This window comes from Streptomyces sp. NPDC087906 (assembly GCF_055584925.1).
The window spans coordinates 337,720-395,390 of sequence record NZ_JBVJLC010000007.1 but is presented as its reverse complement, the minus strand read 5'-3'; the positions used below and the strand labels follow the sequence as shown (position 1 = coordinate 395,390).

At 70.5% G+C, this 57,671-nt stretch carries 49 protein-coding genes (2 of these 49 only partly in view); 11 read left to right on the top strand and 38 right to left on the bottom strand.

Annotated features, from left to right (window positions below; translation table 11 throughout):
- The 4 genes from ACZ63I_RS23005 to ACZ63I_RS22990 form a co-directional block, all read right to left on the bottom strand.
- Positions 1-1,533 carry the 5' portion of a peptidoglycan binding domain-containing protein gene (locus ACZ63I_RS23005; protein ID WP_469340849.1) on the bottom strand. The gene continues 558 nt to the left of window position 1, outside the view, so only the first 1,533 of its 2,091 coding nucleotides appear in the window; it begins with the start codon at positions 1,531-1,533; its stop codon lies beyond the left edge, outside the window.
- Positions 1,534-1,728: 195 nt separating this feature from the next.
- Positions 1,729-2,139 carry a DUF6113 family protein gene (locus ACZ63I_RS23000; protein ID WP_469340848.1) on the bottom strand — a complete coding sequence of 137 codons (411 nt, stop codon included), beginning with the start codon at positions 2,137-2,139 and terminating at the stop codon, positions 1,729-1,731.
- The gene (gene mshB, locus ACZ63I_RS22995; RefSeq protein WP_469340847.1) at positions 2,136-3,068 is read right to left on the bottom strand and encodes an N-acetyl-1-D-myo-inositol-2-amino-2-deoxy-alpha-D-glucopyranoside deacetylase; all 933 of its coding nucleotides are present in this window, start codon (positions 3,066-3,068) and stop codon (positions 2,136-2,138) included. Before mshB ends, ACZ63I_RS23000 begins: the two co-directional genes overlap by 4 nt.
- 20 nt (positions 3,069-3,088) lie before the next feature.
- Positions 3,089-3,283, bottom strand: coding sequence for a hypothetical protein (locus ACZ63I_RS22990; protein ID WP_041984854.1), 195 nt, complete (start codon positions 3,281-3,283; stop codon positions 3,089-3,091).
- A 168-nt stretch (positions 3,284-3,451) separates the two neighbouring features.
- Between ACZ63I_RS22990 and ACZ63I_RS22985 the strand changes: the two genes are divergently transcribed.
- Positions 3,452-5,608 (top strand): S9 family peptidase, encoded by a 2,157-nt coding sequence (locus ACZ63I_RS22985; protein ID WP_469340846.1) that lies wholly within the window; start codon positions 3,452-3,454, stop codon positions 5,606-5,608.
- A gap of 265 nt (positions 5,609-5,873) precedes the next feature.
- Here the strand turns inward: ACZ63I_RS22985 and ACZ63I_RS22980 are convergent, their stop codons facing one another.
- The 15 genes from ACZ63I_RS22980 to ACZ63I_RS22910 all read right to left on the bottom strand — a co-directional run bounded on the left by ACZ63I_RS22980 (position 5,874) and on the right by ACZ63I_RS22910 (position 25,709).
- Positions 5,874-6,731 carry a bifunctional 5,10-methylenetetrahydrofolate dehydrogenase/5,10-methenyltetrahydrofolate cyclohydrolase gene (locus tag ACZ63I_RS22980; protein WP_469340845.1) on the bottom strand — a complete coding sequence of 286 codons (858 nt, stop codon included), beginning with the start codon at positions 6,729-6,731 and terminating at the stop codon, positions 5,874-5,876.
- Positions 6,728-7,348, bottom strand: coding sequence for a cyclodeaminase/cyclohydrolase family protein (locus tag ACZ63I_RS22975; protein WP_469340844.1), 621 nt, complete (start codon positions 7,346-7,348; stop codon positions 6,728-6,730). Before ACZ63I_RS22975 ends, ACZ63I_RS22980 begins: the two co-directional genes overlap by 4 nt.
- A gap of 18 nt (positions 7,349-7,366) precedes the next feature.
- Positions 7,367-8,521, bottom strand: coding sequence for an ABC transporter ATP-binding protein (locus tag ACZ63I_RS22970; RefSeq protein WP_469340843.1), 1,155 nt, complete (start codon positions 8,519-8,521; stop codon positions 7,367-7,369).
- Positions 8,514-9,488, bottom strand: coding sequence for an ABC transporter ATP-binding protein (locus tag ACZ63I_RS22965; protein ID WP_469340842.1), 975 nt, complete (start codon positions 9,486-9,488; stop codon positions 8,514-8,516). Before ACZ63I_RS22965 ends, ACZ63I_RS22970 begins: the two co-directional genes overlap by 8 nt.
- Positions 9,489-9,501: 13 nt before the next feature.
- Positions 9,502-10,479, bottom strand: a complete 978-nt coding sequence (locus ACZ63I_RS22960; RefSeq protein WP_469340841.1) for an ABC transporter permease — start codon at positions 10,477-10,479, stop codon at positions 9,502-9,504.
- Positions 10,472-11,395, bottom strand: a complete 924-nt coding sequence (locus tag ACZ63I_RS22955) for an ABC transporter permease (protein ID WP_469340840.1) — start codon at positions 11,393-11,395, stop codon at positions 10,472-10,474. Before ACZ63I_RS22955 ends, ACZ63I_RS22960 begins: the two co-directional genes overlap by 8 nt.
- A 103-nt stretch (positions 11,396-11,498) precedes the next feature.
- Complete coding sequence (locus ACZ63I_RS22950; RefSeq protein ID WP_469340839.1) at positions 11,499-13,142, bottom strand: peptide ABC transporter substrate-binding protein; 1,644 nt, start codon at positions 13,140-13,142, stop codon at positions 11,499-11,501.
- A gap of 125 nt (positions 13,143-13,267) precedes the next feature.
- Entirely contained in the window at positions 13,268-14,194 is a 927-nt protein-coding gene (locus ACZ63I_RS22945) for a GNAT family N-acetyltransferase (RefSeq protein ID WP_469340838.1), read from the bottom strand.
- Between the two features lie 102 nt (positions 14,195-14,296).
- Positions 14,297-15,433, bottom strand: a complete 1,137-nt coding sequence (locus ACZ63I_RS22940; RefSeq protein WP_469340837.1) for an ABC transporter ATP-binding protein — start codon at positions 15,431-15,433, stop codon at positions 14,297-14,299.
- A 25-nt stretch (positions 15,434-15,458) separates the two neighbouring features.
- Positions 15,459-16,523: an ABC transporter ATP-binding protein gene (locus ACZ63I_RS22935; RefSeq protein WP_469340836.1), complete on the bottom strand. Its 1,065-nt coding sequence runs from the start codon at positions 16,521-16,523 to the stop codon at positions 15,459-15,461.
- A gap of 10 nt (positions 16,524-16,533) precedes the next feature.
- The gene (locus tag ACZ63I_RS22930; protein ID WP_469340835.1) at positions 16,534-17,511 is read right to left on the bottom strand and encodes an ABC transporter permease; all 978 of its coding nucleotides are present in this window, start codon (positions 17,509-17,511) and stop codon (positions 16,534-16,536) included.
- A gap of 118 nt (positions 17,512-17,629) precedes the next feature.
- Entirely contained in the window at positions 17,630-19,432 is a 1,803-nt protein-coding gene (locus ACZ63I_RS22925) for an ABC transporter substrate-binding protein (RefSeq protein ID WP_469340834.1), read from the bottom strand.
- A gap of 99 nt (positions 19,433-19,531) precedes the next feature.
- Positions 19,532-20,575: an ABC transporter permease gene (locus ACZ63I_RS22920; protein ID WP_469340833.1), complete on the bottom strand. Its 1,044-nt coding sequence runs from the start codon at positions 20,573-20,575 to the stop codon at positions 19,532-19,534.
- A 505-nt stretch (positions 20,576-21,080) separates the two neighbouring features.
- Positions 21,081-22,955, bottom strand: coding sequence for a translational GTPase TypA (gene typA / locus ACZ63I_RS22915; protein ID WP_469340832.1), 1,875 nt, complete (start codon positions 22,953-22,955; stop codon positions 21,081-21,083).
- 324 nt (positions 22,956-23,279) lie between these two features.
- On the bottom strand, positions 23,280-25,709 hold the full coding sequence (locus tag ACZ63I_RS22910; protein WP_469340831.1) for an ABC transporter substrate-binding protein: 2,430 nt from the start codon (positions 25,707-25,709) through the stop codon (positions 23,280-23,282).
- Between the two features lie 280 nt (positions 25,710-25,989).
- Between ACZ63I_RS22910 and ACZ63I_RS22905 the strand changes: the two genes are divergently transcribed.
- Genes ACZ63I_RS22905 through ACZ63I_RS22890 form a run of 4 tightly spaced genes read left to right on the top strand, consistent with a single transcriptional unit; the run spans position 25,990 to position 29,842 of the window.
- The gene (locus tag ACZ63I_RS22905) at positions 25,990-26,214 is read left to right on the top strand and encodes a hypothetical protein (RefSeq protein ID WP_469340830.1); all 225 of its coding nucleotides are present in this window, start codon (positions 25,990-25,992) and stop codon (positions 26,212-26,214) included.
- Positions 26,215-26,243: 29 nt separating this feature from the next.
- Positions 26,244-27,065 (top strand): hypothetical protein, encoded by an 822-nt coding sequence (locus tag ACZ63I_RS22900; protein ID WP_469340829.1) that lies wholly within the window; start codon positions 26,244-26,246, stop codon positions 27,063-27,065.
- 15 nt (positions 27,066-27,080) lie between these two features.
- Complete coding sequence (locus ACZ63I_RS22895; RefSeq protein WP_469340828.1) at positions 27,081-29,039, top strand: fumarate reductase/succinate dehydrogenase flavoprotein subunit; 1,959 nt, start codon at positions 27,081-27,083, stop codon at positions 29,037-29,039.
- The gene (locus ACZ63I_RS22890) at positions 29,036-29,842 is read left to right on the top strand and encodes a succinate dehydrogenase/fumarate reductase iron-sulfur subunit (protein WP_469340827.1); all 807 of its coding nucleotides are present in this window, start codon (positions 29,036-29,038) and stop codon (positions 29,840-29,842) included. Before ACZ63I_RS22895 ends, ACZ63I_RS22890 begins: the two co-directional genes overlap by 4 nt.
- A 75-nt stretch (positions 29,843-29,917) precedes the next feature.
- Here ACZ63I_RS22890 and ACZ63I_RS22885 read toward each other — a convergent pair whose 3' ends face one another.
- The 4 genes from ACZ63I_RS22885 to ACZ63I_RS22870 all read right to left on the bottom strand — a co-directional run bounded on the left by ACZ63I_RS22885 (position 29,918) and on the right by ACZ63I_RS22870 (position 33,606).
- Positions 29,918-30,472, bottom strand: a complete 555-nt coding sequence (locus ACZ63I_RS22885) for an isochorismatase family protein (protein WP_469340826.1) — start codon at positions 30,470-30,472, stop codon at positions 29,918-29,920.
- 48 nt (positions 30,473-30,520) lie between these two features.
- Positions 30,521-31,885, bottom strand: a complete 1,365-nt coding sequence (locus ACZ63I_RS22880; protein WP_469340885.1) for an MFS transporter — start codon at positions 31,883-31,885, stop codon at positions 30,521-30,523.
- 110 nt (positions 31,886-31,995) lie between these two features.
- Positions 31,996-32,439 (bottom strand): MarR family winged helix-turn-helix transcriptional regulator, encoded by a 444-nt coding sequence (locus ACZ63I_RS22875; protein WP_469340825.1) that lies wholly within the window; start codon positions 32,437-32,439, stop codon positions 31,996-31,998.
- 78 nt (positions 32,440-32,517) lie between these two features.
- Positions 32,518-33,606 (bottom strand): glycoside hydrolase family 18 protein, encoded by a 1,089-nt coding sequence (locus ACZ63I_RS22870; protein ID WP_469340824.1) that lies wholly within the window; start codon positions 33,604-33,606, stop codon positions 32,518-32,520.
- A gap of 88 nt (positions 33,607-33,694) precedes the next feature.
- Between ACZ63I_RS22870 and ACZ63I_RS22865 the strand changes: the two genes are divergently transcribed.
- Positions 33,695-34,009 (top strand): hypothetical protein, encoded by a 315-nt coding sequence (locus ACZ63I_RS22865; RefSeq protein WP_469340823.1) that lies wholly within the window; start codon positions 33,695-33,697, stop codon positions 34,007-34,009.
- Positions 34,010-34,019: 10 nt separating this feature from the next.
- Here ACZ63I_RS22865 and ACZ63I_RS22860 read toward each other — a convergent pair whose 3' ends face one another.
- The 6 genes from ACZ63I_RS22860 to ACZ63I_RS22835 all read right to left on the bottom strand — a co-directional run bounded on the left by ACZ63I_RS22860 (position 34,020) and on the right by ACZ63I_RS22835 (position 40,804).
- Positions 34,020-36,578, bottom strand: coding sequence for a SpoIIE family protein phosphatase (locus ACZ63I_RS22860; protein ID WP_469340822.1), 2,559 nt, complete (start codon positions 36,576-36,578; stop codon positions 34,020-34,022).
- Positions 36,579-36,724: 146 nt separating this feature from the next.
- Positions 36,725-37,174 carry an ATP-binding protein gene (locus ACZ63I_RS22855; RefSeq protein ID WP_469340884.1) on the bottom strand — a complete coding sequence of 150 codons (450 nt, stop codon included), beginning with the start codon at positions 37,172-37,174 and terminating at the stop codon, positions 36,725-36,727.
- A gap of 182 nt (positions 37,175-37,356) precedes the next feature.
- Entirely contained in the window at positions 37,357-37,755 is a 399-nt protein-coding gene (locus tag ACZ63I_RS22850) for a (deoxy)nucleoside triphosphate pyrophosphohydrolase (protein WP_469340821.1), read from the bottom strand.
- 55 nt (positions 37,756-37,810) lie between these two features.
- Positions 37,811-37,990 (bottom strand): SPOR domain-containing protein, encoded by a 180-nt coding sequence (locus ACZ63I_RS22845; RefSeq protein ID WP_469340820.1) that lies wholly within the window; start codon positions 37,988-37,990, stop codon positions 37,811-37,813.
- A 191-nt stretch (positions 37,991-38,181) separates the two neighbouring features.
- Positions 38,182-39,894, bottom strand: a complete 1,713-nt coding sequence (locus ACZ63I_RS22840; RefSeq protein ID WP_469340819.1) for a purine-cytosine permease family protein — start codon at positions 39,892-39,894, stop codon at positions 38,182-38,184.
- 157 nt (positions 39,895-40,051) lie between these two features.
- A complete protein-coding gene (locus ACZ63I_RS22835; protein WP_469340818.1) occupies positions 40,052-40,804 on the bottom strand; it encodes a GntR family transcriptional regulator in 753 nt (250 codons plus the stop codon).
- A gap of 183 nt (positions 40,805-40,987) precedes the next feature.
- Between ACZ63I_RS22835 and ACZ63I_RS22830 the strand changes: the two genes are divergently transcribed.
- From ACZ63I_RS22830 to ACZ63I_RS22810, 5 genes are all read left to right on the top strand, one after another.
- Positions 40,988-42,355, top strand: a complete 1,368-nt coding sequence (locus tag ACZ63I_RS22830; protein WP_469340817.1) for a glycoside hydrolase family 18 protein — start codon at positions 40,988-40,990, stop codon at positions 42,353-42,355.
- A 771-nt stretch (positions 42,356-43,126) separates the two neighbouring features.
- The gene (locus tag ACZ63I_RS22825; RefSeq protein ID WP_469340816.1) at positions 43,127-44,230 is read left to right on the top strand and encodes a threonine synthase; all 1,104 of its coding nucleotides are present in this window, start codon (positions 43,127-43,129) and stop codon (positions 44,228-44,230) included.
- A gap of 212 nt (positions 44,231-44,442) precedes the next feature.
- Complete coding sequence (locus ACZ63I_RS22820; protein ID WP_469340815.1) at positions 44,443-46,266, top strand: coagulation factor 5/8 type domain-containing protein; 1,824 nt, start codon at positions 44,443-44,445, stop codon at positions 46,264-46,266.
- A 199-nt stretch (positions 46,267-46,465) separates the two neighbouring features.
- A complete protein-coding gene (locus ACZ63I_RS22815) occupies positions 46,466-47,113 on the top strand; it encodes a GOLPH3/VPS74 family protein (RefSeq protein WP_469340814.1) in 648 nt (215 codons plus the stop codon).
- 419 nt (positions 47,114-47,532) lie between these two features.
- Positions 47,533-48,291 carry a helix-turn-helix transcriptional regulator gene (locus tag ACZ63I_RS22810; protein WP_469340813.1) on the top strand — a complete coding sequence of 253 codons (759 nt, stop codon included), beginning with the start codon at positions 47,533-47,535 and terminating at the stop codon, positions 48,289-48,291.
- Here ACZ63I_RS22810 and ACZ63I_RS22805 read toward each other — a convergent pair.
- The 9 genes from ACZ63I_RS22805 to mpaD all read right to left on the bottom strand — a co-directional run.
- On the bottom strand, positions 48,284-49,399 hold the full coding sequence (locus ACZ63I_RS22805; RefSeq protein ID WP_469340812.1) for a glycosyltransferase family 2 protein: 1,116 nt from the start codon (positions 49,397-49,399) through the stop codon (positions 48,284-48,286). The genes ACZ63I_RS22810 and ACZ63I_RS22805 overlap by 8 nt on opposite strands.
- The gene (gene lanKC / locus ACZ63I_RS22800; protein ID WP_469340811.1) at positions 49,396-52,026 is read right to left on the bottom strand and encodes a class III lanthionine synthetase LanKC; all 2,631 of its coding nucleotides are present in this window, start codon (positions 52,024-52,026) and stop codon (positions 49,396-49,398) included. The genes ACZ63I_RS22805 and lanKC overlap by 4 nt, the downstream gene beginning before the upstream one ends.
- Positions 52,027-52,082: 56 nt before the next feature.
- Positions 52,083-53,741: a daptide biosynthesis intramembrane metalloprotease gene (gene mpaP, locus ACZ63I_RS22795; RefSeq protein ID WP_469340810.1), complete on the bottom strand. Its 1,659-nt coding sequence runs from the start codon at positions 53,739-53,741 to the stop codon at positions 52,083-52,085.
- On the bottom strand, positions 53,738-54,478 hold the full coding sequence (locus ACZ63I_RS22790; protein WP_469340809.1) for an ABC transporter permease: 741 nt from the start codon (positions 54,476-54,478) through the stop codon (positions 53,738-53,740). The genes mpaP and ACZ63I_RS22790 overlap by 4 nt, the downstream gene beginning before the upstream one ends.
- Positions 54,471-55,199: an ABC transporter ATP-binding protein gene (locus ACZ63I_RS22785; protein WP_469340808.1), complete on the bottom strand. Its 729-nt coding sequence runs from the start codon at positions 55,197-55,199 to the stop codon at positions 54,471-54,473. The genes ACZ63I_RS22790 and ACZ63I_RS22785 overlap by 8 nt, the downstream gene beginning before the upstream one ends.
- A gap of 315 nt (positions 55,200-55,514) precedes the next feature.
- A complete protein-coding gene (locus tag ACZ63I_RS22780) occupies positions 55,515-55,682 on the bottom strand; it encodes a daptide-type RiPP (protein ID WP_198533215.1) in 168 nt (55 codons plus the stop codon).
- Positions 55,683-55,761: 79 nt separating this feature from the next.
- Positions 55,762-55,956, bottom strand: a complete 195-nt coding sequence (locus ACZ63I_RS22775; RefSeq protein WP_041984941.1) for a hypothetical protein — start codon at positions 55,954-55,956, stop codon at positions 55,762-55,764.
- A gap of 99 nt (positions 55,957-56,055) precedes the next feature.
- On the bottom strand, positions 56,056-57,285 hold the full coding sequence (gene mpaC, locus ACZ63I_RS22770) for a daptide-type RiPP biosynthesis dehydogenase (protein ID WP_469340807.1): 1,230 nt from the start codon (positions 57,283-57,285) through the stop codon (positions 56,056-56,058).
- Positions 57,285-57,671, bottom strand: the final stretch of a protein-coding gene (gene mpaD / locus ACZ63I_RS22765; RefSeq protein WP_469340806.1) for a daptide-type RiPP biosynthesis aminotransferase. Its footprint extends 900 nt past the window's final position; 387 of the gene's 1,287 nt are visible here — the last part of the coding sequence; the start codon falls outside the window, past its right edge — the gene reads right to left on this strand; its stop codon occupies positions 57,285-57,287. The genes mpaC and mpaD overlap by 1 nt, the downstream gene beginning before the upstream one ends.

Here is a 57,671-nt window from a genome sequence, read left to right as displayed (position 1 = left end):
GGTCAGCTTCTCGTCGTCGACGGGGATCACCGGCTCGACGACCCGGGCGCCGCCGAACAGCGAGCCGATCACGGTGACCGGGTTGTAGTCGCTGCCTGCGGCCGAGCGGACGGTCGCCTGCGTGTCGAGGGTCAGGCCCGCCTTGTCGGGGGCCAGTTCCTGCGTCTTGCCGCTGACGTCCAGCTCCAGCGGGGCCTTCGCCTGCTTGCCGAGCGCGCTCTCCAGCTTGTTGACGGCCTGGTCGCGGGTGCCGCCGCCGATGTCGACGCCGAGGACCGTGCTGCCCTTGGGCACGTCCGAGTGGTTCATGAGCAGGCCGGCGCCGTAGACGCCGACGGCGGCCACGATGAGCAGGGCGACGAGCAGCATGCCCTTGGAGCGGCCCTTCTTGGCCGGCGCCGCGGGGCGCGGCGCGGGCGCCGGGGCCGACGGCCCCGCGGGTCCTGACCGCTCGGGTCCGTCAGGCCCCGGGTAGACGCCGGGCGGGAAGCCCTGCCCGGGGGCGGGCCGGTCGTCGGTCCTGGGTGTGAGGTCGGGCCTGCCGCCCTGCGGGCCGCCCGTCGGCGTACCGGAGCCGGGGAACGGCGCGCGGTGCTCCGGCGGGATCACCGGGATACCGCTGGTGAGCGTGTCCCCCGAGACATGGCCGCCGGGCGGTTCGGGGGCGGGCTGCTGCGGGGTCAGTACGGCGGTGTCGTCGGACATCCGGGGCGCGCCGCCCTGGTCGGAGCCGCCGGGGTAGCCGGAGGTGCCAGGACCCGGTGCGCCGCCCGGCAGTCCGCCGAGCGGGGTGAGCGGTGAGCTGCCCGTCGCGGGGCCCGTGGTGGGCCCGTTCGGGCCGTTGTCGGGGCCGGGGACACCGATGGGTACGCCGTAGGGCGGGGTGCCGTGGCTGCCGGGCGCGTAGCCGCCGGCGCCGGGATCGCCCTGCTGGCCCTGCTGGCCCGGCTGCGCGGCGTAGTCGGCGAGGGAGCCGCCGCCGGTGCCGTCACCGGCGCCCGGCTGCGGCGGGGTGGGTCCGCCGGCCGTCGCCGCGGCGCCCGCGCCCATGCCGGCTGCCGTGCCCGCGCCCGCACCGCCCGGACCCGCGCCCGCCTTGCGGGGGGCGAACCAGTCGCTCGGCGGCTGCTTGTCCTGTCCTGCGGGCGGTTCGCCCTCCGGGGCGGCGGACCCTGCCGGGTCCTGGCCCGCGCCGTCGGGGCGCGGTGTGCTGCCCGTACGGTCGCCGCTCTGCCCGGCCGCCGGGATGCCCCGGCCGTCGGTGGACTCGCCCTCGCCCATCGGCGTACGCATGACGACAGGGGGGATCGGCCGCGAACCCGGGATGTTGATCCGGATGCGGGTGGTCAGTGTGGTCTCGGTTCTCGGCTCGTCCGGCTGCGGGACGGGCGGGATCTCGGTCTCGTCCGACGCGTCCTGCTGGGGATGCGGCCCCGGATACTGGCGTGATCCGTACGGCGGTGTCCCCGAGGGGTACGCGGCTCCGCCGCGCCCCTGGGGCCCGGAGGACGAACTGTCAGTTTCACGACTCAAAGCAGGATCTCCCGGTTGGCTCCGCCGCCCGTTCTTACTGGTACTCAACTTCGCAGGTCCCCATGCCGGAGGCCGGGGGACGGCCCGGAGCGCGCACCACCATACTGTCCTCCGCCGACACACATCCGCCGACCGCGTGAAGCGGCTGCTCAGCCGGCCGTACGGACAGGGTCAATTCAGCAGCAGACGGACGCTTCACTTCCCAAGTCGGCCGGACTTCGCGCCCGGTTGCGGCAACCGGAGCATGGTGGCACAGATCACAGCGACCACCATCCCACCCAGCAGATAGACGAGGGGTCCGATACCGGCCGCGAAGACACCGTCGCCTTCCGGCCGTCCCATACTCAGCAGAATGACAGCAATCAGCCAGCCGGCCGCGGGCGCCCCCACCCCGAGCTGGGTGCCGGTCGCCAGCAGCCCGCCGCCGAAGACACCGGCGGTGGCGAGCAGGGCGAGCGCCAAACCGCCCGGGAACCAGCCGCCTTGGGCCAGCGCGCCGGCCACGCCGACGACGGCGCCGAGGACGAGCAGGCCCGCGTAGGCGGCGATCCTGGCGGGTCTGGGCGGCCGGGCGAGCCAGCCGCCGGGGTACTGGTCCGCGCTCATCGCTCGGCCCCCGCGGTGGCTTCGGCAGCGGCGGTTCCGGCGATCCCCGCGATCCCCGCGAACAGGTCGGTCTCCCGCTCGCCCGCAGGAGCCCCTCGCTCGCCCTGGACCAACTCGTAGTACTCCTGCACGAACACCGGCTGGCCGAGGCCGTTGGAGAGCGCGAAGAACGGCCCGTCGACGGCGATTTGCGTGGCGTGGGCGCGTATGGCCGCCGTCTTGCGCTCGGCGTACTCGGCGCCGTCGACCACGGCCGTGATCCGCGCGTCGTCCACCACGCCGGGGAGGTCGTCGACGGAGGCCGTGCCGGGGAAGGCCGTAGCCGCGTCCCGCAGCCGGGCGAAGCCCGCCTCGGCCACCGAGCGAGGCACCCGGTTCCAGTACACCTTCGCGATCGTGTGCGGCGCTCCGAGGCCGGGCCGGTACGCGGCGTCGGCGGCCAGTTCGGCGGCGCGCGTGGCGACGCGGTGGGCCTGGATGTGGTCGGGGTGGCCGTAGCCGCCGTCGGGGTCGTACGTGACGAGCACCTGCGGGCGCGTCTCGCGGATCATCTCGACGAGGTACGGCGCCGCCGCTTCGACGTCCGTGTGCCAGAACGCGTTCTCGCGGTCGTTCTGCGGGAGGCCCATCATCCCGGAGTCCCGGTAGCGTCCCGCGCCGCCGAGGAAGCGGTGGTCGGTGACGCCCAGCTCCCGCATGGCGGCGGCGAGTTCACCGGCGCGGTGCGGGCCGAGGGCGTCGTCCCTGTCGGCCGCGAGACGGGCGAGACCGGCCGGCACGACCTCGCCCTCTTCGCCGAGCGTGCAGGTCACCAGCGTGACCAGGGCGCCACCGGCCGCGTACTTGGCCATGGTGACGCCGTTGTTGATCGTCTCGTCGTCAGGGTGCGCGTGCACCAGCATCAGACGCCGGCCGGGTAGATCGCTCATGGGGACAGCCTACGAGGCGGTCAGAACTTGATGCCCCCGATCATGCCCGCCACGTTGGAGGTCAGGTCGCTGATGGTGGGCGCGATGGTGGAGCTGGCGAGATAGAACCCGAGCAGCACACAGACAACCGCGTGTCCACCTTTGAGCCCGGATTTCCGGACCAGGAGGAAGACAACGATCGCCAGCAGCACCACCGCCGAAATCGAGAGTGCCACGGCGGTTCACCTCCATAGATATTCAGTCGGAACATCGCAGCGTGCATGTGCCCGGCAGAGTCATACCCACCAAGCGCTACGGATCATAACTATCCGTGCCAACGCATCGATCGGAGCACGGCAGCACATGGGGGCGCACGGCCACCGCCGCCTCATAGGATTCGGTTCATGACCTTGCGGCCGCAGCTCTCGTTCCCTCGTCAGTACGCGACCACCCAGCGGTTCACCCTCGGGGCCCCGCGCTCGTTCACGGTGTCGCCCGACGGCGACCGGGTGGTCTTCCTGCGTTCCGCCTCCGGCACCGACCGGGTGAACCGCCTGTGGGTGGTGGATCTTTCCGGTGCGGCGGCCGGTGAGGTGCGCGAGCGGGTGGCCGCAGAGCCGGAGGTGCTGCTCGGCGGCGCCGGCGAGCGGCTCTCGGCGCAGGAGCGGGCCAGGCGAGAGCGGAGCCGTGAGGGCTCCGCGGGCATCGTCGGGTACGCGGTGGACGCGGCGGTCGAGCTGGCGGCCTTCACGCTGTCGGGGCGGCTGTTCACGGCCGGGCTGCGCGAGGCGGCGGTGCGTGAACTGCCCGTGCCGGGCCCGGTGATCGACCCGAGGCCGTCCCCGGACGGCCGCCATGTGGCCTATGTGGCCCATGGGGCGCTGCGGGTGACCGGGGCGGACGGTACGGGCGACCGGGAGCTGGCGGGGCCCGAGAACGAGGATGTGACGTACGGCCTGGCCGAGTTCATCGCGGCGGAGGAGATGGACCGCTCGCGCGGCTACTGGTGGTCGCCCGACTCCGACCGGCTGCTGGTGGCGCGGGCCGACACGGCGCGGGTCAACCGCTGGTGGATCTCCGACCCGGCCCACCCGGACCGGGCGCCCGAGCAGGTGGCGTACCCGGCGGCGGGCACGCCCAACGCCGACGTGACGCTGTTCCTGCTGGGGCTCGACGGGTCGCGTACGGAGGTGGTCTGGGACCGGGCGCGCTACCCGTACCTGGCCCGGGTGCACTGGTCGGCGGCCGGCGCGCCGCTGCTGCTCGTCCAGACCCGTGACCAGGGCAGCCAGTTGTATCTGGCGGTGGACCCGGCGAGCGGCGCGACGCAGATGGTGCACAGGGACGAGGACCCGGCCTGGCTGGAGCTGTTCGCCGGGGTGCCGGCGTGGACGCCGGACGGCCGGCTCGTACGGATCGCCGACGAGGGGGGCGCACGGGTCCTGGTGGTCGGCGACCGGGCCCTGACCGGGCCGCAGTTGCAGCTCCGGTCGGTGCTGGACATCGGTGAGCACGACGTTCTGGTGTCGGCCGTGGCCGGTGAGGAGGCGGCGGCGCCGGAGATCGGCGAGATCCATGTGTACCGGGTCAGCGAGCTGGGGACGGAGCGGTTCTCGGCGGGGCCCGGGGTGCATGCGGCGGTGCGGGGCGGCCGGGTGACCGTGCTGACCTCGGCCAGGCCGGGTGCGCCGGGGACGTCGGCGCAGGTGCTGCGGGACGGCAAGCCGCTGGTGACGATCGTCTCGTACGCCGAGCAGCCGGTGCTCACGGCTCGCGCGCGGTTCACCGAAGGGGGCGCACGGCGGATTCCGTGCGCCGTCCTGCTCCCCACCGACTATCAGGAATCGGACGGTCCGCTTCCGGTTCTGTTGGACCCGTACGCGTGCCCGCACGGCCAGCGGGTGGTCGCTTCACACAACGCGCACCTCACGTCCCAGTGGTTCGCCGACCAGGGGTTCGCGGTGATCGTCGCCGACGGCCGCGGCGCGCCGGGCCGGTCGCCCGGCTGGGAGAAGGCGATCAAGCACAACATGCTGCTGGCCCTCGACGACCAGATCGACGCGCTCCAGGATCTCGCCGGGCGCTTCCCGCTGGACACCGGCCGGGTCGCGATCCGCGGCTGGTCGGGCGGCGGCTGGCTCGCGGGACTGGCAGTGCTGCGCCGCCCCGACATCTTCCACGCGGCGGTCGTGGGCGCGCCCGTCACCGAGGTACGGCTCTACGACACGCACTACATGGAGCGCTACTACGGCATGCCGGACGAGCAGCCCGAGGTCTACGCCGCGCACTCGCTGGTGACCGAGGACGGCAGCCTCTCGGCGCCCCAGGAGCCGGCCAGGCCGATGATGATCATCCACGGCCTGGCCGACGACAACGTGGTCGTCGCGCACTCCCTGCGGCTGTCGGCGGCGCTGCTGGCCGCCGGCCGCCCGCACGAGGTGCTGCCGCTCACGGGCGCGACGCACATGACGCCGCAGGAGGAGATCGCGGAGAACATGCTGCTGCTCCAGGTGGACTTCCTGAAGCGCTCGCTGCCGGCCGGCCGGCCGGACGCCGGCTGAGCATCCGCGCCGCCACCGCCGCCCGCCGCGGCACTTTCCGGCCACCGCTGGGGTGGCCGGAAAACGCACCGCGGTCCGTCGCTGCAAGGCGCCCTGCGGGAGCGCCGCCCCTGGCCGCGCCGGTCCGGCCGCCACCGGCCGTCCCGGCAGCGTGACGTGCGGAGTACGGCCCGATCTGGCCCACGGAACAACCGCGTCCGACCGGTCCACGCGGGCCTGCGGCGCCCTCGCCGCCGAGCCGGGCCGATCCCCGTAACCCGAGCCGTCAGCGCCCTCGCTGCCGCGCCGCCCGCGCCGCCCTGACGGTGTGCTGGAGCAGCAGCGCCGTGGTCACCGGTCCTACGCCGCCCGGGACCGGGGTCAGGGCGCCCGCCCGGTCGGCCACGGACGGGTCCACGTCACCGGCGAGGCCGCCGTCGGCCGTCGGGTTGGTGCCGACGTCCACGACGACGGCCCCCGGTCGTACGTGCGCCGCGGTGATCAGGCCCGGCCTGCCGACCGCTGCGACCACCACGTCGGCCGCCGAGGTGACGGCGGCCAGGTCGCGGGTGCGTGAGTGGCAGACCGTGACGGTGGCGTTCTTGTCGAGCAGCAGGTGCGCCGCCGGTTTGCCGACGACCGTCGAGCGGCCGACGACGGCGACATGACGGCCGGTCAGCTCGACCTCGTGGTGGTCGAGGAGCGCGACCACGGCCTCGGCGGTGGCCGGGGCGAAGGCGGGGAGCCCGGCTGCCAGCCGGCCGAGCGACAGCGGGTTGGCGCCGTCCACGTCCTTCTCGAAGGCGATGGCCGACGCCAGGTCCTCCAGGGCGGCTCCTGCGGGCAGCGGGGTCTGGAGGATGATCCCGTGCACCGACGCGTCGGCGCTGAGCGCGGTGAGCCGGTCGCTGATCTCGCCCGCGGTGGCTTCGGCGCCGAGGTCCGCGATCTCGCAGTCGATGCCGGCCTTCCCGGCCGACCTGGCGATCGAGCGTACGTACCAGGCGCTCGACTCGTCGGCGGTCGCGACCACCACGGCCAGTTGCGGCGGGGTGCCGGAAGCGGTCAGCTCGGCGGCTCCGGCGGTGGCCTCGGCGCGTACGGCGGCGGCGAGTTCCTTGCCGGACAGGACCGTCGCGGTCACTTCTTGATCTCCGCGCGCACGGCCGCCGTGATCTGCTCGGCGCGTGCGGCGATCTGGTCCACCCGGTCGGCCTCGGCCGCGAGCGCGGCGCTGACCTCGGTGTCCTTGATGCCGCCGAGATTGATCTCGACGTTGACCCGGGCCGTGGTGGCGGCGGCGCGCGCCGCCTCGGCCGCTGCCGCCACATCGGTGATGACGTTGCGGTTGCCGATCGGCAGCAGCTCCTCGGCCAGCGTGACGGCGACATCGGCGACGACGATGACCTCGGCCGGCGGCCGGCCGGCCCCGATCAGGGCCGTCGCGATGGCCGCCGAACGGGCCGCCTTCTGCTCGTCGTCCGCCCTGGGCAGCCGGTAGGCGTCGGTGACGGCGGTGAACGCCACGGCGTCGTCCTGCGCCAACTGCATCGCGGCGGCGCGCAGTTCGTCGGTCTCGGTGATGATCCGCTCGACGGTCGCCCGGTCGGCGGCGTACTTCTCACCGGTGCTGTAGCGGGCCACCATGCCGAGCAGGGCCGCCGCCTGGGCCGCGTGCAGCGCCGCGGTGGCGCCGCCGCCGGGGGCCGGGACCCGGTCGGCCAGCCGGTCGAGGAAGTCGCCGATCGTCTCGTCGCGCATGCCCGGATCCTCCCACGCTCATCGGTCGTCAGGACGCTCGGTCCACGTGCCGGGCTCCGTACCCGTACCGTTCTCCGTACCCGTACCGTTCTCCGTACCCGTACCCGTGCCGGGCTCCGCCTCCGTACCGCCGTCCGGATCCGGGCCCGCGGCCCGGACGATCTGCTTCTCCTCCGCGAAGTGGCACGCCGAGGGGTGCGACGCCGGGCCCGTGTCGTCGCGGAAGACCATCGGGACCGCCAGGACCGGGTCCTCCACCACGCACTTGTCCTGCGCCTTCCAGCAGCGGGTACGGAAGTGGCAGCCGGACGGCGGGTTCGCCGGGGACGGCACGTCACCGCTGAGGATGATCCGCTCGCGGTGCTCGCGCGCCGTCGGGTCCGGCAGCGGTACGGCGGACAGCAGCGCCTGGGTGTACGGGTGCGTCGGGTGGTCGTAGATCTCCGCGTCCGAGCCGATCTCGACCACCCGGCCCAGATACATCACGGCGACCCGGTCGGAGATGTGCCGCACGATCGACAGGTCGTGCGCGATGAAGACGTAGCTCAGCCCGAACTCCTGCTGGAGCCGCTCCATCAGATTGATGACCTGCGCCTGGACCGACACGTCGAGCGCCGAGACCGGCTCGTCGGCGACGATGACCTCGGGCTGAAGGGCGAGGCCGCGCGCGATGCCGATGCGCTGGCGCTGGCCGCCGGAGAACTGGTGCGGATAGCGGTTGATGTACTCCGGGTTGAGGCCGACGACGTCCAGCAGGTCCTGCACCTTGCGGCGCCGGTCGCCCTTGGGCGCCACCTCGGGGTGGATCTCGTACGGCTCGCCGATGATGTCGCCGACGGTCATGCGCGGGTTGAGCGAGGTGTACGGGTCCTGGAACACCATCTGGATGTTCCTGCGGACGGTCTTCATCGCCCGCCCGGACAGCTTGGTGATGTCCTCGCCCTTGTACCGGATCGTGCCGGCCGTCGGGTCCTCCAGATGCACCAGCATCCGGGCCACCGTCGACTTGCCGCACCCCGACTCCCCCACCACGCCCAGGGTTTCGCCCTGGCCCAGGTCGAAGGAGACGCCGTCGACGGCCTTCACCGCGCCGACCTGCTTCCTGATCACGATCCCCTGGGTCAGCGGATAGTGCTTGACCAGGTCCCGTACTTCCAGAATGGGCTCAGTCATCGAGGGTCTCCCTCCAGAAGTGGCAGGCGCTGCGCCGGCTCGCCGAGACCTCGTAGAGCGGCGGCTCGTCCGTCCTGCACACGTCCTGGGCGCGCGGGCAGCGCGGGTTGAAGGCGCAGCCCGGCGGGATCCGCAGCAGGTTGGGCGGCAGGCCCTTGATCGCGTAGAGGTCCTGGCCCTTCTGGTCCAGGCGCGGGATCGAGTCCAGCAGTCCCCGGGTGTACGGGTGGGCCGGCGCCTTGTAGATCTCGTGGACGGGCGCGGTCTCCACGATGCGTCCCGCGTACATCACCGCGATCTTGTCGGCGACGTCGGCGACGACCCCGAGGTCGTGGGTGATCAGGATCAGCCCCATGTTCAGCTCGCGCTGCAACTCGGCGAGCAGGTCCATCACCTGGGCCTGGACGGTCACGTCGAGGGCCGTGGTCGGCTCGTCGGCGATGATCAGCGAGGGTTCCAGCGCGAGCGCCATCGCGATCATGATGCGCTGGCGCATACCGCCGGAGAACTGGTGCGGGTAGTCCCCCACCCGCTGGTGGGCGGCCGGGATCCGGACCCGGTCCATCAGCTCGACGGCCTTGGCCCGCGCGTCCTTGCGGGACATCCCCCGGTGCACGATGAACATCTCGCCGAGCTGGGCGCCGACGCTGAGCACGGGGTTGAGCGAGGACAGCGCGTCCTGGAAGATCATCGCCATCTCGGAGCCCCGGACCTTGCGCCGCTCCTCCTCCTTGAGCTTCAGCAGGTCCCGGCCGTGGAAGACCACCTCACCGCCGGTGATCTTGCCGGGCGGCACGTCGAGGATGCCCATGATCGCCTGGGCGGTGACGGACTTGCCGGACCCCGACTCGCCCAGCACGGCCAGGGTCTCCCCCTCGTCCACCTGGTAGCTGACCCCGTTGACCGCCTTGGCGACGCCCTCGCGGGTGTGGAACTCCACGTGCAGATCGCGCACTTCGAGCAACATGGGACGCAACTCCTCAGCGCAGCTTGGGGTCGAGGGCGTCGCGCACCGCGTCGCCGAGCATGATGAAAGCGAGCACGGTGACCGCCAGCGCGCCGGCGGGCCAGAGCAGCATGTGCGGGGCGTTGCGGATGTACGGCGACGCTGCCGAGATGTCGATGCCCCAGGACACGGTGGGCGGTTTGAGCCCCACGCCGAGGTACGAGAGCGTCGCTTCGAGCGAGATGTACGTACCGAGCGCGATGGTCGCGACGACGATCACCGGGGCGATGGCGTTGGGCATGATGTGCCGGACCAGCAGCCGGGTGCTGGAGGCGCCGAGCGCCCGCGCCGCCTGCACGAAGTCGTTCTGTTTGATGGTGATGACGGAGCCGCGCGCGATCCGGGAGATCTGCGGCCAGCCGAGCAGCACCATGAACCCGATCACCGGCCAGACCGTGGAGCTCTTGACCACGGACAGCAGGACGAGCCCGCCGAGGACGACGGGGATGCCGAAGAAGATGTCGGTGGCCCGGGACAGCAGCGAGTCGGAGATGCCGCCGAAGAAGCCGGCCAGCGCGCCGAGGAACGAGCCGATGAGAGCGACGCCCACCGTGGCGCAGACGCCGACGGTGACCGAGGCGCGCGCCCCGTACACGGTCCTGGTGTAGACGTCGCAGCCCTGCCCGTCGAAGCCGAACGGGTGCCCCGGCTGGGAGCCCTCCTGGGCCTTGGCCAGATCGCAGGTCAGCGGGTTGCGGGAGGCGATGGCCTGCGGCCAGATCGCGATGATCACCAGGAAGAGGATGACCAGCGCCGAGATGATGAAGATGGGGTTGCGCCGCAGGTCGCGCCAGGCGTCCGACCAGAGACTGCGTGGCTTGTCGTCCGTGCCGCCGCCCTCGGGGCCTTCGCCCTGTACGGAGCTGCCCTCGCTCATGGCGAGGTCCATCGTGCCGCCGGCCCCGGTGCCGGCGATGGCCTCGTTCGACGGTCGGTTCGGGTCTTCAGGCATACCGGATCCTCGGGTCGAGAACGGCGTAGAGGAGGTCGACCAGCAGATTCGCCACCAGGAAGACGATGACCAGGACGGTCACGAAGCCGACGACGGTCTGGGTGTTCTGGCGCACGATGCCCTGGTAGAGCTGGTAGCCGACGCCGTGGATGTTGAAGATCCGCTCGGTGACGATGGCGCCGCCCATCAGCCCGCCGATGTCGGTGCCGATGAAGGTGACCACCGGGATCAGCGAGTTGCGCAGCAGATGGCGGACGATCACCCGGCGCCTGGGCAGCCCCTTGGCGATGGCGGTGCGCACGTAGTCGGAGCGTCTGTTCTCGGCGATCGAGGTACGGGTCAGCCGCGTGACGTACGCCAGGGACACGGAGGCGAGCACGAGCCCCGGCACGATCAGTTCGTCCAGGGGGGCCGAGGTGGAGACCGAGGGGTTGATGATGCCCCAGTTCACGCCGAGCACGAGCTGCACGATCAGACCGGTGACGAAGGTCGGTACGGAGATGACCACCAGGGTCAGCAGCAGCACGCCGGTGTCGACCGGGCGGCCCCTGCGCAGCCCGGTGATCACGCCGAGCGTGATGCCGATGATGATCTCGAAGACGATCGCCACGATCGTCAGCCGGATGGTGACGGGGAAGGCCGAGCCCATCAGGTCGATGACCTTCTGGCCGTTGAAGGCCGTCCCGAAGTCGCCCTGGAAGAGATGGCCCATGTAGGTCAGGTATTGCTGCCAGACGGGCTTGTCGAGGCCGAATTCCTTCTTGAGCTGCGCCACGGTCGCCGGATCGCAGGTCTTGTCACCGCAGAGACCGGCGATGGGATCGCCCATGACGTTGACCATCAGGAAGATCAGCAGCGTCGCACCGATGAACACGGGGATCATCTGGAGCAGACGCCTGATCACATATCGTCCCATGGAGGACTCCGGGGATCGTGGGGTGCGTGCGGGGCCAGGACGTCGCCGGTAACGGCCTGCGGCCCGGCGCCAGTGGTGGGCCGGGCCGCACGCCGTCGGCGGGTCAGTTGACCTTGATCTCGTTGTAGACCGGGACGCTGAACGGGTTCAGCGCGACGTTGGACAGCCGGTCCGAGTAGCCGGCGCTGCCGTTCTGGTACCAGAGCGGGATGGCCGCCATCTGGTCCCTGACGACCTCTTCGGCCTGCTGGAACAGCTTGACCGCCTTGGCCGTGTCGGTCTCGGCGTTGGCCTGGTTGACCAGTTTGTCGAACTTCGGGTCGGAGAACTTGCCGTCGTTCGACGAGGCGTTGGTGTAGTACAGCGGCTGCAGGAAGTCCTGGATCAGCGGGTAGTCCATCTGCCAGCCGGCCCGGAAGGGACCGGTCATCTTCTTCTGGCCGATCTGGTTGCGGAAGTCGGCGAACGTGCCGACCGGGGCCCCCACGCAGGTCTTGCCGCTGCCCATCACGTTGTTGATGCTGTTGCAGACGGCGTCGACCCATTCCTTGTGCGAGCCGGTGTCCGCGTTGTACGAGATGGTCATCTTGCCGCCGGGGATACCGCCGCCCTGCTGGATCAGCTTCTTGGCCTGGGCCGCGTCGAAGTCGCAGGCCGAGCCGCAGAGCCCGGCCTTGTAGCCGCCGGCCGACCCGAGCACCGGCGAGGTCCAGTCGGTCGCCGGGGTGCGGGTGTTCTGGAAGATGGTCTTGGTGATCTGCGCGCGGTTGATCGCCATCGACAGGCCGGTGCGCAGCTTCGCCGAGTTCGGGCCGTTCCACTTCTTGTCGTAGAACGGGAACGCCAGCGTCTGGATGATGCCGGCCGGGGTGTTGATGTAGCGCCCCGCCAGGTCCGACTTCACGTTCTTGAGCTGCGCCGCCGGCACGTCGTCGACCAGGTCGAGGTTGCCGGCCGTCAGGTCGGTGTAGGCGGTGTTGTTGTCCGTGTAGACCTTCAGGTCCACGCCGCCGTTCTGCGCCTTGTCGTCACCGGGGTACTTCTTCCAGGTGCGCAGCGACATCTGGGAGCCCTTGGTGTACTTGTCCACCGTGTAGGGGCCGTTGCCGACGGGCTTGGAGAGCCAGCCCGCGTGGTTGCTGAAGAACGCCTTGGGCAGCGGGGCGAACGCCGCGTAGCCGAGGGTGTCGGGCCAGGTCGAGAACGGCTGCGACAGCGTGGCGGTGAAGGTCTGCGCGCCCGTGACCTTCAGCCCGGACATGGTGGTGGCCTTGGGCTGGCCGGTCTCGGGGTGCACGTCGGTGTAGCCGGCGATGTACTGGAAGAAGGACGCGTTCTTCTGGTTGTTCTTCAGATTCGCGCCGTAGTTCCAGGCGTCGACGAAGGACTTCGCCGTGACCTTCTCGCCGTTGCTGAACGTCCAGCCGTTCTTGACGGTGATGTTGAAGGTCTTGGAGTCCTTGGTGGTGATGCTGGAGGCGAGGGCGTTCTCCGCCTTGGCCGTCTTGGGGTTGTAGCGCTTGAGGCCCCGGAAGATCATGTCCAGCACCTTGCCGCCCTGCACCTCGTTGGTGTTGGCGGGCTCCAGCGGGTTCTGCGGGTCACCCCACGAGGCGCTCAGCACCCCGCTCGTGCCGCCACCACTGCCGCTTCCGCTGCCGCTGTCGCTGCCCCCGCCGCAGGCCGTCGCGGTCAGCGCGACGGCCACCGCGCAAGCGGCCCACTTGGCGTGTGTGGCTCCACGCATGGAGTGCCTCCCTTTCAGGCCCAGATCTCACTTGAACCCAAATACACCCCATACGGTGTCGAACCGCACTTTCTTGAGGGCTGTACGAGTCACAGCCCGAAGGACGGTCACACCGGTCACACCCGTCACACCGGGACGATCAGCTCCCAGGTGTCGACGGCGAAGTGCAGCCGCATGCCGTTCGCCTCGTAGAGCTTCAGCGCGCCGGTGGCGTTCTCGGTGTCGACGCCGAGGCCGACGGTCGCCCGGCCGCGGCCGGCGAAGGCGTGGAAGGCGTGGTGCAGCAGGAAGCCGCCGATCCCCCGGCCCCTGGCGTCCTTGACCACGCCCAGGTTGGGGATCCAGCCCATCGACTCGCGTTCGTTGCCGCCGATCAGCACGCCCGCGTCGCCGATCCCGTCGGCCGCGGCGATCCACACCAGCGACCAGTCGATCCGGTCGCCGCCCTGGTGCTCCAGCCACTCCTCGTAGCCGCGCGGCTGGTGGTCGAAGTGGTCGGCGAAGGTCAGCTCGCACAGCTCGTACGCGCGGCGCCGGTCGGACTCGGCCGCGCAGTCCCGTACCCGTACCCCCGGGGGCGGCGTCGGCGCCGCGCCCAGGGCCGTGACGTCACGGGTCATCACCTGGTAGCGGCGGACCCGGCGCCAGTCGCGCGCCTCGATGACGGCGGTGTCCAGGGTCGGCTCGGTGTTGAGCTGCATATGGACGACGGCGCGCGCCGCGCCGTTCGTACGGGCCCGTTCCGCGGCCCGTCCCTCCATCAGCTCGAAGAGCCGCACGCCCGCCGCGGTCCTGCCGGGCAGCAGATAGTGGTCCATGTCGATGCGCTCGTCGCCGGAGTCGTCCCACATCAGGCCGTAGCAGACGAGCCGGTCGTCCTCGTACGCCAGCCAGGAGTCCTGGGCGAGGTCGACGCCGGGGCGGCCGAGATCGTCCCGCACCTCGTGCAGGTCGGTCTCGGGCCGGCCTATCTCGATCACGTCGATCGCGTTGAGCAGCTCGCAGATGGCCGGGGCGTCGTCGGGTACGGCAGGCCGCACGGTAAGGGACATGGACGTACTGTCGGGCGCGACGCACCCCGCCCGCAACGCCTTTTCGCGGCGTGCGCGAGAGAGCGTGCGAGCGGGGTGCGGGCGAGCGTCCGTGAAAAAGCGTTACGGCCGGTCCTCCGGCTCCAGGTCCTTCTCCAGGGCCCGCAGCGCCGGGTCGAGGATGACGTCCTCTTCGCGGGCCTCGGTGGTGGGGTCCTCGGGGAAGTGGCAGGCGGTCAGATGGCCCGGCTTGTTGCCGGCGATCTGGACCAGCGGCGGTTCCTCCGTGGCGCACTTGTCCTGCGCCTTCCAGCAGCGGGTACGGAACCGGCAGCCGGAGGGCGGCATGATCGGCGACGGCACGTCGCCGAAGAGCCGGATGCGCTCGCGCTTCTCGATGTCGATGTCCGTCTCCGGCACGGCGGAGAGCAGGGCGTGCGTGTACGGGTGCCGGGGCCCGTTGTAGAGGGAGTCGCGGTCCGCGACCTCCACCACCTTGCCCAGGTACATCACGGCGACGCGCTGCGAGAAGTGCCGCACGATCGACAGGTCGTGCGCGATGAAGACGAAGGCGATGCCGAGGTCGCGCTGGAGGTCCTGGAGCAGGTTGATGACCTGCGCCTGGATGGAGACGTCCAGGGCCGAGACCGGCTCGTCGGCAACGATGAGCTTCGGCTGGAGCGCGAGCGCGCGGGCCACCCCGATGCGCTGGCGCTGGCCGCCGGAGAACTCGTGCGGGAAGCGGTTGTAGTGCTCCGGGTTGAGGCCGACGGTCTCCAGCAGCTCGCGGACCTTGGCCTCGCGGCCGCCCGGCGGCTTGATGTCGTTGATCTCCATCGGGCTGGCGATGATCTTGCCGACCGTCTGCCGCGGGTTCAGCGACGCGTACGGGTCCTGGAAGATCATCTGGATCTCGGACCTGATCGGCGCCAACTGCTTGCGGTTGGCGTGCGTGATGTCGCGGCCCTCGTAGGAGATGGTGCCCGCGGTCGGCTCCAGCAGCCGGGTGAGCAGCCGGCCGGTGGTCGACTTGCCGCAGCCCGACTCGCCGACGAGGCCGAGGCTCTCCCCGGGGAAGACACTCAGGTCGACGGAGTCGACCGCCTGGACGGCGCCGACCTTCCGCTTGATGGGGAAGCCGCCGTAGATCGGGAAGTGCTTGGTCAGCCCCTTCACTTCCATCAGCGGCTCGCCCGCGGCCGAGGTGCCCTGCGGCGCAGCCGCCTGACTGACGACGGTGTTCGTGTTCTTCTCGCTCATGGTCATAGCCCCAGTCGCCGGTACATCAGCCCAGCCGGGGCTGAATCTTCTCAATGAATATCTGCTGCTTCTGATCCAGCGTCAGATGGCAGGCGGAGCCCCGTCCCACGGGCAGCTCGGGCCGCTCCTTGACGCAGCGGCCGTTCCCGCCGACCACGTCGACGAACTCGCACCGCGGGTGGAACGCACAGCCGGTCGGCGGGTTCAGCAGGCTGGGCGGGGTGCCCGGAATGGGCCGCAGCGGTTCGTTGACGTCGGAGGCCAGCCGCGGCATCGAGCTGAGCAGACCCCAGGTGTAGGGGTGCTGCGGCTGCTTGAGCACCTCACGTACGCTGCCGCGCTCGACGGCGCGCCCCGCGTACATGACCAGCAGATCGTCGGCGACGTTCGCCACGACGCCCAGGTCGTGGGTGATCAGGATGATCGCGGAGCCGAACTCCTGCTGGAGGTCCTTGAGCAGGTCGAGGATCTGCGCCTGGACCGTCACGTCGAGCGCGGTGGTCGGCTCGTCGGCGATCAGCAGTTCGGGGTTGCACACGAGCGACATGGCGATCATGGCGCGCTGGCGCATACCGCCGGAGAACTGGTGCGGGTAGTCGTCGACCCGGGACTTGGGGTCGGGGATGCCGACCTTGCCGAGCATCTCGATCGCCCGCGCACGCGCCTCCTTCTTGGAGGCGCCGGTGTGCTTGACGAACGGCTCGGCGATCTGCCGGCCGACCGTGTAGTACGGCGACAGGGCGGTGAGCGCGTCCTGGAAGATCATCGCCATCTTGTTGCCCCGGAGCTTTTCCATCTGCTTGTCCGAGACATCGGTGAGGTCCTGGCCGTCCAGCAGGATCTCACCGGTGATGGTGGTGGTCTCCGGGGCGTGCAGGCCCAGGACGGACAGGTTGGTCACCGACTTGCCGGAGCCCGACTCGCCCACGATGCCCAGCGTCTTGCCGCGCTCCAGGTCGAAGGAGAGTCCGTCGACGGCCTTGACCGTGCCCTCCTCGGTGGAGAACTGGACACGCAGGTCGCGCACCGAGAGGAACGTGTCCGACCCGGTCGGGGCAGGCGCGCCGTCGGTCTTGGTGAGTGTGGTCACGGTCGTACTCCTAGGACAGACGCACGCGCGGGTCGATGAACGCATACGCGGCGTCCACAATGACGTTGAACAGCAGGATGAAGGCGGCGCTGAAGATCATCACGCCCATGGTCAGCGGCAGGTCCTTGTCGGTCACCGACTGTACGGCGAGCCGGCCGATACCCGGCAGGCCGAAGGTGAACTCCGTGACGATGGCACCGCCGAGCAGCGCACCGATGTCGATGCCGAGGATGGTGACGATCGGGATGAGCGAGCCGCGCCAGGCGTAGCGGAAGAAGACGTACTTGCCGCTCATGCCCTTGGCACGGGCCGCTCTCACGTGTTCTTCCTGCAACTGCTCGATCATCGTCGAGCGCGCTGTTCTCGTGTAGTTGGCGGTGAAGATCACCGAGATGACCAGCCAGGGAATCAGCAGCCCCATGAACCAGCCGGCGGGGTCCTCGGTGATCGGCACGTACTTCGGCTTGTCGAGCCAGCCCGTGTTGTAGACCAGCAGGAGCAGGACCAGCGGGCCGAGGAAGTAGATCTGCAGCGAGCTGAGCACCAGCGAGGCGGAGCTGAACACCTTGTCGAGCGTGGTGCCCTTCTTCGCCGCGGCGATCATGCCGGCGCCGAGGCCCACGACGAGGAAGACGATGAGGCCGCCGACCGACAGCGAGAGCGTCAGCGGGAAGCGGTCAAGGATGGTGTCCCACACCGGCTGCTGGTTGGCGAAGGAGACGCCGAGGCAGGGGGCCGGGCAGTGGCCGGTCGGGAAGTCGCGGCCCGCGAAGATGCCCGCGAGGTAGTGCCAGTACTGCACAGGCACCGGCTGATCCAGGCCGAGGTTCTTGTGGATGATGGTCAGCGCGTCCGGGGTGCAGTTCTTGCCACAGGCCAGCAGTGCCGGGTCCTGCGGGATGGCGAAGAACATGAAGTATGTGATGGCGCTGATGAGGAAGAGGATCAGTATCGCGCCGAACGACCGGCGTATGAGGAATTGCACCATGGCTTGTCGCTGCTCTCAGGACGGCGGCTGTGAGGGGGTCGAGGAGAAGGGCCCGGCGGCCCGATGGTGCGCACTCCGCCGGGTGCGCACCATCGGGACAGGCCTTACCTTTCCGGTGTTACTTCTTGAGGAACACGCGGGTCACGTCGACGTAGCTGGAGTCCGACGAGTAGCGCAGACCGCCGACGTTGGAGCCGAAGATCTGGAACACCTTGGTGAAGTAGACCGGGGCCGCCGGGTTGATGCGCTCCACGATGTCGTGGTGGATCGCGGTCCAGGCCTTCTGGGCGGCGGCGGGGTCGGTGATCTTCTGGGCGGCCGCGATGTCGGCGTTGACCTTCGGGTCGTTGATGTGCGAGTAGTCCGAAGAACCGTCCTGCAGGGTCGTCCCGTCGTACGACGGCGGGATGACCGTGGACGCCGACGGCCAGTCCTGGCCCCAGCCGGTCATGTAGAGGTCCATGCCGTTCTTGAGCTTGCCCATCTGCTCGTACCAGGTGGCGCTGTCAACTTCCTTCTTCACCGGGTCCAGGCCGATTTCCTTCAGCCGGTTGGTGACGACGACAGCCTGCTGCTGGCGGACCGGGGTGTTGGCGAACGCGTAGACGAGCTTCTTGCCCTCGGCGCCGGCTTCCTTGATGAGCTGCTTGGCCTTGACGATGTCGCCGTTCGGCTTCTTGAGCTTGCCGAAGGGGTCGTAGCCCTTCTCGTAACCGGGAACGGTCGGCGCCATCAGACCGGTCGCGACCTCACCGCCGTAGGCACCGCCGTCGAGCTTGTAGATCTGGTTGCTCGGCAGCGCGTACGTGATGGCGTCGCGGATCTTCTTGTCCGTGACCCGGTCCATGTTGAAGTTGAGCTGCCAGACGTACGGGGCGTAGCCCTGCACGGTGCGCTTCATCGCGGCGGCGTTGGTGACGACGTTCTTGACCTGGTTGGTGGAGACCTGGCCGGTGAACATCATGGCGTTCTTGGCTTCACCGCGGTCGGCGAGGAGCGTCTTGCTCTGGTCGTCGTCGTCGTGGTTGAAGTCGATGTTGAAGCCGTCGACGTACTGGTGGCGGACCGAGTCGGTCTTCGGGTCCCAGTTCGCGTTCTTGACGAGCGTCATCGACTTGCCCGGCTTGAACTCGGCGATCTTGTACGGGCCGGTCGAGACCGGGGCCGTGTCGTACTTCTCCTTGGTGTCCGTCTTGGCGGGCACCACGGAGTAGCCGGTCATCGTCAGGGCCTGCGGCAGGTCGGGCTGCGCGTCCTTGAAGTGGAAGACGATGGTCTTGTCGTCCGGGGTCGCGAGCACCGAGTCGGGCAGGTGCTTGCTGCCGAAGCCGCCGTCGGGCAGGGCCTTGCGGTACGTCGTGCCGCCGCCGGACAGCCAGTTCTGGATGTACGTCGGGCCGTCCGTGATGAACGGGGCGTAGAGGCGCTCGATCGTGTGGCGGATGTCCGCCGACGTTATCGGGCTGCCGTTCTGGTCCTTGAGGCCGCTCTTCAGCGTGTAGGTCCAGGTCTTGCCGCCGTCGGTCTGCTTGCCCGAGTCGGTGGCGAGGTCACCGACGACGGTGAGCTTGCCGTTGGCGTCCTCGTCGTACTGCGTCAGACCGCGCTGGAGCAGCCGGTCGAGCAGCTTGGTGTCGCTGACGTAGCTCTGGCCCGGGTCCAGGTGGGAGAAGTCGGCCTCCTGATAGACCGACATGGTGCCGCCGGTCTGAGCGCCGGGCACCTCCTTGGCAGGCCCCGTGGACGCCTGCGCGTCACCGTAGGAGACCGCTGACGACTGCTTGGCGGCGTCCTCCTGGGTCTTGCTCTTGTCCTTCGTGCCGCTGTCGCTGTCGCCGCCGCCACAGGCGGTCAGCGCCAACGAGCCGGCCGCCAGGGCGACGACGACAGCACGTGTTCTGCGCGTGCCAAAGATGCTCATGCTGGTGAGTACCCATCTGTCAGTAGTGATCCATCGGTGCTGCCTGGCTCATCCGGTCGTGGCCGGTGCCCGGGTGGCAGCTTTCCCCTCAGCCGGACGTCAGCGTCCGGACTTCGGGTCAAAGGCGTCTCGGACCGAGTCGCCGAGAAGGTTGAATGCCACGACGAAAATGACCATGGCGACACCCGGGTAGATCATGTAGGCCGGGTCCTGCTGGAAGATGTCGCTGCCGATGGCGAACATCCGTCCCCAGTCCGGCGTGGGTTCGACGTAGCCGACTCCCACGTAGGAGAGGAACGCCACCGAGAGAATGGTGGACGGCAACAGCAACGTCGCCTGCACCAGAATGGGGGTGACCAGGTTGGGCAGCAGTTCCTTGCGGATGATCCGCCAGGGCGAAGCTCCGGCGATCTTCGCCGCCTCGACGAACTCCCGCTCACGCAGGGAGAGTGTGGAGGCGCGGATCAGACGGGAGAGACCCATCCAGCCGAGGAACGACAGCACCACGACGATCGCGCCCGCGCGCAGCGCGGTCGGTGTCTCCTCGTCCGGACGGACGAAGGCCGCGGTGACCACGGGCATGGCGGCGATGAAGAACAACTGGCTGGGGAAGCCGAGCAGCAGGTCGGTCAGCCGGCCGAGCCAGTAGTCGATCCTGCCGCCGAAGTAGCCGCCCACGAGCCCGAGCAGGACGCCCAGGACCACCATCACGACGGTCGCGACCAGAGCCGTGTAGATCGACGTCCGCATGCCGTAGATGAGCTGCATGAACACGTCGCGGCCCAGGTTGGGTTCGATACCGAACCAGTGGGCACCCGACGCACCGCCGAAGCTGCCGGTGGGCATGTTGAAGTCGTCGAGGAGGGTGATGTCCCCGCCGCCCTCACCCTGTCCGTACAGGGTGTAGGGGTCCTTGCCGTACAGCATCTTGATCACGGGCGCGAGAAGCGCGATCACGAAGAAGAAGATGACGACGATGGCGGAAATGACCCCCGCGCGGTCCCGCTTGAAGCGTCGCCACATGAGCTGGCCGGGCGAGAGCCCGGCCGCCTGCTTCGCTTCCTGCGTCCCGTCCTTCGACAGGGCATCCGCTTCGGGTCCGCCTGACGCCTGGGCGTCTTCGGTCTGTACTGGACTTGTCACGATCGCTCTTCCCCCGTGGGGACGACTACCGTGCGCCCTACCCATTTGGTGCTTATGGCACCACGCATGGGGTCCTCCTCATGAGTCCACTTGTCACTACGAGAAGGGCACTGTCTACGCGCGCTGACACCCCTGCCGGCTCGCCCGTCAAGTACCCCGAGTGCGCTCGTGGGCCCGCGCTCCCCACAGCGCATGACCCATTGACCCGAGCTCAATGGAGCCAACTATTAAGTACGCCCGAGCCGTAAACCACACTTAAAGGGTCTCGTTTTGACAACATCCCCCCACCTCCTCCGCCCGAAATCCGGACAAAGTCAGGCCAGGCAGACACCCGCGAAACGGACCGTTAACACGCGTTCCGGAGAGCGTTGGTCGATATCCGGACACTTGGTGCCGGGAAATCCACGGACGGTGAGCGACGGCGCTTGACGAACGGCCCGGCACCGTCCGCTCTCGCGGGGTGCCGGGCCGTCCGTACTGACGTCACGTCAGCCGAGATTTTGCCTCAAGAATGCTTGGCCCGGGAAGCCGCGCGACCGCGCTGCTTCTGGTCCAGCACGACCTTGCGGATCCGGACGGTGTCCGGGGTCACCTCGATGCACTCGTCGTCCCGGCAGAACTCCAGGGACTGCTCGAGCGAGAGCCTGCGCGGCGGCACCACGTTCTCCGTGGTGTCCGCGGAGGCGGCGCGCATGTTGGTGAGCTTCTTCTCCTTGGTGATGTTCACGTCCATGTCGTCGGAGCGCGAGTTCTCACCGACGATCATGCCCTCGTAGACCTCGGTGCCGGGCTCGGTGAAGATGACCCCGCGCTCCTGGAGGTTGACCATCGCGAACGGGGTCACCGAGCCCGAACGGTCGGCGACCAGCGAGCCGTTGTTACGGGTCCGCAGGTCACCGAACCACGGCTCGTGGCCCTCGAAGATGGAGTGCGCGATACCGGTGCCCCTGGTCTGCGTCAGGAACTCCGTACGGAAGCCGATCAGACCCCTGGACGGCACGATCCACTCCATGCGGACCCAGCCGGAGCCGTGGTTCGTCATGGTCTCCATACGGCCCTTGCGGGTCGCCATGAGCTGCGTGATGGCGCCGAGGTGCTCCTCGGGGCAGTCGATCGTCATGCGCTCGATCGGCTCGTGCGTCTTGCCGTCGACCTGCTTCGTGACCACCTCGGGCTTGCCGACGGTCAGTTCGAAGCCCTCGCGGCGCATCGTCTCGACCAGGATGGCCAGCGCCAGCTCGCCGCGGCCCTGCACCTCCCAGGTGTCGGGGCGCTCGGTCTCCAGGACGCGCAGCGATACGTTACCGATCAGCTCGCGGTCGAGGCGGTCCTTGACCTGGCGGGCGGTGACCTTGTGGCCCTTGCCGCCCTTGCCGACGAGCGGCGAGGTGTTGGTGCCGATGGTCATCGAGATGGCCGGCTCGTCGACCGTGATCAGCGGCAGCGCGATCGGGTTCTCCGGGTCGGCGAGCGTCTCGCCGATCATGATGTCCGGGATACCGGCGATGGCGCAGATGTCACCGGGGCCCGCCTTCTCGGCCGGCTTGCGGGTGAGCGCCTCGGTCATCAGCAGCTCGGTGATGCGGACGTTGGACATCGTGCCGTCGCGCTTGATCCACGTGACGGTCTGGCCCTTCTTCAGCTCGCCCTGCTCGACCCGGCACAGGGCGATACGGCCGAGGAAGTTGTCCGCGTCCAGGTTGGTGACATGGGCCTGGAGCGGCGCCGACTCGTCGTACTCGGGGGCCGGGACATGCTCCAGGATCGTGCTGAAGAAGGGCTCCAGGTTCTCGCTGTCCGCCGGGACCGTGCCGTCCACCGGCTTGGTCAGCGAGGCGACACCGTCGCGCGCGCAGGCGTAGACGATCGGGAACTCGATCTGCTCCTCGTCCGCGTCGAGATCGAGGAAGAGGTCGTACGTCTCGTTGACGACGTCGTCGATCCGGGCGTCCGGGCGGTCGGTCTTGTTGATGCAGAGGATCACCGGCAGCCGCGCGTCCAGTGCCTTGCGCAGCACGAAGCGGGTCTGCGGAAGAGGGCCTTCCGAGGCGTCCACCAGGAGGACCACCGCGTCGACCATGGAGAGGCCGCGCTCGACCTCACCGCCGAAGTCGGCGTGGCCGGGGGTGTCGATGATGTTGATCGTGATCACATCGCCACCCGTCTTGGGGTGGTACTTCACAGCGGTGTTCTTGGCCAGGATCGTGATGCCCTTCTCACGCTCCAGGTCGTTCGAGTCCATCATCCGGTCGTCGAGGTGCTCGGCTGCGTGCGCGGCGAAGGCGCCTGCCTGCTTCAGCATGGCGTCGACCAGAGTGGTCTTGCCATGGTCGACGTGGGCGACGATGGCGACGTTACGGATGTCGTGGCGCGTGGGCATGCTGGCTGGCGCTTCTCTCGATCGTGGGATGCGGCGTTTTCCTTCTCCGCCCGCCGGGCAGACACGCCACGGCCCTTCCCATGGTACGGGGCGCGGGCACCGGGGGCTTGCGGGCCCGGTCGGGAGAGGCCGGATCACGATGTCGATCGGATATATACGGATGCTGCCGGGGTGTCGTACGGATACCGCTGGGGTACTGCTGGGGTGTCGAGTGCCCGGGTCAAGGACTCGTGACGAGCTTGCCCGCCGGACGGGCCGGCGGGCAAGTGAATTGATGCCGTCCTGAGCGTTTGAGCCCGTTCGGCAGCGCTTCTTCTTCTCGTATTACCGCCCCTGAAGCTCCTTCTTCTTCGAAACTTCAGCCGGCGGGCCGTCCTGCCCGTGGGAGCCGGCGAAGCCGATGTCCTGGTAGCGCGGGGTGGCGAACCCGTAGGCCCCGATGTTCTTCAGTCCCGACCTGGCCGCCACGAGCTGCGGGCGCTGGTAGAGGGGGATGGAGCCGGCCGCCGCCCAGATCCTGGCGTCCGCCTGCTTGACCAGATCGCGGGCGTCGCCCTCGTTCAGCTCGCCGGACGCCTGGTCGAAGAGCTGGTCGATCCGGTCGGTGCCGACCCGGGTGTAGTTCTGCTCCACCAGCAGCGAGCCGTCGGAAGCGGGCTCCGGCTTGGCGTAGATCGGCCGGCCGTCGGTCGCCGGGTAGGCGGTCGCCGGCCAGGAGTACAGCGCCATGTCGTAGTCGCCCGAGGCGATGTAGTCCTTGAAGTAGCTGTCGTCGGAGACCTTGGTGATCTGGGTGGAGATCCCGACCTTGTCGAGCATCCGCGCGATGCGCTCACCGACGGTGCGGAGCTGCTCGGAGTCCTGCCCCGAGGGGAGGACGAAGCGCAGGGTGAGCGGCTTGCCGTCCTTGCCGATCTGCGGGACCTTCGCCGCCTTGGCCGCCGTGGCCGCCTTGGGGCCCTTCGCGCCGCTGGACGCCGCCACGCTGGGCGCCGCGGTGCCGCTCGGGGCGTACGCGCCGGCCACGCCGCCCGGCTTGGTGTCCTGGGCGGCCTTCACGGCCTGCTGCTTGGTGTCGGAGTCGTCCGGGGCCTGACCCGGCTTGTCGTCGCCCTCGTCCGTGTTGTCGGCGTCGTCCGCGTCGTCCGACTTCGCCGGCTTCTCCGCCTTCGGCTTCTCTGCCTTCTCTGCCTTCTCTGCCTTCTCTGCCTTCTCCGTGTCCTTCTTGCCCTCGCTGCCGGCCTTCGTCCCGTCGTCCGGCGCCTTGCGGGCACCGCCCTCCGTCCAGCCGGCGTCGGCCAGCAGCGCCTGTGCCTCGTGCGTGTTCTGCTTGCCGAGCGCGTCGCTGCTGTCCGCGTACGCCTGCTGGCCGCGCAGCGCGAGGTGGCTGCCGAGCGGCTGCGCGGGCAGGTCCAGCGGCTTCAGTACGGCGTTGGCGAGCGTCTGGCGGTTGATGGCCCTGGCCACCGCGCGCCGTACCCGGTCGTCCGCGAGCGGGCCCGACTCGCCGTTGAGCGCGAGCTGCGTGAAGGACGGCTCCAGGGACTTGCGCACCCGGAAGGAGCCCAGCTCCCGCTGCTGCTCCGTGTACTCCTTGATCGCGGCGAGCGTCTGCTTGCGCGACTTGCCCGCCGCCTTCAGCTCTTCCTTGTCGGCGCCGTGCGTGAGCGCCCAGGCGCGCAGCGCGGAGGCCGGGGAGACCTGGGCGGGCGGGCGCACGGCGGCGGGGCCGGCCGCGGGGCTGCCGCTCGTCGCCGGACTGGCGCTGGTCTGCGGGCTGGCGCTCGTCGCCGGGCTGCCGCTGGTCGCCGGGCTGGCGCCCGCCGCTGGCCGGGCCGGGCCGTTGGCCCTGTTCTTGTCCTGCACGGCCGAGGAGATACGTTTCGCCGCCGCGGGGTCGATATCGGCCACGTCGAGCCTGCCCGAGGCGAGGGCCGCCACCCGCTCGTTGTTCGGCACGGCGCGCAGCACGACCGAGTCGAGCTTGGCGGGCTTGCCCCACCAGTGCGGGTCGCGGACGAGCGTCGCTTCCTTGGCCTTGCGGTCCACCTTCTTGACCGTGAAGGGGCCCGCCGTCTTCTTCAGCGCCGTCCGCGCCCCGTCGTTGAAGGCGTTGGGCGTACCCATGACCTCCTTCGGGTACAGCGGGCTGAACAGCGACTTCCAGTCCGCGTATGGCTTGTTGAAGGTGACCCGGACCTCCAGGTCGTCGCCGCCGCGCTCGATCTTCTCGATCCGCTCGTAGCCGGCGTTGCGCGCCGTCCAGTAGGCGGAGTCCTGGCCGCGCAGCGCGTGCCACTGGGCGACGAAGTCCGGCGCGCCGATCTCCCGGCCGTCGCTCCACACCGCCTGCTGGTTGAGCTTGTACGAGACGACCTGCTTGGGCTCGCGGTCGACGATCTTCGCGGACTCCAGATAGTCCGGATTCATCTGCGGCCTGCCGCGCTTGTCGAGCGTGAAGAGCGTGGGCAGCACGGCGCCGGCGATCCGGTTGGTCGCGGCGTCCGCGTCGGCCTGGAAGGCGTTGAGCGTGGCGGGCATCGAGTCGATCGCCCAGTGCAGGGTGCCGCCCTGGCTGACCGCGGTACGCGAGGCGGGCGCGATGTCCGCGGCGGCGGCCGGGGCGTCGCTGCCGCTGTCGTCCGAGCTGCAGGCGGACAGGACGGGCAGGGCGAGCACACCGGTGGTGAGGAGCGCTACGGAGCGGAACGTCCGGGAGCATGTCCTCCCGCGAGGGGCGCCGACGTGGGACATGGCTTGTACCTCTTCATCCTGTTTTGTGGAATTTAGAGATGATCACACCTATTGCCCACCCACTGAAGGGGAAAGAGCCGCGGCGACGCCAGCGACACGGCGCCACGTCCGTTGAAACCCACCCGTGCGGCGCAACGGGGTGATCCCCCAGACCCTTGACCGCGGTCTTGTCAAAGGTTGTGTGACGCGGAACACTCGCAGGCGCATACAGAGCCCTCTGGGGGCGCCAGTCCCCCAGACCCCCGCATGCCACCCGCGACCGCGGAAGTGAGGGCAACACATGTCCCTGCAGGACGATTTGACAGCGGTTCGACGCTGCCTCGACGACCTGGTCCGCACGGTCGGACGGTTGGAGCAGAGTCTCGCGCGAGAGACCGAGTCCCGACCCCTGCCGGCCGGCCGCGCCGACAGCCTGGTCACCATCCCCGACACCCCGTACGACAGCGCGCTGTGGACGGATTCGGACGACGAGGGCCTGGGCGTCAGCGACCGGCGGGCGCCTTAGTCCGCAGGGCCTCTCGTTTGGAGAACTCGTTGGCCACCGGTACCACTGAACCCAGCGCCAGTACGGGGGTGCACGGCGCGACACGCGCCGCCATCGCCCCCCGCCATCTGCGGACGGACCGCTGGTGGCTGTCGCCGGCCCTGACAGCGGCAGGGCTGCTCGCCTTCATCGTCTACTCGACCTGGCGGGCGTTCGCGAACAGCGACTACTACTCGGCGCCCTACGTGTCACCGTTCTACTCGCCCTGTGTGGCGGACAACTGCGCGCCGATGCGGCACGGTCCGAACTGGGACCTGTTCGGGAGCTGGTGGGGCCTGTCCCCCGCGCTGCTGATCCTGGTCTTCCCGCTGGGCTTCCGGCTGACCTGCTACTACTACCGCAAGGCGTACTACCGGGGCTTCTGGGCCTCGCCGCCCGCCTGCGCCGTCGCCGAGCCGCACAAGAAGTACAGCGGTGAGACCCGCTTCCCGCTGATCCTGCAGAACATCCACCGGTACTTCTTCTACCTGGCGGTGCTCGTCGCCGTCGTCCTCACCTACGACACCGCGCTCTCCTTCCGCGACGAGGAGTACCACTGGGGACATATGGGTCTCGGTTCGGTGGTGTTCCTCGTCAACATCGTGCTGATCTGGGCGTACACCCTCTCCTGCCACTCCTGCCGGCATGTCATCGGCGGACGGCTGCGGCACTTCTCCCAGCACCCGGTGCGCTACCGGCTGTGGGGCTGGGTCGGGAAGCTGACGAACCGTCATATGCAGTTGGCCTGGGCCTCGTTGATCAGCGTCGCGGTCGCCGACTTCTATGTCTACCTGGTCGCTTCCGGAGCCTTCGACGATCCGCGCTTCTTCTAGGGAGAGCCTTCAGAAATGACGCAACTGGAACACCGGCAGTGGGACGTCGTGGTGGTGGGCGCCGGAGGAGCGGGACTGCGCGCCGCCATCGAGGCGCGTGAGCGCGGCGCCCGTACCGCTGTCATCTGCAAGTCCCTGTTCGGCAAGGCCCATACGGTGATGGCCGAGGGCGGCATCGCCGCCTCCATGGGCAATGTGAACTCCGGCGACAACTGGCAGGTGCACTTCCGCGACACCCTGCGCGGCGGGAAGTTCCTCAACCAGTGGCGGATGGCCGAACTGCACGCCAAGGAGGCGCCCGACCGGGTCTGGGAGCTTGAGACCTGGGGCGCGCTGTTCGACCGCACGCCCGAAGGGAAGATCTCCCAGCGCAACTTCGGCGGCCACGAGTACCCCCGGCTCGCCCATGTCGGCGACCGTACGGGCCTTGAGCTGATCCGCACGCTCCAGCAGAAGATCGTCTCCTTGCAGCAGGAGGACTTCAAGGAGTTCGGGGACTACGAGGCGCGGCTGAAGGTCTATCAGGAGTGCACGGTCACCCGCGTGTTGAAGGACGGCGAACGGGTCTCCGGCGCCTTCTGCTACGAGCGGGAGTCCGGCGGCTTCTTCGTCCTGGAGGCTCCCTCGGTGGTGCTCGCCACCGGCGGTATCGGCAAGTCCTTCAAGGTCACCTCCAACTCCTGGGAGTACACCGGCGACGGGCACGCGCTGGCGCTGCTCGCCGGGGCTCCCCTGCTGAACATGGAGTTCGTGCAGTTCCACCCGACGGGGATGATCTGGCCCCCCTCGGTCAAGGGGCTGCTGGTCACCGAATCGGTGCGCGGCGACGGCGGGGTGCTGCGCAACGCCGACGGCAAGCGGTTCATGTTCGACTACATCCCCGACGTCTTCAAGGAGAAGTACGCCGAGTCGGAGGAGGAGGGCGACCGCTGGTACGACGACGCCGACAACAACCGGCGTCCGCCCGAGCTGCTGCCGCGCGACGAGGTGGCGCGCGCCATCAACTCCGAGGTCAAGGCGGGCCGCGGCTCCCCGCACGGCGGGGTGTTCCTCGACGTCTCGACCCGGATGCCGGCCGAGGTGATCAAACGGCGGCTGCCCTCGATGTACCACCAGTTCCGCGAGCTGGCCGACGTCGACATCACGGCCGAGGCCATGGAGGTCGGGCCGACCTGCCACTACGTGATGGGCGGAGTCGCCGTCGACTCGGACTCGGCGGCGACGATCGGGGTGCCGGGGCTGTACGCGGCTGGCGAGGTGGCCGGGGGGATGCACGGCTCCAACAGGCTCGGCGGCAACTCCCTCTCCGACCTGCTGGTGTTCGGCAGGCGCGCGGGTCTCTACGCGGCCGAGTACGCGGCGGGCCTCGCGAGCCGCCCGGCCGTCGACCAGGCCCAGGTCGACAGCGCCGAGGCCGAGGCGCTGCGCCCGTTCAGCACCGCCGATCGGGCGGGCGCCACCGATCCGGCCGGCGCGGCGGCGGGCGCGGAGCCGGCGGAGAACCCGTACACGCTCCATCAGGAGCTCCAGCAGACCATGAACGACCTGGTGGGCATCATCAGGCGCGAGGGCGAGATGGAGCAGGCCCTGGAGAAGCTGGCCGATCTGCGGGTACGGGCGAGGCGGGCCGGCGTCGAGGGCCGGCGGCCCTTCAACCCGGGCTGGCATCTCGCGCTCGACCTGCGGAACATGCTGCTGGTCAGCGAGTGCGTCGCGCGGGCCGCCCTGGAGCGCACCGAGAGCCGCGGCGGCCACACCCGGGAGGACTGGCCGGGGATGGCGAGCGACTGGCGGCCGGTGAATCTGCACTGCGCGCTGGCCGATCCGACGGGCGCGCTCGCCGCCACCGATCCGGCCCACGGCCAGATCACGCTGACCCGGCAGACGACCGAACCGATCCGTCCTGACCTGCTCGCGCTGTTCGAGAAGGAAGAGCTGGTCAAGTACCTCGCCGAAGAGGAGCTCCACAGTTGAGTGCCAGCACGGTTTCCAGCGGTGGCGGTACGGCCACGGCGTACGACGCGAAGTTCCGGGTCTGGCGCGGTGACGCCGACGGGGGCGAGTTGAAGGACTTCACCGTCGAGGTCAACGACGGCGAGGTCGTCCTCGACATCATCCACCGGCTCCAGGCGACCCAGGCGGCGGATCTGGCCGTGCGCTGGAACTGCAAGGCGGGCAAGTGCGGTTCGTGCAGCGCCGAGGTCAACGGACGGCCCCGGCTGATGTGCATGACGCGGATGTCCGTCTTCTCCCGCGAGGAGACGATCACGGTCACCCCGCTGCGGGCCTTCCCGGTGATCCGCGATCTGGTGACGGACGTGTCGTTCAACTACCAGAAGGCACGGGAGGTCCCGGCGTTCGTACCGCCGCCGGGCGTCGCTGCCGGTGAGTACCGGATGCAGCAGATGGACGTGGACAGGTCGCAGGAGTTCCGCAAGTGCATCGAGTGCTTCCTGTGCCAGGACACCTGCCATGTGGTGCGCGACCACGAGGAGAACAAGGCCGCGTTCGCGGGCCCGCGCTTCCTGATGCGGGCGGCCGAGCTGGACATGCATCCGCTGGACGCGGCGGCCGAGTCGGGGCTCGACCGCAAGCGAACGGCCCAGGAGGACCACGGACTTGGCCTGTGCAACATCACCAAGTGCTGTACGGAGGTGTGCCCGGAGGGCATCAAGATCACGGACAACGCGCTGATCCCGCTGAAGGAGCGCGCCGTCGACCGCAAGTACGACCCGCTGGTCTGGCTGGGCAACAAGATCCGCCGACGCGGCGAGTGAGGTCCGTGGCAGGGCGGGGCCCGCATCCGGTCGGATGCGGGCCCCGCCGTGTGCCGGGGTGCCAGAGGTGCCGGGTCAGCCGAGGAGCTTGATGATCGCCTCGGTGGTGCCGGTCTCGCCGAGGCGCGGGAAGATCCGCTCGACGGCGTTGCGGTGCGCCTCCGCGTCCATGTCGGTCACGGCGTCGGTCGCGACCGTGACGTGGTAGCCGTGCTCGTAGGCCGCGCGTGCGGTGGACTCGACGCCGATGCTGGTCGCGATGCCGGTCAGCACCACCTGGGTGACGCCCCTGCGGCGGAGCTGGAGGTCGAGGTCGGTGCCGTGGAAGGCGCCCCAGACCTGCTTCGTGACGACGATGTCGCTGTCCTGGCGGCCGAGCCCCTCGGCGAGGTCGGCCGCGTCGGCGGGCGGCTGCCGGCTCGGGCCGCGCGGGGTCTCGGTGCGGCCGGGGGCGCCGCCGGTGACCCGTACGAACACGACCGGCAGGTCCTTGGCGCGGAAGGCGGCGGCGAGCTTCGCCGAGTTCTCGACGACCTCGGCCGCCGGGTGGACGGTCGGCAGGGCGACGATGACGTTCTGCAGGTCGACGACGACCAGGGCGGTGGTGGGATCAAGGACGGTGGCGGTCATGAGCGGTGCTCCTTGCGACGGGGGGGGTGGTCGGGGTGCGGGTAGCGGTCAGCGCCGGGCGCGCAGCGCCCGGTCGGTGAAGGTCAGGATGATCAGCAGCACTCCCAGACCGGCGGAGACACCGGCCATGAGGTGCAGACCGCTGTCGCTCGCCCGCTGACCGTAGGCGAGAGCGATCAGACTGGATGCGGCGATGGCGCCGATGTACTGCGCGGTGCGCTGGAGCCCGGCCGCCGAGCCGATCTCCTCAGGCGGCGCGTACGCCTGCACGGCCGCCTGGTTGCTCGTACCGATCAGCCCCTGCGGAACGCCGAAGCAGGCGCCCACCAGCAGCAGCACGGCGAGCGGTGTCTGGCCGCCGACGAAGGCCAGCACGCCCGCGCCGACGGCGAGCAGGACGGCGGCGAGCGCCAGCGGCCCCCGGATGCCCTTGGTACGGGCGCCGAGCAGCGAGCAGACCAGCGCGGCCACCGACATCGGCAGCATCAGCAGCCCGGTGTACCCGGAGGAGAAGCCGCGGCCCTCCTCCAGCCACTGGGTGTAGCCGTACATCACGCAGTAGATCAGCAGATAGCTGAGGCCGTGCCGCAGATAGGTGCGGGCGAGCGGCGCGTTCCCGGCGAGCGTCCGCAGGTCGATGAAGGGCCGCGGCCTGCGGAGCTGCCACCACGCCAGGACGGCGGAGACGGCGGCGAACGGGGCCAGCAGCCACCACAGCGGGTGGGACAGGTCGAGCAGGAAGAAGACCAGCAGGGTCAGCGCCGTCGAGAACAGCCCGATGCCGAGCGGGTCGAGCGAGCGGCGCAGCGAGTTGTCCGCCGTGACGGCGCCGCGCGGCGGGTCGGCGGGGATCCAGAGCAGCGCGGCGACGAAGGCGACGAGCGCCACGGGCAGATTCACGGCGAAGATGCCGCGCCAGCCGACCAGGGCGACGAGCAGCCCGCCGAGGCTGGGTCCGACGGCCGCGCTGCCGAGCGCCGCCATGGAGACCCGCGCCAGGACCGTGCGGGGCGGCGTACGGCCGACCCGGCGGCCCTCGTCGCGCAGGACGGACATGGCGGCGGGGTACGCGGCCGAGGTGCCGACCCCGAGCAGCAGCCGGGAGACGATGAGCCAGCCGAAGCTGGGTGCGAGGGTGCCGACGAGGCCGGAGGCGAAGACCAGCACCAGGCCCGCGAGGAAGATCCGGCGCGGGCCGAGGGCGTCGGCGAGTTTGCCGAGCACCGGCTGGCCGACGGCGCTGGCGAGGTAGAGGACGGAGATGAGCCAGGCGGTGTCGGCGGCGCCGATCCCGAAGCTGTCGCCGATCGACACCAGCGCGGTGGAGATCATCGTCGTGTTGAGCGGGTTGAGCAGGGAGCCGATGAGCAGCGGGGCGGTGAGCCGGCCGCTGAAGCCCGTGCCCCGGCCCACTCCCCCGCCGCCGGGGGTGTGCCGTTCGGGGCCGCCGGGCGCCGGTGTCCCGGGCTCCGGGCTCCTCGGCTCGGGCAGCGTCTCCGCCGGTATGCCGGTCGTCGCGTCGCTCACTTCTCGACCAGCCGCCGCAGCAGCGCCACGGCCTCGGCGAGCGTGCGCCGCTCGGCGCCGTCCAGTTCACCGGTGATGGCCTCGGCCAGCCAGTCCTGTTTGGCGGCGCGCACCCCCGCCAGCGTGTGCCGCCCGCTGTCCGTGGCCGAGACGACGGACTGCCGGCCGTCGTCGGGGTCGGGGGTCCGCTCGACCATGCCCTGCTCCTCCAGGGAGCCGAGCGTCAGCCGCATGGACTGCGGCCTGACGAACTCGGCGCGGGCCAGCGCCGCCGTGGTGGCCGGGCCCTCGGCGGCCAGCCGGGACAGCACGGACCGCTGGGAGGGGGTGAGCAGGCTGTCGGGCGAGGTCGTCCGCAGCCGTCGCATCAGGGTGCTGACCACGGCGGTCACCTCGGCGGCGACCTGCTCGGGCGTCGGGTACGCGGAGCTTTCGGACATGGTTGCCACCGTACGAGATCGACAGGCCGCCTTGCAAGTTTGCCTGTCCTTCTCGGTCCCGGGCCGGACAGACCCCGGTCAGACCGGGTCGCACCACCCCGCGCGGTACGCCGCCCAGTCCCGCTCACTCGCCGCGAAGTCCACGTACAGGGCGACCCCGAACCGCTGCCGGCCCCGGTCGGTGCGCCCGAGGCCGAGCCGTACGCCGCGCACGGCCGCCGCCGTCGTCTCCGCGTGGCCGTGGTGGCTCATGTCGTCCTCGTAGTAGAAGGGCAGCCCCATCAGCAGGTCCGTCGTCTTGGGCGTCACCTCCAGCGCGAGCGCGGTCTGCTGGGCCACGTAGCCCCCGTACAGGCTCTGCAGCGGCATCGCCGTGTCGTACGACATGACGGCGATCTGGTCGACCCGGCGGGCCACCTGGCCGAAGAACGCCTGCGACCACCACTTGGGGTGCCGGGTGAAGAAGCCGGCGACCGCGTGCTGGGCGGGCAGCGGGTCGATCTGGTGGGCGGCGATCGAGAGCGGCTTGCGCCGGGGTCCGGTGACGGCGCCCAGATCGTCCAGCAGGGACAGATAGTGCCGGTCGCCCGAGTGCAGCGGCTCCAGGTCGAAGTGGACCCCGTCGAACCCGTCGTCCAGCACCTGCGCGGCCGACCGTACGACGGCGGCGCGGGTCGCCGCGCTCTCCAGCCGCAGCCCGTCCGGGGTCTCGGTGGCCAGCACGTCGCCGAGCCAGGCGTGCACGCGCACCCCGGGCATCGTGCGGTGCACGGCGGCGATCAGCCAGCTTGCGCGGGCGTAGCGGTCGGCGGGCAGGGTGCCGTCGTGCTCCAGCGGCCCGGCGTGGACGTACAGGTCCTTGATCCCCGTCCCTTCGGTCCGCCGGGCGAACGCGGCGAGGTCGGCGTCCTTCTTGCGCCCGTCCACCCAGGCGTGGCCGAGCCAGATGGCGTCCCGGCCGCGGGTGCGGGTGCCGTCCTGGAGGTCGCCCGCGTAGTTGATCCGCAGCGCGGCCGCCGCCGACAGCAGCGGTACGACGATCACGACGGCGAGCGCCAGCGCGATCCTCTTGGGCCACCGCGCCCGCCGGCCGCGCCAGCCCCGTACCGCCCCCCGCACCGCCCCCTGCGCCAGTCCCCGCCCGAATCCGCTCAGCCGTGTACGCACAACGTCCGTCCCCTCCCCGGAAGGGCCACAGAGTAAGCGGGGCCCTCTCCGGTCGCGGGGGCGTATTGCCGGACTTACTGTCCGAAAGGTGACGTCTCCCACCGGCCGCCGTGACAGAACCCGTACGTACCGGGCCGCGACGAGCGCGCTGACCGTACTGCTGGTCACCGCGTGGTGGCCGGCCGTGCCCGCGCTCGGCGACGCCGCGGCGGCGCCGACCCCGGCCCCCGACGGCGGCGGGTCACCGGGCGCGTCGGCCAATCTCGTGCTGCCGATCGCCGTGCTGCTCGCCGTTCTCGTCGGCGCCGCTTACACGTATCGCAGGCGCAGGCGGCGGGCCAAGGCCCGTACGGTCCGGGTCGCACCCCACGACGGACAGCCGCACGAGGGGCACCGGCGCTGACCGGACCGGCTCAGAACATGCTGAGGAGCTGTTCCACCGACGGCTCCGACGACGAGTCCCCGTCGGGCAGGGCCAGTTCGAACCAGACGGTCTTGCCGCGCGGGGTGCGGCGCGAGCCCCAGGCGGCGCTCAGCAGCCCGACCAGTTGCAGCCCGCGCCCGCCCTCGTCGGTGTCGCGGGCGCGCCGCCTGCGCGGCTGTACGAGCCCCGCGTCCCACACCTCGCAGACGAGCGTGCGGTCGCGCAGCAGCCGCAGCCTGATCTCGCCCTCGCCGTACCGCATGGCGTTGGTGACCAGCTCGCTGACCAGCAACTCGACGGTGTCCACGAGCGGTTCGAGATCCCAGGCGAGGAGCTGCGCGCGGGCGCGCTCCCTGGCGCGGCCGACCGAGCGCGGTTCGCGCGGCAGCCGCCAGTCGCCCACCGCGTCCTGCTGGAGCCCCTGGATCCGGGCCATCAGCAGCGCGATGTCGTCCTCGCCGTGGCCGGTGTCGAGCGTGCTCAGGACGTGGTCGCAGACGTCCTCCAGCGGCCGTACGGGATTGCTGAGCGCGGCGCGGAAGGCGCTCAGGCCCTCGTCGAGCGGCTGGTCGCGTGACTCGACCAGACCGTCCGTGTAGAGGGCGAGCAGCGCGTCCTCGGCCAGCTCGACCTCGACCTGCTCGAAGGGCTCGCCGCCGACGCCGAGCGGCATCCCCGGCGGTACGTCGAGCAGCAGGGCCGCCTCGCCCGGCTCCACCACGACCGGCGGCAGATGGCCGGCGTTGGCGAAGGTGCAGCGCCGGGTGACCGGGTCGTAGACCGCGTAGACACAGGTGGCGAGATAGACCTCGGAGAGGTCGGCGTCCCGGGATTTGTGCGCCACCCGGCTGGCCTGCTGGGCGCCGCTGGGGGTGCCGAGGCCGCGCGCGATCTCGTCGAGCGCGGAGAGCACCTCGGCGGGCTCCAGGTCGAGCAGGGCCAGCGTCCTTACGGCGGTGCGCAGTTCGCCCATGGCGACGGCGGCCCGCAGCCCGCGCCCCATCACGTCGCCGACGACCAGCGCCGTGCGGTGCCCCGGCAGTTCGATGACGTCGAACCAGTCGCCGCCCACCTCGGTCGCCGTGTTGCCCGGCAGGTAGCGGCAGGCGATGTCCAGGCCCGCCGCCTCGGGGTCGCCGGGCGGCAGCAGGCTGCGCTGGAGGATCAGGGCCCGTTCGTGCTCCCTGCGGTAGAGGCGGGCGTTGTCGATGCAGACGGCGGCGCGCGCGGCCAGTTCGACGGCGAGCGCGCGGTCCCGGTCGCCGAAGGGCTCGCTGCCCTTCGTACGGGAGAACTGGGCGAGTCCGACGACGGCGTCGTGCGCCACCATCGGTACGGCGAAGGTCGACTGGATCAGGCTGCCGGTCTCGCCGGGCACGGTCTGCACCCGGGCGGTGCGCAGCGCCGCGGCGCTGAGCGAGCTGAACGGGAAGCGGTGCACGGCGCCGACCTCGGGCATCACGTACCCGTCGTGCGGTACGGCGCCCGCGGCGCCCAGCGGGGCGTCGGAGACGGCGCTGGCGAAGGCGACCCTGCGCAGCCGGGCGCTGCCGTCGCCCGATTCCGTACCGGTCGAGCTCCAGCGGCCGGGCGGAGCCTCCTCGCCGGTGAGCAGGTTCTGGTAGAGGTCGACCGAGGCGAGGTCGCAGAAGCCGGGGACGGCGACGTCGAGCAGTTCGCGTGCGGTGGTCTCCAGGTCGAGCGAGTTGCCGATCCGGGCGCTCGCCTCGTTCAGCAGGGCGAGGTTGCGGCGGGCGCTGGCCGCCTCGCGGGCGGCGATCTGACGGTGGGTGACGTCGGTGCCGATCGCCGCGACGCCGAGGACGCGCCCCGAGCCGCTGGTGACGCGGTAGAGGTTGATCGACCAGAACCTGCGGTCGGCGGAGCCGGCCACGCTGCCCACGAGCTGGAGTTCGGTCACCGGGTCGCCGGTCTCCAGCACCCGGCGCAGCGCGTCGATCAGCCGGTCGGCCTGGGGCGGCGAGAGGTAGTCGTGGGCGGAACGTCCGCGGTGGCCCGTGGGCGTTCCGCCGAAGACGGTCACGAAGCGCTGGTTGGCCCGCCGGATCTTCAGATCGGGGCCGAAGAGCAGGAATCCGAAAGGAGATTGGCCGAAAATCGCCTGCGAAGAGGCGAGGTCCGTCTCAATATGGCGCAACGCCCTGACATCCACGACGATGCAGAGCGCGCCGCGCCGGCCGTCGTCGGTCTCACTGGGCATCACATAGATCTCGGCGAGACCCTGCTCGGCGTCCTGTCCGGGGAGCCGGAACGGCACGAGTCCGGTCCACTCCTTGCCGTCGAGGATCTCGTCGACCCTGCGGTGGCCGTGGGGACGCAGACCGGCCGGGAGGAAGACCTCGATCGGGTCCTTGCCCCTGACCTGCGGCGCCGCGACCCCGAAGAGTTCGGCGGCGCGCTCGCTCCACTGGTCGACCAGCCCGTCAGGACCGATCGAGAAGGAAGCCACCCGGATGTAGTCATAGATGGAGCCGGGCGGACTGCTCTGCCAAACGACGTCGCCCGTCGTCTCTGGTATCTCGCTCACGCGACCGTCCCCTCCAGCTCACGCACCGGACCGGCCTTGCCCGCAGTATTCAGCACTACGGCCCCGGCCGACACGCCGTTCACGATCACATCACGGTCTCGGTCTGTTTGAGCCGGGCGGGACGTGATCGTTGTCCCCCCACACTTCTAACCAAGCAGCGGCAGCTCGAACCACACCGTCTTACCCGTCTTGCCGCGCCGGGTCCCCCAGCGCCTCGCGGAACAGGCCACGAGCTGCAGTCCGCGCCCTCCCTCGTCGTCGGGTCCTGCGGCCCGTTCGGTCGGTGCGTCGGGGACCGGATCGGAGATCTCGACCACCAGCGCGCAGCGCGCCGAAGCGGTGTCAACCGCCGCTCCGTCAGGGCCCGAAGAGAGCGGCCTGACGTCCAGCCGCACTCCGATCGGGCCGGACGCGTAGCGCTGGGAATTGGTCACCAGCTCGCTGACCAGCAGCACGGCCACGTCACCGACCGAGGAGGGGATCCGCCAGCGGCGGAGGGTGTCGCGGACCTCGTGCCGCGCCCTGCGTACCGAACTCACCTCGGCGGGAAAGGTCCACTCGGCACAGGCACCCTCGGCAACGATCAAGCCGACCACTTCCCACAACAGGCGGCAGACCCGCATCTTCTGAGTGGGGTCAATACGTGACATACCCCGCTTTCCGCTCCGACTACCTTCGGGGTGGGCGCACTGTGGCACGAACGGCGTACGGAGTGACCTGACGGGGGCGCACGGCGGAGCAGGGCCGGGGCGGGGCCGGAGCACGGTCCCGGGCAGCTTTACGAGGGCGTGCGCAGCCGGCGGGCGGCCTCGGCGACCGCCGGGCGGTCCTGGTCCAGCCAGTCGACCGTATGGATCTCGTCGGGGCCGAGCCAGCGCAGCTCGTCGTGGTCCTCAAGTGGCCGCGGGTCGCCGGAGAGCAGCCGGACCGTCCACGCGTGCAGCACATAGCCGGGCTTGAGCGGCCACTCGCCGGGGATCCGCTCCACCGGCTCGCTCTCCACGCCCAGCTCCTCGCGCAGCTCGCGCGCCAGCGCCTGCTCGGGCAGCTCGCCCGGCTCGACCTTCCCGCCGGGCAGTTCCCAGCGGCCGGCCAGCTCGGGCGGCGCACTGCGCCGTGCGGCCAGCAGCCGCCCCCGGTCGCAGACGGCGCCGGCCACCACCACACGATCACTCATGCGCCGGAGCGTAACGCGCGGCAGCGGGCGGAACGGCGGCGCGGCGTGCGGTCCGTCAGCGGGCGGGCTGGCTCGCGCGCTCCACCCAGTAGAGCTGGCGCTGGCCGCGTCCGTCGAGGGTGTCGGCGATCTGCTGCGCCTCGTCCCGCGTGGCGTACCGGGCGACGCGATAGCGGTTGCCGTTGTCGTCCTGCCGTATCACCAGCCATGGGAGTACGGCTCCGCTGTCCGTCACCGAGCCCCTCCCGCCGCCGGTCCGCCGCTCACTGAAGATCTCCGGGAAACCGCAATCCGCATATGCCCGAGCGTACGCCTGACCTTTACTGAGCGGATACGTGTTTACACAAAGAGACACGCATCCGGCCAAGAATGCGCCGAAAACCGAGGGGCGCGCACCGGTCGCACGCCCCTCGGCCGCCCGCTCGGTCAGCCGGTGCGCAGCGTCGGCATCGGCATCGATACCGGCCCTGCCGTCGGCTCCTTCCGGCAGGCGTCCCCGCAGTCGGAGTCCAGCGAACAGCAGAGCGAGCAGATCGGGCCCGAGCGGACCGGGCAGTCGGCGATGTCCGGCAGCTCGTACGCCGTCTCGCAGACCGTGCAGAGATGGGTGGCGGTGATGTCGGGGACCTCGGCGTCGGGCCCGTTGACCGGGTTCGGCCGGGCCAGGTAGTACTTCCCCTTCGTCGCCCAGGCGATCAACGGGCAGAGCAGCAGGGCGAGTCCGGCGGCGATGAAGGTCGAGAACGCCTCCGCGTACTCCCCGAAGAGTCCGAAGAAGGCGAGGATCGAGACGACGGAGGCGATCACCATCGAGCCGAAGCCCGCCGGGTTGACGGCGTACAGGTAGGCCCGTTTGAACTCGATGTACTTCGGGCTCAGTCCGACGCGCTTGTTGATGACGAGGTCGGCGGCGACGGCGGTGATCCAGGCGATGCCCACGTTGGAGTAGAAGCCGAGGAGCTTGTTGAGGGCGGCGAACATGTCCATCTCCATCAGCGTCAGCGCGATGGCGAGGTTGAGGAAGATGTACCAGACCCGCCCGGGGTGCTTGTGCGTCAGCCGGGAGAAGAAGTTCGACCAGGAGAGCGAACCGCTGTACGCGTTGGTGACGTTGATCTTGACCTGGGAGACGATCACGAAGATCGCGGCGGCCGGCAGCGCGAACGAGCCGAGCCACGGCCTGAGCGCCTCGATCTGCGGCGCGATCGGCTCCAGCGCGTGCGTCTTGCCGACGGCCTCCAGCGCCACGAAGGCGAGGAAGGCGCCCCCGAGCTGCTTCGCGGCGCCGATGACGACCCAGCCGGGCCCGGCCGCCAGGACGGCGATGTTCCAGCGGCGCTTGTTCTGCTCGGTCTTGGCGGGCATGAAGCGCAAGTAGTCGGCCTGCTCGCCGATCTGGGCGATGAGCGAGAGCGCCACGCCCGTACCGAGCCCGAAGCCGATCCAGTCGAAGCCGGAGCCAGCCCCCTCCGTGCCGCCGAAGGAGGTGAAGGCGCCCCAGGAACCGGGGGCGTTGAAGGCCAGTACCACGAACGGCAGCACGAGCCCGATGAGCCAGATGGGCTGCGTCCACGCCTGCACCTTCGCCAGCGCGCCCATCCCGCGGAAGACGATCGGGATGACGATCAGTGTGGTCAGCAGATAGCCGAACTGGACGGGCAGCCCGATCGCCTGGTGCATGGCCTGGGCCATGATCGAGCCTTCGAGCGCGAAGAAGATAAAGGTGAACGAGGCGTAGATCAGCGAGGTCAGGGTCGAGCCGAAGTAGCCGAACCCCGCGCCGCGGGTGATGAGGTCCATGTCCAGGCCGTACTTGGCGCAGGCGCGGGCGATCGGGATGCCGGTGACGAAGATGATCGTGGCCGCCGTGAGGATGGAGGCGAACCCGCTGGTGAAGCCGTACGTGAAGACGATCGATGCGCCGATCGCGAAGTCGGCCAGATAGGCGATCCCGCCGAGCGCCGTGCCCGCGACCATCGAGGGCGACCAGCGGCGGAAGGAGTGCGGGGCGTAGCGGAGCGAGAAGTCCTCGCGGCTCTCGTCGGCGGCGAGTTTGGCGTAGCTGCGCTTCGGCGCCCCCGGCGGGACGACGTCCGACGCCGGGGCGGGCGGCGGGGCTGGTGCGGCTGTGTCCGTCATGAGAGGGCTTCCCCTTCGCCTGCGGTGGACCGGTAGCAGGGGAAGGTAGGAGCTGGACATGACAAGGCCCAACTGCGGTGCGTTGCTTGGCCGTTACGGCTCGGCGCGAGGAGTTAACTCGCCGTCACGACTGCCGTACGGCCCGTCCGGATACCGGTCATTTGACAGAAAGGTGGTACGCGACGCGGTAGCGGTCGGCCGGGACGACCACGTCGGCGGTCTCCACCGCGCGCCCCGAGGCGTAGAACGTCCGCTCCAGGACCATCACCACATGCCCCGGCACCCCGCCCAGGGCCAGCAGCTCCTCGGCGAGCCCGGGGCGGGCGCCGACCTCCTCCAGCACGTTGTCCACGACGAGGTCAATGGCCGCCATCCGCTCGACGACCCCGCAGCCGCCGAGCGGCCCCTCCTCGGGCAGCATCACCGGCGTACGGCCCGTGACGGCCAGCGGCTCCCAGGAGGTGGAGAGCATCATCGGCTCGCCGCCGTCCCGGAAGACGTAGCGCGTCCGCATCACCCGGTCGTCCGGGGAGATGCCGAGCCGCGCGGCGATCTCGGGCCCCGCCGCCTCCTGTTCGCTGCGCGACTCCCACGTACCCCTGGCCTCTTCGTCGGTCTGCTCCTGGCGGAAGGGGTTGGAGCCCGCCGAAGGCCGGTAGCCGGAGCGGGAGATACGGCGCGGCACCGGGCGCTCGCGCACATAGGTGCCGGAGCCCGACCGGCCCTCGACCAGCCCCTCGGCCATCAGGACCTTGCGCGCCTCCAGGGCGACGGTGTCCGAGACGCCGTACTCCGCACGGATCCGCGCCTGTGAGGGCAGGCGGGTGTGGGGTGGCAGCGCTCCGTCGACGATCTTCCGGCGAAGGTCACTCGCCACACGCAGGTAGGCCGGCTGCTCACCGAATGCCACGGGCCACTCCCATTCAGGTTGACAGACAGCAACAGCGTGGCAACCGTGGGTTGATCACCGCAAGCGTGGGCCAGGGTTTCACCCGAAGTGATGACTTGCGTTTACGCAGCGGGTATCGCGCTCAGGGCCCGCCCTTCGTCCGCCCTCTTGACCCCATTGGTCCAGACCAATACCTTTCCGGCCATGAGCCTCACGCCCCGAAGAACCACCCTGAGCAGACTCGCCGTTGCCGTCTGCTCCCTCGCCCTCGTCGCCACCGCCGCCCCCGCCGCGACGGCCGGCGGCCATGGCCACGGCGGCGGCCACCACGCCCCCGCGCCCGCCCTGAAGAACGTCGGCTACTTCACCCAGTGGGGTATCTACGGCCGGAACTACCAGGTCAAGGATCTGGACACGAGCGGCCAGGCAGCCAAACTGACCCATCTCAACTACGCGTTCGGCAACGTCGGCGCCGACGGCACATGCTTCACCGGCAATGTCGCGGGCCAGGCCGACGCCTGGGCCGACTACCAGCGCCCGGTCGACGCCGCCGGGTCGGTCGACGGCACGGCCGACACCGCCGAGCAGCCGCTCGCCGGCAGCTTCAACCAGCTTCGCGAACTCAAAGCCAAGCACCCCGGTCTGAAGGTGCTGATCTCGCTCGGCGGCTGGAGCTGGTCCACCCACTTCTCCGACGCCGCCCGGACGCCCGCCTCCCGCAAGGCGTTCGTCTCCTCCTGCGTCGACCTCTACATCAAGGGCAATCTGCCCGTCGACGGCGCCAGGGGCGGCGAAGGCGCGGCGGCGGGACTCTTCGACGGCGTGGACATCGACTGGGAGTGGCCGGGCTCCGAGGCCAACACCGGCACGGTCTTCCGTCCCGAGGACAAGAAGAACTACGCGGCGCTGGTGCACGAGTTCCGCACCCAGCTCGACGCCTATGCGAAGTCCCAGGCGGCGCACCACCGCGCGCCCAAGCACTACGACCTGTCGGCCTTCGTCCCGGCCGCCCCCGCCAAGATCGACGCGGGCTTCGACGTCCCGAAGATCATGCGGGACTTCGACTTCGTGAACCTCCAGGGCTACGACTTCCACGTCTCCGGCGAGGCGACGACGGCCCAGCAGTCGGCCCTCTACGGACGCACCGACTTCAGCGTCGACCAGACGGTGCGTGACTGGAAGCGCCGCGGCGCGCCCGCCCGCAAGCTCGTGGTCGGCATGCCGTTCTACGGACAGGGCTGGACCGGCGTCACCGGCGGCGGCGACGGACTCGGCCAGCCGGCGGCGGCGCCGGGACCCGGCACCTGGGCGCCGGGCACCGAGGACTACAAGGTGCTCAAGCAGCTCGCCGCATCCGGCGCGTTCAAGGTCTACCGGGACCGCGCGGCGGGCGACGCCTGGCTCTTCGACGGCACGACGCTCTGGACGTACGACGACCCGCAGGTGCTGCGCACCAAGGCGCGGTACGTACGCGACCAGCGGCTCGGCGGCGCGATGATCTGGTCGCTGGACGGCGACACGGCGAACGGCGAACTGACGACGGCGATCGACCGGGGCCTGAACGGCCACTGATTCGCCGTCCGGCGGGGGCGGCCGGGTCTGGGTTGCGGTGTCGCCGTCCGGCGCGGTTTGTGGTTGCCGGGTCTTGGTTGCGGTGCATTGTTCGTCTGCCGGGTTCCGGGGCCTCCGGAGGGGGGTGTCCGGACTGCTCGATCGCTAGAACTCCTACGCTTTACGTCCGGACACCCCCCTCCTGCGGCCCCGGCCCCCTCCCGCCGGTGGGTCCGCCGGAAGTCCGCGTCCCCGCAGGTGGCTGGGTGCGTGCGGGCCGGGGGCACGTCCCTGGCGCGGGCGCCCAGCCCCTTGCCGCCGGTGGTCGGGAACACCCCATCCGGGCCCGGGGGCTGAAGGGGGTCGTGCAGGGGTGGTGTCCGGAGCGTAAAGCGTGATTTGCGGCGCATGTCCGGGCGCACCGTGTGTGGGACGAGTACGCGCCGTAAATCGTGCAGCGCAGGACACGACCCCGGAACGGCCCCCGGAACGGACAGCAACCAAGACCCGCAACCCCGAACCGCGCCGGACGGCGACACCGCAGCGCAGGACACGACCCCGGAACGACCCCCGGCACGGACAGCAACCAAGACCGGTCACCCCGAACCGCGCCGGACGGCGACACCGCAGCGCAGGACACGACCCCGGAACGGCCCCCGGCGACCACCGCAACCAAGACCCGCAACCCCGAACCGCGCCGGACGGCGACAGCGCCCCCGGCGACAACCGCAACCCAGGGCCCGCAACCCCCGCCGGACGGCGATACCGCGGCGCGACTGACATGCTGGCGCCATGACCCCCACGTACCGCTGCCCGGCCGACGGCACCCGCTCCCCCGTCACCTCCGCCGCCTGGTGCTGCCCCGTCTGCCGCGGTCCCTGGGACCTCGACCTCGACACCGCGCCCGTGCCGCGCGCGGCGCTCCCCGGGCGGGTCAACTCCCTCTGGCGGTACGCCGAGGCGCTGCCGCTCGACGCGCCGGTCACGACGCTCGGCGAGGGCCGTACGCCCCTCGTACAGCTCACCCCGCACGTCGCGGCGAAGCTCGACTATCTGATGCCGACGCTCTCCTTCAAGGACAGGGGCGCCGTCATGCTCGCCGAACTCGCCCTGCGGCTGGGCCCCGAGCGGGTCGTCGCCGACAGCAGCGGCAACGCGGGCACGGCCGTCGCCGCGTACTGCGCACGCGCCGGGCTGCCCTGCACCGTGTACGTCCCCGAGACCACGTCCCCCAAGAAGACCGAGCAGATCCGCGCGCACGGCGGCCACTTGGAGCGCGTCGCGGGCGACCGCGAGGCGACGGCCGTGGCGGCGCGGGCGGCCGCCGACGAGCCGGGCACGTTCTACGCGAGCCATGTGCACAACCCGTACTTCCTGCACGGCACGAAGACGTACGTCTACGAGCTGTGGGAGGACCTCGGCGGGCACCTGCCCGAGGCGCTCGTCCTACCGGTCGGCAACGGCACCCTGCTGCTGGGCGCCGCGCTCGCCATCGGCGAACTGCACGCGCACGGACTGATCGACGAGCGCCCCGCGCTGATCGCCGTCCAGGCCGAAGCGGTGTCCCCCCTGGCGACCGCCTTCCGCGCGGGCGCGGGCGAGCTGCTCGGCCCCGCAGAGCAGGCCCCCACCCTCGCGGAGGGCATCGCCATCCCCAACCCGCCGCGCGCGGCGCAGATCCTGGCCGCCGTACGGGAGTCCGGCGGTACGTTCCTCACGGTGACCGAGGACCAACTCCGCGCGGCCCAACTGGACCTGGCGTCCCGCGGCCTCTTCGTGGAGTCGACGGGCGTCGCCTGCTGGGCGGCGGCCGGGAGCTGGACCGACCGCTCCGCCGTCGTACCGCTGTGCGGCGCGGGAGCCAAGACGGGCCTGGCGGCGCCGCAGGAGCGGTAAGGAACCACCGCCTCAACGCACCGCGCCCCGGGCCGTCTTCACGAACTGAACCAACACCAGGGGCCACACTTCTTCACCGCACAAGTATTGACGTGTCCGAAACATGAAGGAAGCATCTTCCGTACTCGGAGAGCGCTCTCAGAGGGCCGTTCCCAGCGGCCTCCCGTGCTCCCTGTCCGTACATACGTACACGCTCAGGAGGTCATCCCCCCATGCAGACACCTCCGCTCGGCTCCCCACAGCCGGGCAACAACCCCCACATCAGCCGGCGCGGTTTCGCCGCCTCTGTGACATCCGCCGTGCTCGGCGCGGTGTTCCTGCCGGCCCTCGGCTCGTCCGCCAGTGCCGCGACCACGTCCGTCGCGCCGTCGCGGGCCGCTGCCGACCCGGTCGTGGGCGGCGGCGATCTCGGTCCCAACGTGATCGTCTTCGACCCCTCCACCGCCAATATCCAGGGCCAGTTGGACAGCGTCTTCAGCCAGCAGGAGTCGGCGCAGTTCGACACCCGCCGCTTCGCGCTGCTGTTCAAGCCGGGCACCTACAACGGCCTGAACGCGCAGATCGGCTTCTACACCTCCATCGCCGGGCTCGGGAAGAACCCCGACGACACGCACATCAACGGCGACATCACCGTGGACGCCGGCTGGTTCAACGGGAACGCCACGCAGAACTTCTGGCGCTCCGCCGAGAACCTGTCGCTCACCCCGGTCAGCGGCGAGAACCGGTGGGCCGTGGCCCAGGCCGCGCCGTTCCGCCGCATGCACGTGCAGGGCGGCCTCAACCTGGCCCCCAACGGCTACGGTTGGGCCAGTGGCGGCTACATCGCCGACAGCAAGGTCGACGGGACCATCTCCCCGTACTCCCAGCAGCAGTGGTACACCCGCGACAGCAACATCGGCGGCTGGGGCAACGGCGTCTGGAACATGGTGTTCTCGGGCGTCCAGGGCGCGCCAGGGCAGTCGTTCCCGAACCCGCCGTACACGGTCCTGGGCACCACGCCCGTCTCGCGCGAGAAGCCGTACCTCTACCTGGACGGCGACAACTACGCGGTGTTCGTACCGTCGTTGCGCACGAACGCGTCCGGCGCCTCGTGGGCGAACGGCTCCACGCCCGGCACGTCCATCCCGCTGGACCAGTTCTACGTGGTGAAGGCGGGCGCGACAGCGGCCACCATCAACCAGGCGCTCAGCCAGGGCCTGAACCTGCTGTTCACGCCGGGCGTCTACCACGTGGACCAGACGATCAACATCACCAGGGCCGACACGGTCGTCCTCGGCATCGGCTTCCCGACGATCATCCCCGACGGCGGCGTGACGGCGATCCAGACCGCCGACGTGGACGGCATCAAGCTCGCGGGGCTGCTGCTGGACGCGGGCGCCCAGAACTCGCCGTACCTGCTCCAGGTCGGCCCGTCGGGAGCATCCGCGGGCCACGCGTCGAACCCGACCTCGGTGCAGGACGTGTTCGCCAGGGTCGGCGGCGCGGGACCCGGCCTCGTCACCACGGCCGTCGAGGTCAACAGCAACGACACGATCATCGACCACACCTGGATCTGGCGCGCCGACCACGGCGCCGGCGTCGGCTGGACCACCAACCCGTCCGACTACGGGCTGCTGGTCAAGGGTGACAACGTGCTGGCGACCGGTCTGTTCGTCGAGCACTTCCAGAAGTACGACGTGGAGTGGAGCGGCGAGGGCGGCCGGACGATCTTCTTCCAGAACGAGATCGCGTACGACCCGCCGAACCAGGCCGCCATCCAGAACGGCGACCGGATGGGCTGGGCCGCGTACAAGGTGGACGACTCCGTCAACACCCACGAGGGCTGGGGGCTCGGCAGCTACTGCAACTTCAGCTCCGACCCGACGATCCGTCAGGACGCGGGCTTCGAGGCCCCGGTGAAGGACGGCGTCAAGTTCCACGACCTGCTCGTGGTCTCCCTCGGCGGCGTCGGCCAGTACAACCACGTGATCAACAACACCGGGGACCCCACCTCCGGCACCTCGACTGTCCCGTCGAACGTGGTGTCGTTCCCCTGACCCGACCGTAACCGGAACGCCACGACAGCGGCCGGGCCCGTCCTCCGTCCCCGGGGGCCGGGCCCGGCCTTCGTCACGTGATCGGCGAAATGTCGGGAAGTTTATGAATAGCTGGTTTCACCGCCGCGTGAATTGCCTCGGCGCGAACTCGGGGAACTAAGCACGTCTGTCGCGCGTGTTCATGGGGAAAGGGGGATCTATGGATTCACAACTGACCATGGGTGAGCAGATCGTGCTCCTCGCACTGGACGAGCGGAGTGGAGAGCTGCGCCAACCGCCCCTGCGGGTGGGGCTCGCGGTGTCCGCGGCCACCCTGCTGGGGCTGACGTTCTCCGGGCATGCGGTGGTACGCGACGGGGCGCTGGCCGCCGCGCCGCTGCCGCCGCCTGACGACCCGGTCGACGCGGCCATGGTGGAGCAGCTCCGCAGCCATCCCGAGGCGAAGCCGCAGGCCTGGCTGCTGGCGGTCAGGGAGCAGGCGCTCACCGCCGCGTACGACGGGCTGCTGGCCAAGGGCCTGGTACGCGAGGAGGGCCGCAAGGTGCTCGGGGTCTTCGGCTCGGTCAAGCACCCGGTCACGGACACCGCGACGGCCGAGACGCTGCGCGCGCGACTGGCCGCCGTGGTGCTGGAGGGCCGGGAGCCCGACGAGCGGACGGCCGCGCTGGTCACCGTCCTGCACCACGCGGGGCTGCGGGCGGTGGTCGTGCCCGACGAGCAAGCCGAGGCCGCCGAGGCCGGGTTCGCCGCGATCGACGCGGGTCAGGGGCCCGCTGCCGCGCTCGGCGAGGCCGTGAGAACCGCGGTCGCCGCGCTCACCGCGGTCATCGCCGTGTCCGGGCTGTAGGACACGTTCACCTCACGGCAAGGTTGAGTTTCCCGCCGGTTCACCGACTGGCGGGAACCTCACGCATGCCCCGGTGAATATGCCACGGGGAGTACGGCGGTTCCCTCAAATAACCGGTGAAATAGCACATCCTCGGGTTAATCTGTGATCCATTGACAGGTTCATTCCAGGGTGTTCGAATACGCACCATGGGGGAATCAACACTGATCACACTGGGCGTACTGCCTCTCGACGAATCCGTGTACAGAAAGCTTTTGCAGCAACCAGGACTTGGGACCACCGGCTTGTGTGTGGCGCTCGGTCTTGACGAAGCGTGTGTTCGCGAATCGCTGCAGCGGCTCAGTACGCAAGGAATGGTCAGGTACGACGTAAGTGGAGACGCCACCGCACTCGATCCCGGCATCAGCGTCGGACGACTCGTGGAACAGCGGCTCCGGACACTGCACGCGGAAGAACAGGAGGTACTGTCGCACGGCCACTCACTGATCAACGAGGCACTGCTCTGGCGTATGCGGGACCAGGTCCACGACAACGTGGAACAGCTCACCGGCAGTGAACCGGTGCAGGACACGGCCGAGGAACTGACCGTGCTCTCCCGGCGCGAGGTACTGACGATGCGGCCGAGCCGCCCCTCGCCGCCCGAAGGCATAGCCGCCACCCGCCAGTCCGAACTGCGCTGCCTGCGGCGCGGGATCGCCCTGCGGGCCCTGCTGCACCGGGGCGCTCTTGAGGACAAGGCGACGGCGGCGCATCTCACCGACATGATCGACCTCGGCGCGCAGGTCAGGCTGCTGGACGACCGGTTCGAACGGATGCTGATCTTCGACAGGGAAGCGGCCCTGGTGCAGTCGGACCGCGAAGCCACCCCGCGCAGTGCGCTCCTGGTGCGTCAGGAGGGACTGGTCCGCACGCTCTACTCGTTCTTCGACCGCTGCTGGTCACAAGCGGTCGACGCGGCGCCCCTGCTGCTCCCCGGGCACACCCGCACCCAGCTCGACGCCGTACAGATCCAGGTGCTCCATGCCATGGCGCGCGCCGAGAAGGACGAGGTCGGAGCGCGTGAACTGGGCATCTCCGTACGCACGTACCGCGGACATGTCGCCGGGCTCCTGAAGCACCTCAACGCCACCACCCGCTTCCAGGCGGCGCTGCGGGCCAGGGAGAAGGGGCTTATCTGAGCGGTGTGCCCGCCCCGGCGGGCACACCTTCCCCGGTCGGTCCACCTTGTTCAGCCGCCGAGCCGTCGGGTGCCTGTACGCCGTCCGCCAGCTCCCGCAGCAGCCGCATCTCGCGCGGCTGGATGTCGGGCAGCAACCGGGCGGCGCGGCGCGCGTGTTCGGTGCGCGCGCACAGCAGGTTCCGGGCGATGGCGAACCGGCCGCGCTCCGGTACGAGGACCAGCTCGCCGAAGAGCTTCTCCTCGCCGAGCACGACGCGTTCGATCTCGGCGTAGAGATCCCCGTCCCAGTCCTGCGGCCGCACCAGCTCGCCGGTGTCGGCCATCTGCCCGTACCACTCCCGCATGTCGGCCAGGCACGCGGCGCGGAACGGCTCGTCGTGCCGGCCGGCGCGCAGGTCACCCAGCAGGGTGTGGGCGGCCTTCGCGTCGTCCAGGACGACCAGCGGCAGCCGGTGCGGGCGCGCCATCCGGTTGCGCCGGGTGCCGCCGTCCACGAGCAGGTCGACGGTCGGCTCCACGACGGTACGGAACGCGTGTCCCGCGTCGGCCATCCGCAGCCACAGGTCCCAGTCCTCAAGACCCGCCCCGGTCCGCCAGCCGCCGGCCGCCTCGGCGAGACCGCGCCGATGGCCGACCCGGGAGGGCTCGAACATCGGCCCCATGAGCTGGAGTTGCGGGTGCCACCAGGCGGAGAGGGCCGGGAACGGCGCGACTTCACCGCCCGCCGCGTCGTGGTACGCGACGCCCGTCGCGGCCAGTTCGGCGCCCGCCTCCAGCAGGCCGAGCAGCACCCGCAGATGGTCGGGTCGCCAGCGGTCGTCGTGGTCCAGATAGGCGATGAACTCACCGCGCGCGAGGGCCAGTCCGGCGTTGCGCGGTCCGCTGGGATGGCCGCTGCGCTCGATCCTGTGCAGCCGGACGCGGCCGTCGCGCGCCGCCGATCTGCGGACCCAGTCCTCGGTGTCGTCGTCGCAGCCGTCCGAGACGACCAGCAGCTCCCAGTCGGGCACCGACTGCGCGCGTACGGAGTCGATGGTGTCCGTGATCTTCCGCGACCTGTTGTAGGTCGGGCAGATCACGGACACCCGCACCTCGGGCGTGCTCACAGGAACGGCAGGGCGGTCGGAGCGCCGGCGCTCGCGCGCAGCGCGAGCAGCACACCGGCGGCGCCCGTCGCCAGGTCCGTCGAAAGACGTACGTTCTCGACGCCGAGGAACGCGGGCTTGCCCTGGTAGCCGACCCCGTAGAGGTCGAGGGCCGCCGCCGGGTCGGCCGTCTCCTGCACGGCCGCGTCCTGGACCGTGTCGCCGGTACGGCCGAGCCTGCTGAGCACCACCATCACGCCCGCCCAGCCGTGGAAGAGGCCGGCGGTGTGCGGCACGCTGTCGCGGGCCGTGCGCAGGACGGTGTCGTGGGCCAGGGCGAAGCGCGGCTCGGCGCGGTGGGCCAGGTAGTCGGCCAGCACCATGGCCGTACCGCCGCCGCCCGACGCGAGCAACGGCCGGGCTCCGTAGGCGCCTTCGGCCCAGCCCTCGTCCGGTGCGACCCCGCCGGTGAGCGTCGCCGCTTCGGGCGCGGCTGCCCAGCCGAGGGCGCGCAGGTCCGTGTCGAGCAGCAGCCGCGCCGCGTCGAGCAGCCCGGTGTCGGGTGCCTGTTCGTGGAGCCGCAGCAGCAGGAGCGCGCCGCCCGCCCTGCCGCGCAGCAGCCCGGCCTCGCCGCGGCGGGGCGGCTGGGCGGCGGCCCGCTCGACGATCTGCTCGGCCAGGACCGCCGCGTGCTTGAGGGCGACGTCGTCACCCGTCGTACGGGCGAAGTGCAGGTGGGCGAGGCCGAGTCCGGCTCTGCCGTCGAAGAGGCTGTCGTTGCCGGGCTCCGCCTTGGCCGCTTCCTTCAGCAGCGCCGCTGCGGCGTCGGTGCGGCCGAGGCGGTGGAGGGTGGTCGCGATGCCCGCGATGCCGGTGTAGAGGCCGGGCGCCGGGTCGGTGAGCCGGCCCGCCGCCGCCTCCAGCCAGTCGATGTGCGCGGCGGACACCTCGGTGCCCGCGTCGGCGAGCGCCCACAGCACGCCCGCCGCCCCGTAGGCGAGGCAGACGCCGCCTTCCGGCAGCAGGAACTGGGTCGCGTCGCCGGGGAAGAGCCGGTCCTCGCGCTTCGGCGTGGCCGTAAGGAGGATGCCGTCGGCGACGGCGGCCGGGTCCCGCCAGCCGGACACGGGCTGCGGTGCGGGTTCGGTGGCCGGGCGCTGCGGTTCGCCGAGCGCCGCCGCCTCCTCGGCGCTCAGTTCGTCGCCCGCCGGGTCCACGGGCGCCGCCGGTTCCTCGGGCGCGGCGACGGGCGCGAGGTCGGCCCGGACCTTGGCCGCGTAGTCGGCGGGCACGGGGTAGCGGGACTCGATGTGCTCGATGATCCGGTCGACCTTGCCCTGGTCCCAGGGCAGCAGGCTGGTGAGCGGGGCGAACAGGGCGATGCGCAGGCAGCCGAGCGCGTACCGGTCCACGTCCTTGCCCCGGTGGGTGGCCGGCGCCGCGAACCCGGGGGCGGCGTGCACCTGCCGGGCGTTGGGGTCGGTCGAGGCGGTCTCCAGGTCGATGAAGACGACGGAGCCGTCCTCCCTGACCATGACATTGCCCGGGTGCAGGTCACCGAAGGCGACCCCGCGCTCGTGCATGGCCGCGAGACCCTGCTCGATCTGGTCGAGCACGCCGAGGGCCCACGCGGTGTACTCGGCGGTCCTGCGCGGATCGGCGCCCGGCGATGGCGGGTTGTCCTTGGTGGTCCGTACGGCGAGGGTCTCGCCCGCCACGTACTCCCTGATGAGGAAGTGGTGTTCGTGGCCGACCCGGGCCTCGACGAGCGCCGGGATCCACGGCAGTCCCGCGAGCTTCAGCAGGCACTCGTGCTCCCTGACGAGCCGGGAGACCGCGTCCTCGCCGTTCGTGTCGAGTCCGGAGAGCGGCCGCGCCTCGCGCAGCAGCACCGGCTTGCCGTCGCGCAGGTCGGTGCCCCGGTAGACACCGCCGCCGTTGGAGAAGTGCAGCGCCTGCTCGGCGCGGTACGGGAAGTCGCGCAGGGTGCCCGCGTTGCGCGCCTCCACCGCCTCGGCCAGGCAGTCCGGGATGGTCACCCACTCCGGCGGCTTGAACGAGGGCCCGCGCCGGTCCGGCACGAGCCGGCCGTCGGGCGCTTCGATGCACGGCACGGTCTCGCCGCGCTCCGTCTTCATCGTACGGGCCACGAAACCGCCGTACCGCACGTACAGCGGGCCCGAACGCCACCTGAGGTCGCTGAGGATGTACGGTCCCGGCTCCCCGTCGAGAACGCCGCCGAGCCCTTCGAGCACGGCGGCGAGCGCGGCCTCGTCCGCCGGGTAGACGGTGATGAACTTGCCGCTGGCGCCCCGGTCTCCGTACTTGCCGTTGCGCCGCAGCAGCACCTTCTTGCTGCGGATGAACTTGAACGGCATCCCGCGCGCCACCAGCCAGTCGTACGACCTGGTGAGGACGGTCTCCGCGTTGTCCGGTGTCGCGGACACATGGATCTTCCAGCCCTGCTGGGGCATCCGCGCCTCCGGCGGCGTCAGCATCGTCCAGTCGGGCCCGGTGTTGCGCACCCAGCCCTCCGGCGCATCGGCCGGCAGGGCGGCGAAGCCCTCGTCCGCGGCGACGTCGGAGTCGTCCCGGTCGAAGAAGGGCGTGCCCGGGGGCAGGAACATCACATGCCGAAATGCGTCCATGACAAATCAACCGCCTTGCGGAGCACGTAGGGGAACGGATGGGGGCGGCGGGGAAATCAGCGCCAGAAGGGTGCCAGGTACTTCTGGTAGAGCCAGTCGGCCAGGGTGCGCCGGCCGGCGTCCACGGAGGCGAGCCCCGTGGGGTCGGCGGGGAGCCGGTCGCTGTCCAGGACGATCCCGGAGGCCGGTATCCGCACCGAGTCGATGCCCTTCACGGGCACGAAGGCGGCCAGCGGCGCCGACAGGTCAACGGGCTTGACGGAGGCGACCGTTGCCTCGCCCAGCTTCCGGTGCAGCAGGACTCCGCCGCTTTCGAGCCGTACCGTGGCGCCGGGTTCGATCGCCGCCTGGTCCGTCGCGCCCGTCGAGACGAACACCAACTTGCCGCGCTGCTCCATGAAGCCGCCGGAGACGGTGTAGGGCAGCGTGACACCCAGCAGGACCGCAGTCAGCGCGCCAAGTGCCGCCGTGGAGACGGTGATCCGGCGCAGCCGGGACGCGCCGGCCGTACGGGCCTCGGCGCCCAGCTTGAGCGCGCCGCCGTACAGCCGCAGCAGCAGGTAGCCGACGACGACGGAGACGATGGCGGCGCCGACCATGCCCATGTCCTCAAGGACCTGGCCCCACACGGTGAAGGCCATGCTGACGACGTAGAGCGGGAAGAGGATGCAGGCGAAGCCGAACAGCGGCGCCCAGCCGACGTTGGGCAGCGCGCGCTCGTAGCGCCCGCCGAACAGCACCTTGGCGAACAGCCGGCGCGCGTCCGTCATGGACCGGTCCCGCAGGTGGGAGATGTCCAGATGGCTCATGAGGGCCAGATAGCCGTCGAGTTTGACGAACGGGACGGCGTTGAAGACGCCGGAGGCGTAGTTGGTGACAGCGAGGAGCAGCAGCAGGTCGCGCAGCCCGTCGTTTCCGCGGGCGGCGGCGACGGCCGAGGCGATGGCTGCGACCCCGCCGATGGCGGCCTGGGTGGTGATCCCGGCCAGCGCGATGCGGACCCGCTGGGTGCTGCGGGGCAGCCGCCAGCCGTCGGACACGTCGCAGAAGAACGCGGGCGTCAGATAGAAGAGCATGACGCCCATCCGGCTCGGCGCGCCGCCGTAATGGCTCAGCACCATGCCGTGGGCCAGCTCGTGCAGGACGGTGCCGAGGTACGTGACGACCATCAGGGCGAGCAGCGCCTCGATGGAAATGGGGCTCTCCAGCGCGCTCTTGGCCGCCGAGCCCTGCGCGAGGACGCACAGCAGACCGGCCGCCGCGACCACGGCGAGCGCGATGGCCCAGCCGCGGTTGGCGAGCCGCGCCATGAGCGGCCGGAACCTGCCCAGGATGTGTTCGGGCCGGACGACCGTGAACTGCACGGTGAGCGGCGGCACGAACGTCCATCTTCGGGGCTTGCGCGTCTTGCGTTCGGTGTCCTGGAGCAGTTCGGTCTTCTGGGCGCGTAGCAGGCCCTGGTTGACCAGTTCGGGGGTCCAGGGCTGGCCGAGTTCGCCCGCGATGTCGTGCGCGGTGTGGGCGCCGTCGGCGAGGCTGAGCAGCCTCGCCATGCCGGCGCCCACCCGCAGATAGCGCTGCGCGCCGAACTGAACGATCCACGGAGCGCCGTCCTCGACCGGCGCGTGCACCTTCACGTCCGGCGCCAGGCGCGGGCGTTCGGGCAGCGGCAGCGGTGTCTTGACGGCTTCAGGACGGTTCAGTGTCAGTTTCACGGCAGGTCCCTGCGCAGGAACAGTCCTCGGGCGGCGACGCCCGCCGCGACGATCCAGGCCGCGATCACGACCAGGGCCCACGGGATCGACAGCACACCGGCGTCACCGCTGCGGTACACCGCGGCCATGGCCTCGTCGATGGTGAACTTGCCGACGTCCGGCGCGAGTCGGAGCAGTCCGCCGCTGACCAGCCAGGTGCTGAGCAGCAGGACGACGACGGCGACGACCTGCTGGCGGATCACCATGCCGAGCAGGATCCCCCACAGGGCGCCGGCCAGCACGACCAGCATCACCCCGAGCAGGGTCCAGGTGGTGGTCATGGACCAGTCGGGCCGCTGGTCGCGGCCGGCGAGGAACACCCAGGGGCTGACGGCCGCGATCACGCCCGTACCGATGGCGAACACCGCGCCGCTGGCGGCCCCCGCCAGCAGCTTCGCCGTGAGCAGCCGGGCCCTGCTGCCGCCGAGAAGTACGGATCGGCAGATCGCGCCGCTGCCGAACTCCCTGGTCACCAGCAGCATGCCGACGAGCGCCGCGGCCAGTTCGACCATGAACCAGCCCTGCACCAGGGTGTTGGTGAGCTGGCCGTCCGTGCCGGCGGCGGCGCCCTTGTCGAGTTCCTGCTGGAGATAGCCGGCGTCGGCCAGCACACACAGCAGGAACGCCGTGAGGGCCAGGCTCCACCAGGCCTTCCCGGTCCAGATCTTGCGCCACTCGGCGCCGACGAGGTCACGCATGGACGTTCTCCTTCGGGGCGGGACCCGCCAGTTCGAAGAAGCGGCTCTCCAGGCTGACGCTGCCATTGTGGGTGAGGTCGGCGGCTGTGCCGCTGTAGCGCAGCGAGTGCTGGAGGATGACGATGTCGTCGGCCATCTGCTCGACCTCGGCGAGGAGATGGCTGGAGACGAGTACGGTGCGTCCTTCGTCGGCGAGAGAACGCAGCAGCTCGCGCAGCCACCGGATGCCGTCCGGGTCGAGGCCGTTGGCGGGCTCGTCCAGGATGAGCAGTTCGGGATCGGCGAGCAGCGCGGTCGCCAGCGCGTGCCGCTGCTTCATGCCCGTCGAGTAGCCCTTCAGCTTGCGATGGGCGTCGGAGGCGAGGCCCACCCGCTCCAGGACCTCGTCGACCCTGGCGCGCGAAATGCCCAGGGTCTTGGCCCAGATGCGCAGGTCGCCGCGGCCGGTGGCGGCGTTGGACGGGCCGATCCCGTCGATGCTGACGCCCACCCGGTGGGCGGCGTCGGGCAGTTCGGCGTACGGATGGCCGAAGACGGTGGCGCTGCCCGAGGTCGGGCGGGCGAGACCCAGCAGGATGCGCAGGGTCGTCGTCTTGCCTGCGCCGTTGCGGCCGAGGAGTCCCACGACGCGGCCGGAGCCGACCGTGAAGGAGACGTCCTCGACGGCGGTGAGTTCGCCGTAGCGTTTGGTCAGACCGTTGATGTTGACCACATCTGTCATGTGCCGGTCCTCGCCCTCGTCCGGAGGTACAGACCGACACAGACGATGAGCACAAGCTCCACCCCGACGCAGATGAGAAGACCTCTCGTGCGTTCCTGGCCGTGGGTGAGAGCGTAGACAGTGCCGGGAGCCGCGACGACGACGACCAAAGCGAAGGTCGCAAGGGCCCAGATGACACCGCGGGATGCTGATTGAGGCATCGCGTATCTCTCCTCTGCGGCGTGGAGCCGCGCGTATATTCACTGGTGCGGCCCTGTCCCGGATGCTCTTGGCCAGCATCCGGAACAGGGCTTCGTCATCAGTTTCGGGACCCGATCAGGTCGCGATAACCGAGGTGACGGCGATGGTGCTGTAGGCGGCGCTCACGCCCGCCGAGACGGCGAAGCTCGCGAGGAAGCTGCTCCACCAGTCGGGGGCCTCCATGCCTTCCAGCTCCTCCATGTCCAGCTCCTGCATGGCCAGTTCGAGGCTGTTGTTCTCCATTGTTTTCACCTCCTTCCACAACGTGTCGGTGTTGGCTCCACGAATGCGGCGCTCCGAGAAGTGCCGGCTCCGGGAGGTCTCAGGTCGCCAGCGTGACGATGGAGATGTACGAGACAACTCCTCCGGCGCTCAGGCCACCGATGAAGCTCAGCGCGTCGCTCCAGCCGAACGGCGCGTCGAGCGCCTCCAGCTCCTGCATGTCCAGCTCCTGAGCCTCCAGCTCCTGAAGAGCCAGCTCGAGAGGCGCGACGGTGTTCTTGTTCGCAGTCTGCATTTTTCTTTCCCCCTCCCCGTTGAGTGTCTGTTGGTGTATCCGTCGGCGGACACCGACGGAAATCTGTGGTGCGCGGTGACGCCGCCCGTCAGCGGTGTGTCACAGCGCGGCCGCCGGCTGCGGCACCCGGACGGCCTGGGCCATCACGTGGCGCACATCGGCGAGGGTGAGCGCGCCGAGGGTCGGCAGCCCGTCCCCCCAGGCCCGCGTGGTGGCCCGTGCGATCCGGTCGATCTGCTCCGCCGTCGCCTCGATGCGGTGCTCGATCTGCCAGTCGTCCAGCAGGGCCGCGACGCCCTCGACGGGGTCGGCGGGCAGCGGCGCCCCGCCGCTCTGCGCCTGGTGGGCCGCGGTGACCGTCCGCCACAGCCGGTGCAGCCGGGGGGCCGAGCCCCAGCGCGCGTCACCTTCGACGACGCGCTGCCAGAGCGGTCCCAGTACGGCGGCGGCTGCCGTCATCTTGCGGCGCCCGAGGCCGGAGGAGAGTTCGTTGCCCAGGTACCAGCCCTTGCAGGCGCAGGGGTCGCGGCCGAGGTTGAACCACTGGCTGTGGCTCACGCCGCTCAACTTGGCTATTTCCAGGCGGAGCTGGTCGCCGGGCGGCAGCCCGGCCCGCCGGGTCTGCGCCAACTCGGTGCCGAGCCGCACCATCCGGTCGACGAGTGTCTGGACGAAGGCGTCCTCGGTCGGCAGCTCCTGCGGGTCTCCGGTGTACATCCCGGCGACCCGGAACAGGACTTCGAGTACGCCCTCGGCGAGGAGTTCCACCGGCAGGGTGCTGGTGGCGACCGGGTCGAGTACGGCCACGTCGGGCTGGAGTCCGCTGCCGAGCACAAGTCGCTTGCCCTGCGCGGTACTCAGGCAGGCGCCGCCGCTCAGCTCGCTGCCGGTGCCCACCGTCGTCGGTACGGTCACCACGGGGATCCGCGGCTCCGCCTCGGCCGGGAGGAGCACCAGGCCGCTGCGGTGCCGTACCGCGAGCCGGTCCCGTACGGCGGGGTGGGAGCCCAGCAGCACAGCGAGTTTGGCCTGGTCGAGGACCGTGCCGCCGCCGACGGCCACGACGAGTTCGCTCTCGCGCAGCCGCTCGGCCAGGGCCGTGACGCTCTCCAGCGTCCCGGGACCCGACGGCACCAGGCACTCGACCGTACGTCCTGCCCACGCCGCGCACTCCCGTACCCGGGCCACGGCCTGCGACTCGGCGACCGCCGGGTCAGCGAGGATCGTCAGGCTCCGACCGCCTTGCAGCGGCAGCCATTTGGCCAGTCCGCCGATGCCGTAGGCGACTTGGGTGAGCGGACGTCTGCTGAGGTTCCACACCGCGTCCATCAGACCGCCCTCGTCCCTGTGGCGCCGAAGGAGCGGCCCCGGGCTTCGGCGTGCGCGGCGACCCCGGCCCGTACGCAGCCGATCAGCTCGGCGAGTTCGGCGTCGGTGTAGGTGAGCGCGGGAAGGAGCTGTACGCCGTTGACGCTGGGGTGGACGACGGCGCCGGCCTGCCGGATCGCGGCCACGACGGCCGGGACCTCGTCCTGCGGCAGCGGCTCTCCCTGGTCCGTGCGCAGCCGCACGGAGCGGAAGCAGCCGATGCCGGTGGTCCCGGCGACGGACGGCTCGGTTTCGACCAGCTCGGCCAGGGCCGTGTCGAGGAGCGCGGAGAGCCGTCGCGCCGACGCGACCGCGCCGAGGCGCCGCATCTCGTCGATGGTGGCGAG

Bases quoted from the DNA above. Each gene is read 5' to 3' on its own strand.
- ACZ63I_RS23000 (WP_469340848.1), bottom strand. From the start codon at position 2,139: ATGAGCGCGGACCAGTACCCCGGCGGCTGGCTCGCCCGGCCGCCCAGA.
- mshB (WP_469340847.1), bottom strand. From the start codon at position 3,068: ATGAGCGATCTACCCGGCCGGCGTCTGATGCTGGTGCACGCGCACCCT.
- ACZ63I_RS22985 (WP_469340846.1), top strand. From the start codon at position 3,452: ATGACCTTGCGGCCGCAGCTCTCGTTCCCTCGTCAGTACGCGACCACC.
- ACZ63I_RS22975 (WP_469340844.1), bottom strand. From the start codon at position 7,348: ATGCGCGACGAGACGATCGGCGACTTCCTCGACCGGCTGGCCGACCGG.
- ACZ63I_RS22970 (WP_469340843.1), bottom strand. From the start codon at position 8,521: ATGACTGAGCCCATTCTGGAAGTACGGGACCTGGTCAAGCACTATCCG.
- ACZ63I_RS22965 (WP_469340842.1), bottom strand. From the start codon at position 9,488: ATGTTGCTCGAAGTGCGCGATCTGCACGTGGAGTTCCACACCCGCGAG.
- ACZ63I_RS22960 (WP_469340841.1), bottom strand. From the start codon at position 10,479: ATGCCTGAAGACCCGAACCGACCGTCGAACGAGGCCATCGCCGGCACC.
- ACZ63I_RS22955 (WP_469340840.1), bottom strand. From the start codon at position 11,395: ATGGGACGATATGTGATCAGGCGTCTGCTCCAGATGATCCCCGTGTTC.
- ACZ63I_RS22950 (WP_469340839.1), bottom strand. From the start codon at position 13,142: ATGCGTGGAGCCACACACGCCAAGTGGGCCGCTTGCGCGGTGGCCGTC.
- ACZ63I_RS22945 (WP_469340838.1), bottom strand. From the start codon at position 14,194: ATGTCCCTTACCGTGCGGCCTGCCGTACCCGACGACGCCCCGGCCATC.
- ACZ63I_RS22940 (WP_469340837.1), bottom strand. From the start codon at position 15,433: ATGAGCGAGAAGAACACGAACACCGTCGTCAGTCAGGCGGCTGCGCCG.
- ACZ63I_RS22930 (WP_469340835.1), bottom strand. From the start codon at position 17,511: ATGGTGCAATTCCTCATACGCCGGTCGTTCGGCGCGATACTGATCCTC.
- ACZ63I_RS22925 (WP_469340834.1), bottom strand. From the start codon at position 19,432: ATGAGCATCTTTGGCACGCGCAGAACACGTGCTGTCGTCGTCGCCCTG.
- typA (WP_469340832.1), bottom strand. From the start codon at position 22,955: ATGCCCACGCGCCACGACATCCGTAACGTCGCCATCGTCGCCCACGTC.
- ACZ63I_RS22910 (WP_469340831.1), bottom strand. From the start codon at position 25,709: ATGTCCCACGTCGGCGCCCCTCGCGGGAGGACATGCTCCCGGACGTTC.
- ACZ63I_RS22905 (WP_469340830.1), top strand. From the start codon at position 25,990: ATGTCCCTGCAGGACGATTTGACAGCGGTTCGACGCTGCCTCGACGAC.
- ACZ63I_RS22895 (WP_469340828.1), top strand. From the start codon at position 27,081: ATGACGCAACTGGAACACCGGCAGTGGGACGTCGTGGTGGTGGGCGCC.
- ACZ63I_RS22885 (WP_469340826.1), bottom strand. From the start codon at position 30,472: ATGACCGCCACCGTCCTTGATCCCACCACCGCCCTGGTCGTCGTCGAC.
- ACZ63I_RS22875 (WP_469340825.1), bottom strand. From the start codon at position 32,439: ATGTCCGAAAGCTCCGCGTACCCGACGCCCGAGCAGGTCGCCGCCGAG.
- ACZ63I_RS22850 (WP_469340821.1), bottom strand. From the start codon at position 37,755: ATGAGTGATCGTGTGGTGGTGGCCGGCGCCGTCTGCGACCGGGGGCGG.
- ACZ63I_RS22840 (WP_469340819.1), bottom strand. From the start codon at position 39,894: ATGACGGACACAGCCGCACCAGCCCCGCCGCCCGCCCCGGCGTCGGAC.
- ACZ63I_RS22830 (WP_469340817.1), top strand. From the start codon at position 40,988: ATGAGCCTCACGCCCCGAAGAACCACCCTGAGCAGACTCGCCGTTGCC.
- ACZ63I_RS22825 (WP_469340816.1), top strand. From the start codon at position 43,127: ATGACCCCCACGTACCGCTGCCCGGCCGACGGCACCCGCTCCCCCGTC.
- ACZ63I_RS22820 (WP_469340815.1), top strand. From the start codon at position 44,443: ATGCAGACACCTCCGCTCGGCTCCCCACAGCCGGGCAACAACCCCCAC.
- ACZ63I_RS22815 (WP_469340814.1), top strand. From the start codon at position 46,466: ATGGATTCACAACTGACCATGGGTGAGCAGATCGTGCTCCTCGCACTG.
- lanKC (WP_469340811.1), bottom strand. From the start codon at position 52,026: ATGGACGCATTTCGGCATGTGATGTTCCTGCCCCCGGGCACGCCCTTC.
- ACZ63I_RS22790 (WP_469340809.1), bottom strand. From the start codon at position 54,478: ATGCGTGACCTCGTCGGCGCCGAGTGGCGCAAGATCTGGACCGGGAAG.
- ACZ63I_RS22785 (WP_469340808.1), bottom strand. From the start codon at position 55,199: ATGACAGATGTGGTCAACATCAACGGTCTGACCAAACGCTACGGCGAA.
- ACZ63I_RS22780 (WP_198533215.1), bottom strand. From the start codon at position 55,682: ATGGAGAACAACAGCCTCGAACTGGCCATGCAGGAGCTGGACATGGAG.
- ACZ63I_RS22775 (WP_041984941.1), bottom strand. From the start codon at position 55,956: ATGCAGACTGCGAACAAGAACACCGTCGCGCCTCTCGAGCTGGCTCTT.
- mpaC (WP_469340807.1), bottom strand. From the start codon at position 57,285: ATGGACGCGGTGTGGAACCTCAGCAGACGTCCGCTCACCCAAGTCGCC.